56 protein-coding genes (2 of these 56 only partly in view) are annotated in these 56,995 nt (G+C 59.5%); 31 read left to right on the top strand and 25 right to left on the bottom strand.

What is annotated here, in order from left to right; translation table 11 throughout:
• Positions 1-753, top strand: the 3' portion of a protein-coding gene (locus tag B149_RS16220; protein WP_051069477.1) for a (Fe-S)-binding protein. Its footprint begins 318 nt before the window's first position; only the last 753 of its 1,071 coding nucleotides appear in the window; its start codon lies beyond the left edge, outside the window; the stop codon is at positions 751-753.
• Positions 754-818: 65 nt separating this feature from the next.
• Here B149_RS16220 and gap read toward each other — a convergent pair whose 3' ends face one another.
• Both gap and surE read right to left on the bottom strand, forming a co-directional pair.
• Positions 819-1,799: a type I glyceraldehyde-3-phosphate dehydrogenase gene (gene gap, locus B149_RS0102345; RefSeq protein ID WP_018123552.1), complete on the bottom strand. Its 981-nt coding sequence runs from the start codon at positions 1,797-1,799 to the stop codon at positions 819-821.
• A gap of 66 nt (positions 1,800-1,865) precedes the next feature.
• Positions 1,866-2,639 carry a 5'/3'-nucleotidase SurE gene (surE, locus tag B149_RS0102350; RefSeq protein ID WP_018123553.1) on the bottom strand — a complete coding sequence of 258 codons (774 nt, stop codon included), beginning with the start codon at positions 2,637-2,639 and terminating at the stop codon, positions 1,866-1,868.
• 131 nt (positions 2,640-2,770) lie between these two features.
• Between surE and B149_RS0102355 the strand changes: the two genes are divergently transcribed.
• The 7 genes from B149_RS0102355 to B149_RS0102385 all read left to right on the top strand — a co-directional run bounded on the left by B149_RS0102355 (position 2,771) and on the right by B149_RS0102385 (position 7,831).
• Positions 2,771-3,796 carry a 3'-5' exoribonuclease YhaM family protein gene (locus tag B149_RS0102355; protein ID WP_026167412.1) on the top strand — a complete coding sequence of 342 codons (1,026 nt, stop codon included), beginning with the start codon at positions 2,771-2,773 and terminating at the stop codon, positions 3,794-3,796.
• Entirely contained in the window at positions 3,772-4,410 is a 639-nt protein-coding gene (tmk, locus tag B149_RS0102360; protein ID WP_026167404.1) for a dTMP kinase, read from the top strand. The genes B149_RS0102355 and tmk overlap by 25 nt, the downstream gene beginning before the upstream one ends.
• Positions 4,411-4,556: 146 nt before the next feature.
• Complete coding sequence (locus B149_RS0102365) at positions 4,557-5,369, top strand: amino acid ABC transporter permease (protein WP_018123556.1); 813 nt, start codon at positions 4,557-4,559, stop codon at positions 5,367-5,369.
• 24 nt (positions 5,370-5,393) lie between these two features.
• Complete coding sequence (locus B149_RS0102370) at positions 5,394-6,230, top strand: transporter substrate-binding domain-containing protein (RefSeq protein ID WP_018123557.1); 837 nt, start codon at positions 5,394-5,396, stop codon at positions 6,228-6,230.
• A 9-nt stretch (positions 6,231-6,239) separates the two neighbouring features.
• Entirely contained in the window at positions 6,240-7,145 is a 906-nt protein-coding gene (locus tag B149_RS0102375; protein WP_018123558.1) for an amino acid ABC transporter permease, read from the top strand.
• Positions 7,146-7,244: 99 nt separating this feature from the next.
• The gene (locus B149_RS0102380) at positions 7,245-7,496 is read left to right on the top strand and encodes a glutaredoxin family protein (RefSeq protein ID WP_018123559.1); all 252 of its coding nucleotides are present in this window, start codon (positions 7,245-7,247) and stop codon (positions 7,494-7,496) included.
• Positions 7,497-7,498: 2 nt separating this feature from the next.
• Positions 7,499-7,831 carry a ferredoxin-thioredoxin reductase catalytic domain-containing protein gene (locus B149_RS0102385; RefSeq protein WP_018123560.1) on the top strand — a complete coding sequence of 111 codons (333 nt, stop codon included), beginning with the start codon at positions 7,499-7,501 and terminating at the stop codon, positions 7,829-7,831.
• Between the two features lie 36 nt (positions 7,832-7,867).
• Here the strand turns inward: B149_RS0102385 and B149_RS0102390 are convergent, their stop codons facing one another.
• On the bottom strand, positions 7,868-8,083 hold the full coding sequence (locus tag B149_RS0102390; protein WP_018123561.1) for a hypothetical protein: 216 nt from the start codon (positions 8,081-8,083) through the stop codon (positions 7,868-7,870).
• A 247-nt stretch (positions 8,084-8,330) separates the two neighbouring features.
• Between B149_RS0102390 and B149_RS0102395 the strand changes: the two genes are divergently transcribed.
• From B149_RS0102395 to rpsT, 9 genes are all read left to right on the top strand, one after another.
• Positions 8,331-8,816 carry a chemotaxis protein CheW gene (locus tag B149_RS0102395; RefSeq protein WP_018123562.1) on the top strand — a complete coding sequence of 162 codons (486 nt, stop codon included), beginning with the start codon at positions 8,331-8,333 and terminating at the stop codon, positions 8,814-8,816.
• Positions 8,817-8,909: 93 nt separating this feature from the next.
• Positions 8,910-12,389, top strand: coding sequence for a transcription-repair coupling factor (mfd, locus tag B149_RS0102400; protein ID WP_018123563.1), 3,480 nt, complete (start codon positions 8,910-8,912; stop codon positions 12,387-12,389).
• Positions 12,386-13,336: a peptidyl-prolyl cis-trans isomerase gene (locus tag B149_RS0102405; RefSeq protein WP_018123564.1), complete on the top strand. Its 951-nt coding sequence runs from the start codon at positions 12,386-12,388 to the stop codon at positions 13,334-13,336. The genes mfd and B149_RS0102405 overlap by 4 nt, the downstream gene beginning before the upstream one ends.
• Before the next feature lie 87 nt (positions 13,337-13,423).
• On the top strand, positions 13,424-14,374 hold the full coding sequence (locus tag B149_RS0102410) for a SurA N-terminal domain-containing protein (protein WP_018123565.1): 951 nt from the start codon (positions 13,424-13,426) through the stop codon (positions 14,372-14,374).
• 5 nt (positions 14,375-14,379) lie between these two features.
• A complete protein-coding gene (locus B149_RS0102415; RefSeq protein WP_018123566.1) occupies positions 14,380-15,411 on the top strand; it encodes a helix-turn-helix domain-containing protein in 1,032 nt (343 codons plus the stop codon).
• 12 nt (positions 15,412-15,423) lie between these two features.
• Positions 15,424-16,185: a DNA repair protein RecO gene (gene recO / locus B149_RS0102420; RefSeq protein ID WP_018123567.1), complete on the top strand. Its 762-nt coding sequence runs from the start codon at positions 15,424-15,426 to the stop codon at positions 16,183-16,185.
• Positions 16,186-16,199: 14 nt separating this feature from the next.
• Positions 16,200-17,069 (top strand): glycine--tRNA ligase subunit alpha, encoded by an 870-nt coding sequence (gene glyQ, locus B149_RS0102425; protein WP_018123568.1) that lies wholly within the window; start codon positions 16,200-16,202, stop codon positions 17,067-17,069.
• 35 nt (positions 17,070-17,104) lie between these two features.
• A complete protein-coding gene (gene glyS / locus B149_RS0102430) occupies positions 17,105-19,216 on the top strand; it encodes a glycine--tRNA ligase subunit beta (protein ID WP_018123569.1) in 2,112 nt (703 codons plus the stop codon).
• Between the two features lie 107 nt (positions 19,217-19,323).
• Complete coding sequence (rpsT, locus tag B149_RS0102435; protein ID WP_018123570.1) at positions 19,324-19,587, top strand: 30S ribosomal protein S20; 264 nt, start codon at positions 19,324-19,326, stop codon at positions 19,585-19,587.
• Positions 19,588-19,758: 171 nt separating this feature from the next.
• Here the strand turns inward: rpsT and B149_RS0102440 are convergent, their stop codons facing one another.
• Entirely contained in the window at positions 19,759-20,433 is a 675-nt protein-coding gene (locus B149_RS0102440; protein ID WP_018123571.1) for a Crp/Fnr family transcriptional regulator, read from the bottom strand.
• 98 nt (positions 20,434-20,531) lie between these two features.
• Between B149_RS0102440 and B149_RS0102445 the strand changes: the two genes are divergently transcribed.
• The 5 genes from B149_RS0102445 to B149_RS0102465 are packed head-to-tail and all read left to right on the top strand — an operon-like array spanning position 20,532 to position 24,337.
• Complete coding sequence (locus B149_RS0102445; RefSeq protein WP_018123572.1) at positions 20,532-21,845, top strand: 4Fe-4S binding protein; 1,314 nt, start codon at positions 20,532-20,534, stop codon at positions 21,843-21,845.
• Positions 21,846-21,871: 26 nt separating this feature from the next.
• Entirely contained in the window at positions 21,872-22,654 is a 783-nt protein-coding gene (locus tag B149_RS0102450) for an ATP-binding protein (RefSeq protein ID WP_018123573.1), read from the top strand.
• 12 nt (positions 22,655-22,666) lie between these two features.
• Entirely contained in the window at positions 22,667-22,984 is a 318-nt protein-coding gene (locus B149_RS0102455; protein ID WP_018123574.1) for a cupin domain-containing protein, read from the top strand.
• An 11-nt stretch (positions 22,985-22,995) separates the two neighbouring features.
• On the top strand, positions 22,996-23,661 hold the full coding sequence (locus tag B149_RS0102460) for a nitrite/sulfite reductase domain-containing protein (protein ID WP_018123575.1): 666 nt from the start codon (positions 22,996-22,998) through the stop codon (positions 23,659-23,661).
• Positions 23,662-23,677: 16 nt separating this feature from the next.
• On the top strand, positions 23,678-24,337 hold the full coding sequence (locus tag B149_RS0102465; protein WP_018123576.1) for a nitrite/sulfite reductase domain-containing protein: 660 nt from the start codon (positions 23,678-23,680) through the stop codon (positions 24,335-24,337).
• Between the two features lie 103 nt (positions 24,338-24,440).
• On the opposite strand, the gene B149_RS0102470 is transcribed toward B149_RS0102465, so the two are convergent.
• From B149_RS0102470 to B149_RS0102520, 10 genes are all read right to left on the bottom strand, one after another.
• Positions 24,441-25,982, bottom strand: a complete 1,542-nt coding sequence (locus tag B149_RS0102470) for an SLC13 family permease (protein WP_018123577.1) — start codon at positions 25,980-25,982, stop codon at positions 24,441-24,443.
• Positions 25,983-26,082: 100 nt separating this feature from the next.
• Positions 26,083-27,402 (bottom strand): malic enzyme-like NAD(P)-binding protein, encoded by a 1,320-nt coding sequence (locus B149_RS0102475; protein ID WP_018123578.1) that lies wholly within the window; start codon positions 27,400-27,402, stop codon positions 26,083-26,085.
• A 28-nt stretch (positions 27,403-27,430) separates the two neighbouring features.
• On the bottom strand, positions 27,431-27,988 hold the full coding sequence (locus B149_RS0102480; protein ID WP_018123579.1) for a Fe-S-containing hydro-lyase: 558 nt from the start codon (positions 27,986-27,988) through the stop codon (positions 27,431-27,433).
• The gene (locus tag B149_RS0102485) at positions 27,988-28,827 is read right to left on the bottom strand and encodes a fumarate hydratase (protein ID WP_018123580.1); all 840 of its coding nucleotides are present in this window, start codon (positions 28,825-28,827) and stop codon (positions 27,988-27,990) included. Before B149_RS0102485 ends, B149_RS0102480 begins: the two co-directional genes overlap by 1 nt.
• A 4-nt stretch (positions 28,828-28,831) precedes the next feature.
• Positions 28,832-29,569 carry a fumarate reductase iron-sulfur subunit gene (locus B149_RS0102490; RefSeq protein ID WP_018123581.1) on the bottom strand — a complete coding sequence of 246 codons (738 nt, stop codon included), beginning with the start codon at positions 29,567-29,569 and terminating at the stop codon, positions 28,832-28,834.
• 24 nt (positions 29,570-29,593) lie between these two features.
• On the bottom strand, positions 29,594-31,474 hold the full coding sequence (locus B149_RS0102495) for a fumarate reductase flavoprotein subunit (protein ID WP_018123582.1): 1,881 nt from the start codon (positions 31,472-31,474) through the stop codon (positions 29,594-29,596).
• Positions 31,475-31,487: 13 nt separating this feature from the next.
• Entirely contained in the window at positions 31,488-32,135 is a 648-nt protein-coding gene (locus B149_RS0102500) for a succinate dehydrogenase/fumarate reductase cytochrome b subunit (protein WP_018123583.1), read from the bottom strand.
• A 331-nt stretch (positions 32,136-32,466) separates the two neighbouring features.
• On the bottom strand, positions 32,467-33,813 hold the full coding sequence (locus tag B149_RS0102505) for a sigma-54-dependent transcriptional regulator (RefSeq protein WP_018123584.1): 1,347 nt from the start codon (positions 33,811-33,813) through the stop codon (positions 32,467-32,469).
• Complete coding sequence (locus tag B149_RS0102510) at positions 33,810-35,591, bottom strand: sensor histidine kinase (RefSeq protein ID WP_018123585.1); 1,782 nt, start codon at positions 35,589-35,591, stop codon at positions 33,810-33,812. The genes B149_RS0102505 and B149_RS0102510 overlap by 4 nt, the downstream gene beginning before the upstream one ends.
• A 307-nt stretch (positions 35,592-35,898) precedes the next feature.
• The gene (locus B149_RS0102520) at positions 35,899-37,254 is read right to left on the bottom strand and encodes a UDP-glucose dehydrogenase family protein (protein ID WP_281109890.1); all 1,356 of its coding nucleotides are present in this window, start codon (positions 37,252-37,254) and stop codon (positions 35,899-35,901) included.
• 147 nt (positions 37,255-37,401) lie between these two features.
• Between B149_RS0102520 and B149_RS0102525 the strand changes: the two genes are divergently transcribed.
• The 9 genes from B149_RS0102525 to B149_RS0102565 all read left to right on the top strand — a co-directional run bounded on the left by B149_RS0102525 (position 37,402) and on the right by B149_RS0102565 (position 46,190).
• Positions 37,402-38,127, top strand: coding sequence for a pyridoxine 5'-phosphate synthase (locus B149_RS0102525; protein ID WP_018123588.1), 726 nt, complete (start codon positions 37,402-37,404; stop codon positions 38,125-38,127).
• A gap of 3 nt (positions 38,128-38,130) precedes the next feature.
• On the top strand, positions 38,131-38,502 hold the full coding sequence (locus tag B149_RS0102530) for a holo-[acyl-carrier-protein] synthase (RefSeq protein WP_018123589.1): 372 nt from the start codon (positions 38,131-38,133) through the stop codon (positions 38,500-38,502).
• An 8-nt stretch (positions 38,503-38,510) separates the two neighbouring features.
• A complete protein-coding gene (locus tag B149_RS0102535) occupies positions 38,511-40,049 on the top strand; it encodes a bifunctional ADP-dependent NAD(P)H-hydrate dehydratase/NAD(P)H-hydrate epimerase (protein ID WP_018123590.1) in 1,539 nt (512 codons plus the stop codon).
• Complete coding sequence (locus B149_RS0102540; protein ID WP_018123591.1) at positions 40,043-40,495, top strand: CBS domain-containing protein; 453 nt, start codon at positions 40,043-40,045, stop codon at positions 40,493-40,495. Before B149_RS0102535 ends, B149_RS0102540 begins: the two co-directional genes overlap by 7 nt.
• A gap of 10 nt (positions 40,496-40,505) precedes the next feature.
• The gene (gene tsaE / locus B149_RS0102545) at positions 40,506-41,012 is read left to right on the top strand and encodes a tRNA (adenosine(37)-N6)-threonylcarbamoyltransferase complex ATPase subunit type 1 TsaE (RefSeq protein WP_018123592.1); all 507 of its coding nucleotides are present in this window, start codon (positions 40,506-40,508) and stop codon (positions 41,010-41,012) included.
• Positions 41,009-42,253 carry an aspartate kinase gene (locus B149_RS0102550; RefSeq protein WP_018123593.1) on the top strand — a complete coding sequence of 415 codons (1,245 nt, stop codon included), beginning with the start codon at positions 41,009-41,011 and terminating at the stop codon, positions 42,251-42,253. The genes tsaE and B149_RS0102550 overlap by 4 nt, the downstream gene beginning before the upstream one ends.
• A complete protein-coding gene (gene cimA / locus B149_RS0102555; RefSeq protein WP_018123594.1) occupies positions 42,241-43,842 on the top strand; it encodes a citramalate synthase in 1,602 nt (533 codons plus the stop codon). Before B149_RS0102550 ends, cimA begins: the two co-directional genes overlap by 13 nt.
• 5 nt (positions 43,843-43,847) lie before the next feature.
• Positions 43,848-44,642, top strand: coding sequence for an MBL fold metallo-hydrolase (locus B149_RS0102560; protein WP_018123595.1), 795 nt, complete (start codon positions 43,848-43,850; stop codon positions 44,640-44,642).
• Between the two features lie 111 nt (positions 44,643-44,753).
• Positions 44,754-46,190: a sensor domain-containing diguanylate cyclase gene (locus B149_RS0102565; protein WP_018123596.1), complete on the top strand. Its 1,437-nt coding sequence runs from the start codon at positions 44,754-44,756 to the stop codon at positions 46,188-46,190.
• Between the two features lie 81 nt (positions 46,191-46,271).
• On the opposite strand, the gene dapA is transcribed toward B149_RS0102565, so the two are convergent.
• From dapA to B149_RS0102625, 11 genes are all read right to left on the bottom strand, one after another.
• Complete coding sequence (dapA, locus tag B149_RS0102570) at positions 46,272-47,153, bottom strand: 4-hydroxy-tetrahydrodipicolinate synthase (RefSeq protein WP_018123597.1); 882 nt, start codon at positions 47,151-47,153, stop codon at positions 46,272-46,274.
• 16 nt (positions 47,154-47,169) lie between these two features.
• The gene (locus B149_RS0102575; RefSeq protein WP_018123598.1) at positions 47,170-47,886 is read right to left on the bottom strand and encodes a UshA-like (seleno)protein family 2; all 717 of its coding nucleotides are present in this window, start codon (positions 47,884-47,886) and stop codon (positions 47,170-47,172) included.
• 141 nt (positions 47,887-48,027) lie between these two features.
• Positions 48,028-48,303, bottom strand: coding sequence for an HU family DNA-binding protein (locus B149_RS0102585; protein ID WP_018123600.1), 276 nt, complete (start codon positions 48,301-48,303; stop codon positions 48,028-48,030).
• Positions 48,304-48,428: 125 nt separating this feature from the next.
• Positions 48,429-49,238 carry a MinD/ParA family protein gene (locus B149_RS0102590; protein ID WP_018123601.1) on the bottom strand — a complete coding sequence of 270 codons (810 nt, stop codon included), beginning with the start codon at positions 49,236-49,238 and terminating at the stop codon, positions 48,429-48,431.
• Between the two features lie 12 nt (positions 49,239-49,250).
• Positions 49,251-50,102 carry a GGDEF domain-containing protein gene (locus B149_RS0102595; protein ID WP_018123602.1) on the bottom strand — a complete coding sequence of 284 codons (852 nt, stop codon included), beginning with the start codon at positions 50,100-50,102 and terminating at the stop codon, positions 49,251-49,253.
• Positions 50,089-51,199, bottom strand: a protein-coding gene (gene prfB, locus B149_RS0102600) for a peptide chain release factor 2 (RefSeq protein ID WP_156816715.1) whose coding sequence is annotated in 2 segments (ribosomal slippage) — positions 50,089-51,123 and positions 51,125-51,199 — 1,110 coding nt in all. Because the reading frame shifts where the segments join, the coding sequence is not laid out codon by codon here. The genes B149_RS0102595 and prfB overlap by 14 nt, the downstream gene beginning before the upstream one ends.
• 15 nt (positions 51,200-51,214) lie before the next feature.
• Positions 51,215-52,744: an apolipoprotein N-acyltransferase gene (gene lnt / locus B149_RS0102605; RefSeq protein WP_018123604.1), complete on the bottom strand. Its 1,530-nt coding sequence runs from the start codon at positions 52,742-52,744 to the stop codon at positions 51,215-51,217.
• Positions 52,745-52,746: 2 nt separating this feature from the next.
• Positions 52,747-53,598 carry a hemolysin family protein gene (locus tag B149_RS0102610; protein WP_018123605.1) on the bottom strand — a complete coding sequence of 284 codons (852 nt, stop codon included), beginning with the start codon at positions 53,596-53,598 and terminating at the stop codon, positions 52,747-52,749.
• Between the two features lie 106 nt (positions 53,599-53,704).
• Positions 53,705-55,582: a tRNA uridine-5-carboxymethylaminomethyl(34) synthesis enzyme MnmG gene (gene mnmG / locus B149_RS0102615; protein WP_018123606.1), complete on the bottom strand. Its 1,878-nt coding sequence runs from the start codon at positions 55,580-55,582 to the stop codon at positions 53,705-53,707.
• A gap of 6 nt (positions 55,583-55,588) precedes the next feature.
• Positions 55,589-56,812 carry a M20 family metallo-hydrolase gene (locus B149_RS0102620; protein ID WP_018123607.1) on the bottom strand — a complete coding sequence of 408 codons (1,224 nt, stop codon included), beginning with the start codon at positions 56,810-56,812 and terminating at the stop codon, positions 55,589-55,591.
• 119 nt (positions 56,813-56,931) lie between these two features.
• Positions 56,932-56,995: the final stretch of a PxxKW family cysteine-rich protein gene (locus B149_RS0102625; protein WP_018123608.1), read on the bottom strand. Its footprint extends 224 nt past the window's final position; the window shows 64 of its 288 coding nt (coding positions 225-288); its start codon lies off the right edge, out of view; it ends in the stop codon at positions 56,932-56,934.

Consider the following 56,995-nt stretch of genomic DNA (forward strand, 5'->3'; position numbering starts at 1 on the left):
AGGCTCTTTGCAGTGCCGAATGCTGCCGAGACCGTGTTTTTTCCCGGCTGCACGCTGCCGGGGACCCGTCCCCACCAAACCTTTCAGGCGTGGAAGTATCTGAGAAAGATATATCCAGACCTCGGAGTCGTGTTGGAATGCTGTTCCAAGCCGTCACACGATCTTGGACTTCAGGAGGGATTTGAGTTCTCTTTTCATGCGTTGAGAGAGCGTCTCCATGCCGCCGGGGTGCGCCGGGTCATAGTAGCCTGTCCCAACTGCCACAAGGTTTTTCGTCAATATGCTCAGAGGCTGGAACTGCTGACGGTATACGAGGTCATGGCCGAGCACGGCGACACGCCTCCAATCCCCTTGAGCGAACGTGCCTCGGTGCTGCATGACCCCTGTCCGCTTCGGAATGAATCCGCCATTCATGATGCCGTGCGAAAGCTTGCTGACGGGCTTCCGTGCCAAGTGGATTCGCCAAAGCGTTCGCGAGATCGGACGCTCTGCTGCGGTGAAGGCGGCGCGGTGGGATTTGTCGCTCCCGGACTTGCGGGAAAGTGGACGCAACGTGTCCATCGTCAGGCCGGGAAGCGCAGGATTATTACTTATTGCGCCGGTTGCGCCGGTTTTCTGTCAAAGGGCGGGGAGGCCGTGCATCTGCTCGACCTGTTTTTCGGTGGTGATTCCGGCCGGACCGTTGGATTTCCTTTTACCTATTTCGCCCGGCTGCGGCTGAAGCGTCGGCTGCGGCGAATGATTGGGCGATAAGTGCTGTTTGAAGAAAGAAAAACCCCGCCGGAGCGGGGTTTTTTTGTTGTCTATGCCGGGCAGTGCTAAACGCTTGCTGCCTTGCGGATGACGCGCACCAACTGGTTGGTGAAGCCCGCTTCGTTGTCGTACCAGACGATGAGCTTGAGCTGGGTGCCGTTCATGACGCGGGTCAGGGGAGCGTCTACCACGCCGCCGAAGGTGGAGCCGTTGTAGTCCACGGAGACCAGCGGTTCCTCAGTGTAGCCGAGGGATTCGTTTGCCGCGCCCTTGAGTGCCGCGTTGACTTCCTCTGCGGTTGTGGACTTGTCCAGTTCCACCACGAGGTCCACCAGAGACACGTTGGGCGTGGGCACGCGAATGGCCATGCCGTCCAGCTTGCCGTTGAGTTCCGGCAGCACGAGGCCCACGGCCTTGGCTGCGCCGGTGGTGGTGGGCACCATGTTGACGGCGCAGGCGCGGGCGCGACGGATGTCCTTGTGGGAGCCGTCGAGGATGCGCTGGCTCATGGTGTAGGAGTGCACCGTGGTCATGATGCCGTGCTTGATGCCGAATTTGTCGTTGACGACCTTGGCGGCGGGAGCGAGGCAGTTGGTGGTGCAGGAGGCACTGGAAATGATCTTGTGCTCCGGGGTAACGTCGTCGTGGTTCACGTTGTACACCACGGTGATGTCGGCGTTTTTGCCCGGTGCGGAGATGATGACCTTCTTGGCACCGCATGCGAGGTGCTTTTCGCAGCTTTCGCGGTCGGTGAACTTGCCGGTGGTCTCAATGACGAAATCGCAGCCAAGCTCGCCCCAGGTCCATTCACCGGGAGCGTTGCGGGTGACCTTGATTTCCTTGCCGTTGACGCTGAAGCCGTTTTCGGTGGCCTCCACGCCGTCGAACGTGCCGTGGACGGAGTCGTATTTCAGCAGGTGCGCCAGGTCCTCGTTGGAGGCACGAGCGTTCACCGCAACGATTTCAAGATCCTTGTCGTCGGCGAGCAGGCGAGTGAGATACCTGCCGATCCTGCCGAATCCGTTAATGCCGAGCTTGGTAGCCATCTAATATCCTCCCGGAAAGGTTTAATTCCATTGTGCCTTTTGAGCGCGAATACAATACAATTGCAATTATAAACCGTCAACGGGACAGTTGAAATCGCATCCTTCAAGCCTCGTCAGGGTTTCTCTGTGCGTGAAGTCGAAGTGTAGCGGCGTCAGCGTGATGTATCCTTCGGTCAGCAGGGCACGGTCGCGGTCGGGGCTGATGGACTCGGGCGGAATCTCGCCGTCGAGCCAGTAATACGGACGACCGCGCGGGTCGGTGCGCGTGTCGTAGAAGTCGCGATAGCAGGCCCGGGTGTGGGCGCATATCCTCAGGCCGCGGCTCTCTTCCGGCGCGCACTTGGGGTAGTTCAGGTTCATGACGCATTTGTCGGGCAGCTCGCTCCACGGAATCTTCGGGATGAGGCTTACGGCGTGGCGGGCCTGCGCCGAAAGGTCACCCGGGTTGAAATCATCGAAGGAGACCGCCAGCGACGGGTGGCTCATGAGCGCCCCTTCGGTTGCGGCGGAGACCGTTCCCGAGTAAAGGATGTCCACGCCCACGTTGGCGCCGGCGTTTATTCCGGAGAGCACGAGGTCCGGCGGACCGTCGAGCAGCGTGGAGAGCGCCAGCTTGACGCAGTCCACCGGAGTGCCGTACACCCCTTGACCCTTGAACCCGTCTTCCTGAAAGTCCTTGACCTTCAGCGGCATGCTCAGGGTCACGGCGTGTCCCACAGCCGACTGTTCGGTGACCGGGGCCACCACGCGGACGTCGTGTCCCGCCTCGATGAGCGCCGCGTAAAGCGCCCGGAGGCCGACGGCCTGGATGCCGTCATCGTTTGTAAGCAGTATCTTCATGGGTGCTCCGAATTTGACAATTCGTGTGAAATCAGGTTCATAATGCGTACAGCGCGGCACGGCCGCGCACATCGCCGGGACGGGTCCCGTTTTCGGCGGGGTACCCCAACTTCCAACCAATGGCAACAGCAGTGACACAAAAGTCGCATTACATACGAGACATCACGCCCGGAGAACGGGTTCGCGACCTCTTTCTCGTGGCCCGGGCCGATCTGGCCCAGTCCCGCAATGGTCCGTACTGGAATCTTGTCCTGCAGGATTGCAGCGGACAGGTGGAGGCCAAGATCTGGAATCCGCTGAGTCAGCAGTTTCAGTCCATCGACACCGGCAGCATCGTCATGGCGGAAGGGCTGGTGGAGACCTACAGGGACAGGCCGCAGCTCAAGATTGATTTCCTTGACATGAGCCCTTCGGAAAACGGGCACGACCTCGCCATGTTCATGCCCGCCGCAGAGCGTCCGGCAGAGGAGATGATGGAAGAGCTTGAGGACATGATCCTTGAGTACATGCAGTACAAGCCGTGGAAGAAGTTCTGCCGCAAGGTGCTGCGCGATCAGGATATCCGCCGCCGTATGCTAGCTGCTCCCGGAGCCAAGACAGTGCATCACGCCTACGTCGGCGGGTTGCTTGAACACACCCTCGGAGTCGCCAAGCTGTGCATGTCCATGTGCGACGTGTACCCGGAGCTTGATCGCCAGACCCTGCTGGCCGGTGCCATCTTTCACGATCTCGGCAAGGCATGGGAGCTGACCATGGGGCCTGCGCACGAATATACGGACGAAGGCAAGCTGCTTGGCCACATTCAGATGGGACAGGAACGGCTGGAGCCGTTTCTGCGTCGCGCAAAGGACCTTGATGACGGCCTCAAGCTGCACCTGCGGCACCTGATCACCAGTCACCATGGTGAGCACGACTTCGGCTCTCCCATTCGGCCCAAGACACCTGAAGGGTTCGCGCTGCATTTCGCGGACAACATGGACGCCAAGATGAACATGATCGACAAGGCGTATGCCGACATGGATCAGACCGGCGCCGAATGGTCCCCGTATCTGCGCTTCCTTGAACGAGATATTTTCCGAGCACCCAAAACGCCCGATCCTTCGCGGGAGAAGGCCAAGAAGGTCAAGAACCAATGTTTATTACCTTTGAAGGGATAGAAGGCACCGGCAAGACCACCCAGATCGGCATGCTCAAGGAGTATCTGGAGTCCAAGGGCCGGGAAGTGCTGCTGACCCGGGAGCCGGGCGGCAGTCGTGTGGGTACCGAGCTGCGCAAGATGCTGCTGCACGTGGAAAGCAAGGACCTGACCTCGCTGGCCGAGCTCTTTCTCTACCTCGCCGACCGCGCACAGCATGTGGCACAGATTGTCCGCCCCGCACTGGAAGAGGGCAAGGTGGTCATCTGCGACCGCTTTGCTGATTCCACGGTGGTCTATCAGGGCTACGGACGCGGGTTGGACCCCAAGATGCTCCATGAACTGAACGAAATTGCCGTGGACGGTACCTGGCCGCAGCTGACCCTGCTGTTGGATCTCGACGCCGACACCGGTCTGCGTCGCGCCATGACCAGGAACATGCAGGACGGCACATCGCAGGCGGAAGGGCGTTTTGAGGCAGAGCACATATCCTTTCATAATCGAATTCGCGAGGGGTATCTCACGTGGGCCGCGCTCAAGAAGGAGCGCTTCAAGGTCGCCGATGCCTCGGGCACGCCCGAAGAAGTTTTCGAGAAAGTGCGGCATTTCGTGGATCAGCGCCTGGAAGAGGCGTAAGAGTAAATTATTTCGATTGATTGGACTCTCTGAATGGACCGGGGCGGCTGCAATGCCGTTTCGGTCCATTTTCTTCTGTTATTTCTCATGCTTTGTGCTAGGGTAATGGTTCCTGAAACGGATAAAACCGCTCGATACGGAGAGGAATGTTGCGTCAGAGTCCCCCAGCGCCGGTGAAAGCCCTTGCCGTCCGGCGAAGCATCATTTTCGATACCGCCAAGTATCTGGCCGTGATGGCCCTCATCTGCTGGGGGCTGTATTCGGCATCCGAGACCTTGGGGTATAACTGGCAGTGGTATCAGGTGCCCAAGTACCTGTACTCCATGGAGGAAGGCTTTGCGCCCGGACCGTTGCTGGAAGGACTGTTCGTGACGTTCCGGATCACGGCGGTAAGCATGGGGCTGGCGTTTCTCATAGGTCTGGGCACGGCGTTATGCCGCATGTCACCGTATGTGTCGTTTCGCCTTATCGCCCGCTGCTACATGCAGATCATCCGCAACTCGCCTCTGCTCATCCAGCTGTTTTTCATTTATTTCGTCGTGGCCCCTGTTCTGGATATGAGCGCGTTCTGGGCCGCGGTGCTCTCCCTGAGCCTGTTCGAAGGAGCCTATGCCTCGGAGATTTTCCGCGCAGGTATAACTTCCATAGACAGCGGGCAGTTCGACGCGGCCAAAGGGCAGGGGATGCCGCCGTTCGTCATGTACGTGCACATCATCCTGCCGCAGGCCATCCGGCGCATCCTGCCGCCGCTCACCGGGCAGGTGGTCTCTCTGGTCAAGGACTCCGCGCTGGTCAGCACCATCGCCATCATGGATCTGACCATGCAGGGGCAGAACATTATCGCCGAGACCTTCCTCACTTTTGAAATCTGGTTTACCGTGGCGGCCATGTATCTCATCGTCACGCTGACCCTTTCGCGACTGGCGGCCGTTATGGAAAAACGGCTGATGCTTACATAAATCAAATCAATCAAGGAGTTGACCATGACAATCTGGAGAACCATCACCACCGGTCTTGCGACCCTGATCGTGATCCTCGGCGTGTCCCACGTTTCCCTTGCCGCAGGGGATGCCAGACAGGAGCTCGCTAAAACGAGCACGTTGGAAGCGGTCATGCAGCGTCAGGCCATCAGAGTCGGTTTCGACACGTTCAAACCGTGGGCCATGAAAGACAAGAGCGGAAAATACGTCGGCTTCGAGATCGACGTTGCCAGAAAACTGGCCGAGGATATGGGCGTCAAGCTCCAGCTGGTTCCCACGCAGTGGAACGGCATCATCCCGGCGCTCCTCGGCGGCAAGTTCGACATCATCATCGGCGGCATGAGCGTTACTCCCAAGAGAAACCTCAAGGTCAACTTCTCCATCCCCTACGAATACTCCGGCATGAGCATCGTGGCCAACAAGCGCAAGGCCGGGGGGCGTGACTCCATCAAGGAGTTCAACAACCCGGAAACGGTTATTTCCGTTCGCATGGGCACTACGGCGCACGTTGCCGCCAAGAACTTCCTGCCCAAAGCCACCCTCAAGGTTTTCAGCGACGAATCCCAGACCATTCAGGAGCTGCTGAGCGGACGCGCCGACGCACTGGTCGCTTCCAGCCCGCTGCCCGAGACGCTTGCCGGTGAATACTCCGACAAGCTGGAACTGCCTCTGGACGAAGACTTCACGAGCGAGCCCATCGCCTTTGCCGTGCGCAAGAGCGACTATGACTTCACCAACTTCCTGAACAACTGGATTCGCGTGAACTTCTCCAACGGCTGGCTCCAGAACCGGTATGACTACTGGTTCAAGTCCAAGGAATGGGAATCCCAGCTACAGTAGCGATCCGTTTTGAATAAAGCAGATTCGCTTCAGGCGAAAAAACTGTTCCGGCCGCTCGACGTCTTCGTCCTGCTGGCGGTTGCCGGGGCGGGCGCATGGTTTGTCTACAAGACAACCGTGGCCCTCGACTACAACTGGAAATGGTCGATAATCCCCCAGTACCTGCTGCGCACGGACGAGGCGTCGGGCGAGCTTGTGCCCGGCCTGCTTATGCAGGGGCTCTTCACCACCCTCAGACTCAGTATCTGGGGGGGCTTGGTGGCGACCGTCCTCGGGCTGGTGTTCGGCCTTATGCGCGTGAGTCCGAAGCTGTTTTTCCGGCAGCTCTCGGTGACGTATGTTGAACTCGTGCGCAACACGCCGCCGCTGGTCATCGTCTTCGTCTTCTACTTCTTCATCGGTGACCAGATTCTGACGCTGTTGAACATGGACGCTCTGGTCGCCTGGCTTTCCAAGGAACCGCGGACGCTCATGCCGATACTTTTTGGTCCGGTGGAGCAGCTGCCGCAGTTCGTTTCCGCCACCATCACCATCGGGCTGTTCGAGGGTGCCTACATCGCTGAGATAGTCCGCGCAGGGGTGGAGTCGGTGGAAAAAGGACAGTGGGAGGCATCCGCGTCGCAGGGGCTGTCACGCTACCAACAGCTGAGGCACGTGGTTCTGCCACAGGCGCTGCGCCGCATGTTGCCCGCTCTTGCCGGACAGTTCATCTCCACCATCAAGGACTCTTCCATCGTGGCGATCATCTCCATCCAGGAGCTGACGTTTCAGGGACTGCAGATCATGGCTGCCACTTACAGAACGTTCGAGATATGGATCACCATTCTCGCCCTGTATTTCGTGCTGACGTTCATATGCTCCACCGCGGTCGATGCGCTGGAGCGCAAGCTGAACTATGGTCGTCCGCAGCTTTGACAGCGACGGCTGAAAAGAGCATAAGGTAGTTTCGCTTAAAGGAATTCGGTATGGATTCTCCGCAGCGAAACCCAAACAAAGATTATTCCGGAGGCCTTCATGAGCAAGGACGTCAAGGTTTACGCACTCAGCACCTGTATTCACTGCAAGAACGCCAAGAGATACCTGGACGAATGCGGGGTGAAATACGACTGCACTTTTGTGGACGAGCTTGAAGGCGACGAACGCCGCCAGACCATCGAGCAGATCAAGGAGCACAATCCCGCAGTGTCCTTCCCGACCATCGTCATCGGCGACAGTGTGGTGGTGGGCTTCAACAAGGACAAGATCAACAAGGCTCTGGAGGACTAGGGATGGAGGTCCGCGAGCTGTATGAGAACCTGAAGAAGATTCAGGAACCCAAGGGATATTACTTCAACGAAGATGAGGACATGACCTTTCCGTTGCTGGAAAGCCTGCTGACCAACAAGGAAAGACTGGGCTACATGGCCTGTCCTTGCCGTCTTGCCAACGGAAGCTTTGAGGCCGACAAGGATATCATATGTCCCTGTGTCTATCGCGAGGCGGATGTTGAAGAGTATGGCGCCTGCTTCTGTGCGCTCTATGTTTCCAAGGAGTGGAACGAAGGGAAGATCGAAAAAGAGGTGGTGCCGGAGCGGCGGCCGCCGGAGAAGATACTCTTCTGAAGATTGAAAAAAGCCCCGGCTAGCCGGGGCTTTCGTTTATACAGCGTATTTTCTTGAATTTCTGAACTGAAGTTCTCGGAGGATGACTCGTTCATACTCCGGATTGACCTCGGAGTCGTTCTGGCCGAAGTTTTCAACGTGTCTCGCCAGTTCCTGGGTTTCCATCCAGAAATCCAGAAGTTCCTCATCTTCTAGACATTTCACCTGCTCTTCCAGAGAGATGTTGTCGTCGGAGCTTGCGTAGTATCCCATACGGATCAGGCCCTCTTTGCTGAATTGTCAGAGAATCGGGTCGCTTAGCGAATTGCTGCCGCATACGTTAGTCTCAAAGGCGGATTGCGTCAACTCCAAAACGCGCTGATTATAACGCCTTCGCGAAAAACGATGAAACGTGCATGTGAGTTGACAAATCGGCCGCTCCTTGCCATTTTTCCTTGGTATACAAAAGCATCCCCGAACAGCGGTTTGCGCATCACAGACAGCGAGAGGATTCCGCATCATGGAAGTTGAAGAAAACGACGTTCAGCATCAGGACGCAGAGCTGATACAGCTTGTCACGTTCACCATCGGTCACGAGGAGTTTGCGGTGGACATCCTGCGGGTCCAGGAAATCATCCGGACCATGGATATCACCAACGTTCCCCGTGCCCCGGAGTTTGTGGAAGGTGTCATAAACCTGCGCGGGAAGGTCATTCCCATCGTGGATCTGCGCCGCCGCTTCGGCCTTGAGTCCCGTAAGCACGACAAGCACACGCGCATCATCGTCATCGAAATCAACATGATGATCGTCGGCTTCATCGTGGACTCGGTATCCGAGGTGTTGCGGATTCCTTCCGGCACCATCGAACCGCCGCCGCCCGTTGTTTCCGGTCTTGAATCGGAGTACATCAGCGGCGTGGGACAGCTGGAAGAGAGGCTTCTCATCCTTCTCGATCTCGACCAGCTGTTGAGCAACGAGGAAAAGGAAGCCTTGAACAAGGTTTAAATACCGAGATCACCAGAATCCGAAAGCCGCCTTTCGCCGGATGCGCAAAGGCGGTTTTTTCGCGTTTCCGCGCACTGGTGGCTGGGAGAGCAAGTGCAGCCGAAAGAATTACAGGACTTTCTGCGCGGCAAGACCGACAGCCTGCGCATTTTCAAGAGCGGCCCCGGCACCAGGGCCTTGCTTGCCCGGGAGCTCGTGGACCGTGGCGAAAACGTCGTGCTCGTGGTTCCGGGCGCGCGTGAACTCAAGGAGTCTCGTGCGCTTTTGGGGATGACCCTGCCGGGCGGCGAAGATCCCAACGCCCCGGCATGGGAGCACGGTCTTGCCGTGCTGCCGCCGTATCCCGCCGCGCGCCCCCGTCCGGAAGAATGGGCGGAACGCTGGGCCGCCATGCACAGCCTTGTCTACGGCAAGCGGCCCATGTGCCTGCTGATGACCGTGGACAACTTCATGACCCGCTGGCCTGATCCTGCAACGCTGGAAAACTGTTGGCTTCCACTTTCCAAGGGCGACGACCTTTCTCCGGAGATGATTCTGGAGCAGGCCGTGAGCTGGGGGTACACCCGGACCAAAATGGTCTCCGGCCCCGGACAGGCCGCGCTTCGTGGCGATATTCTCGACATCCACGCGCCCGGATATCCCATGCCGCTGCGGCTGGAGTTCTTCGGCGATACGCTTGAAGACATTCGCCTTTTCGACGGTCCGTCGCAGCGCTCCAAGGCTGACCTCGCTGAAGCCATGCTGCTGCCGGTTTCGCCCGGCATTGCCGCGGATCCTCATGCATCTGCCGCCCGCAAACTGTGGGAGGAGTATCGCACTCGGGGCGAAATGGGGGCCGACGACGAGAAATTTCTGCGTGAGAAACTCGACCAGTCCGACGGAAACGTCTGGCCGGGGCTGTTTTATCCGGACGCAGGAGGCATCGAAAAACTCTTCCCACCTAAGACCACATTCATCCTCGCTGAAGGCGGGGAGCTTCGCGAACGCATTGAAGACGCCGAACGCAACTGGCGAGGATTCCTGGAGTCCGAGGAGCGGGAACACGGCCGCCGCTGGCCGCTTTCCGCCCTGTGCCGGACGCCTGAGAGTGCTCGGGGGGCTTGGCGCGACGGACGTCAGTTGGTTTTCGAGGAACTGGTCATCGGCACGGAAAAGAAGGGCATTGATCTGCCGGAACGCTCCATTGGTGAATTTGCAGATATTTTCTGGCAGCCCGAGCATCAGCGCAGGCCGTGGCAGGCGCTCATGGAGGGCATCAAGGAATGGAACCGCGCTGGACAGACCACCGTCCTCGGCTTCCGTACCGACCGGTCCCGCAACCGCTTCCTGAGTCTTGCCGAGCCTGAACGTATTCCTTTCGGGCTGGGATTCGATCCTGAAAAGGAAGGCACTTCGGCCGTCATCTCCGGCTTTCGTCACGGAGTTGAGGTCGAGTGGGCCGACATCCGGCTGCTCGGCGAGGGCGTGCTTCAGCCGGAGGCGCCCAAATCCCACCGCGCCCGCGACAAGGCCTTCAAGGGCCTGACCGCTTACGAAGACCTTTCCGACGGCGACCTTCTGGTGCACCGCGACTACGGCCTCTGCCGCTACGGCGGACTGCACCACATGAAGCTCGGCGACGTGGCCAACGACTACCTGCTTCTGGATTTTGCCGGGGACGACAAGCTCTACCTTCCTGTTGACCGCCTCAAGCTCGTGCAGCGGTTCAAGGGGCCGGAGGGTGCGAGTCCTGCGCTGGACAAGCTGGGCGGCACCCGCTGGAAAGCCACCACGACTCGCGTACGCAAGGCCATCGAAAAGATCGCGCATGAGCTTGTTGAGATGTACGCCTACCGCCGCGTGACCAAGGGCTTCAGCTACGGTCCGCTGGACGAGATGTACCACGATTTCGAGGTCGGTTTCGGTTTCGAGGCCACGCCGGATCAGGAGAAGGCCATCCGTGACGTGTTCGAGGACATGGAAAAGCCCGAACCCATGGACCGCCTTGTGTGCGGCGACGTGGGCTTCGGCAAGACCGAGGTCGCTCTTCGGGCTGCGTTTCGGGCGGCCATTGAAGGCCATCAGGTGGCACTGCTGTGCCCCACGACGGTGCTGGCCGAGCAGCATTATCAGACTTTCCTGCGTCGCATGGAAGATTTCCCGCTGCGCATCGGCATGCTCAGCCGCTTCGTGGACCGCAAGCGGCAGAAGACCGTGCTCGAAGCCGCGGCAAGGGGCGAGATTGATATCCTCATAGGCACGCACCGCCTGCTCTCCAAGGATGTGGAGATGCCCAACCTCGGCCTGCTCATCCTCGACGAGGAGCAGCGGTTCGGCGTGCGTCACAAGGAACGGCTCAAGCAGTTCCGCAACACCATCGACGTACTGACGCTTACGGCCACGCCCATCCCGAGGACGCTTCAGTTGTCGCTCTCCGGCCTCCGGGGGCTGTCCGTCATCGAGACGCCGCCCGAGGACCGCAAGCCGGTGAAGACAGGCATTCTGACACGCGAAAAGGCCGAGCTGCGGGGCATTCTCCAAAGAGAGCTGGAGCGCGGCGGGCAGGTGTTCTGGGTGTACAATCGCGTGGAAGGGCTGGAACGCGCTGCTGAATACGTGCGCGAACTGGTGCCCGATGCGCGCATCGGCATGGCGCACGGCAAGATGACCGAGAAGAAGCTCGAAGAAACCATGCACGGCTTCTGGCATGGCGAGCTGGACGTGCTTGTCTGTACCGCCATCGTCGAGTCGGGACTGGATTTCCCCAACGCCAATACCCTTATTGTTGATCAGGCCCAGATGTTCGGCCTCGGCCAGCTCTACCAGCTTCGCGGCAGGGTGGGGCGCAGCGAGCGGCAGGCCTATGCCTATTTCGTGGTCCCCTCGCTTGATGATTTGCAGGAAAAAGTCCGGAAACGCTTGCGGATCATTCTTGATCTGGATTATCTCGGTGCCGGGTTCAAGGTTGCCATGGAAGACCTCAGGCTTCGCGGCGCGGGAAATATTCTGGGCGAGACCCAGTCCGGGCAGATCGCGCGCGTGGGGCTGGACCTTTTCCTCGAAATGCTGGAGGAAGAAGTTCGTCGCGTGCGCGGCGAGGTTTCGGCCAAGGCTTCCGAGCCGGAGCTGAATTTCGTGTTCGAGGCGCATATCCCGAGCGATTACGTGCCCGACTCGCGCGAAAGACTGCGATACTACAAAGCCCTTTCGGGAGCGGCAAACGATGCCGAGCTCACCGAACTGGAAGCCGAACTGAAAGACCGCTTCGGCAGCCTGCCCGAGCAGGTGGACACGTTCATCGGCGTGCTCACGCTCAAGCAGACGCTGGCGCGCCTGCAGGCCGAACGTGCTGAATTGTACCCGGGCCGCGCAGTGATCTCATGGGAAGAAGGCACCGGTCCCTTCACACCGGAAAGCCTCGTCGCGTGGGCCTCGGCGCGTGAAGACCGGGCGCGGCTCATGCCGCCGGCGCGCATCGAGCTTCGTTACGCCGAGGGAGATTCGGTGCGCGAAGCCCTTGAGGCTGCGGCTGTGGAGCTGGACGCACTGGCTGACGAGCGGCCCAACCAAACGACCGAAACGGAATCGAAATGAAACGTTTTATACTGATCTTGACCACCCTTGCCGTCCTGCTGACGGGCTGTTCCCATGATACGACCGAAGTCGGGGTCGTGGCGCGCGTCAACGGCGAGCCCATCATGTTGGATACGCTGGAGTATCTGCATGATCTCCAGTCTCTTGGACAGGAAGGGATGTCCATCCCCAGCGTGGAGATGCTGCGCGAGGAGTACAGCGACATTCTGGCGGATCTGATCGTAGCCACGCTGGTGCGTCAGGAGCTTGAAAAGCTTGATCTGGCCGTCACAGAGCAGGAAATGCAGGACGCGGAGAACGACGTCCGCTCCGACTATCCCGAAGGCGAGTTCGAAACGCTGATCCGTGAGCAGTATATCGACCTGGACCACTGGCGCGATCAGATGCTGGATCAGCTTGCCGCACGCAAATTCATGCAGCAGGTGCTTCGGCCCCGCATCAAGATCGACTACAAGGAAGCCGAGGCCTACTACAAATCGCACATCGCGGACTTCGTCATGCCCGCGTCCATGCGGCTTCTGGTGATACGGGGGCCCAACCGGCAGGTGGTCGAGAGTGCGGTGTCCAAGTTTCGCGACGAGCGGGACAGGGAGGCCCTGCGCACGGCTTTTACCGAGCTTGAAGTTCGCGAACTTGTCATGAACAAGAAGCGGCTTCCGGCCATTTGGAGCGCGGCGCTCAAGGGGCTTGACGAAGGACAGAGCAGCGGCGTCATCAAGGAAAAGTTCGGCTACGAAGCCCTTGTGGTGCTGGAAAGGACTCCTGAAAAGGTGCTCAGCCCCACGCAGGTGTACCCGCTGGTGGAAGAGGTGCTTCTCGAACGCAAGGTCGAGGCCGCTTTCAACGAATGGTTGGAAAAGGCCGTTTCCCAGGCCGAAATCAAGATCAGCAAGCACCTTCTGCGCGAGGCCGCGGATGAAGCGGCCGACAACGCCACGAACGGGTAGCTGCAGTATTGCAGAGCGGGCCCAAAGGGTCTAAAGTACCGCGAAAAAATCCCCCTCGTGAAGGGCGGGGAAACGGAGTTGAGAATAATGCGCAAAATTGCAGCATTGACCATAGGCATCCTTTTGATCTTCGCTTCCGCGGCCATGGCCGAGGAGTATGTCTTTGACCGCATCCTGGTGAAGGTCAACGATGGCATTATCACGGAATCCGACCTCCAGATGAAGCTGAAAAATGTCAAGGAGAAGGCCAAGGAGCAGGGGAAGGAAATCACCCCTGAAGCCATGGAGCAGATCCGTGCCAAGATTCTTGACAAGATGGTCGAGGATCTGTTGCTCGACATGGAAGCCCAGACTTATGGAATTACCGTGGACGATGAGGACATCGACGAAGAGATCGCTTACATCAAAAGCCAGCGGAACCTTTCCGATGAGCAGCTGTTGGAGATCCTTTCGCAAGACGGCCTCACCATCGCGGATTTCCGGGACCAGTTGCGGGACTCCATCAAGAAGAATCGCATCGTGAACCACATGGTCCACAACAAGGTGCTGGTCACCGATACCGAACTCAAACAGGAATACGAGCAAAACATCGACCAGTATTCCACGGGGGAGATGGTTGATATTTCGGTCATCGTCCTTCCCGTTGACGTTGCCAGCGAAGAGGTTCTCAAACGCATAAACGATGGCGAAATGACCTTTGCCGAGGCGGCCGACAAGTATTCCGTGGGCCCCGGGGCCGGAGACGGCGGCAAGGTCAACGACGTCATGCGACAGGCGCTCGCACAAGAGTGGCAGGACGCCCTCAAGGGGTTGGAGCCCGGGCAGATGACGGACCCCACCCTTATCGGTGGCAAGGAGACCATCATCCTGCTGCGCAAGGTCAAGCCGGGTGAAGTGACTCCTTTCAAGGAAGTTAAGGACAAACTGCTCAAGCGCATGATGGCCGAACGCCGCAAGGAAATTTTCGAGGAATACTTTGAGGAGCTGCACGAAAAGGCAGTTATTACGTACATGGACAAGAATAACGGCGGAGAATAAAAGGCATGACATTTCAGGAAATGGGCGAAGAGCTCAGAAAGGCGCGCGAAAGCCGGGGCATGTCCCTGGATGAAGTCGTCGAAATCACCAAGATAAGCCGCAGGAATATCGTGGCGCTGGAAGAGGGCAACACCGACCACTTGCCGCATCCGGTCTACGCCAAAGGGTTCGTCAGGAGCTACGCGCGCCTGCTCGGTCTCGACGGCGAGGAGCTGGCCATGGTGGTGGATCAGATCATTCCGGAAGACGAGGACAACCTTCCTTCCGGGTATGGTGACACAAGGGAGGCGGACAAGGCGCTCGCCGCGCACGAATCCTCCGGCGGCTCCGGAAAGAGTCGTCTGCCTTCAATCCTGCTGTTCATCGTCCTGCTTGCCGCACTCGTCGGGGCTGTTATCTATTTCGGCAAGCTGTACACGGTGCTGGACAAGCCTACCGCCTCGGTGGAGGAGCCTGCCGAAACCGCTACCATGGAAGACTCCTCGGCCAACAAGGCGAGCGAACCGGATCAGTCCGCTTCCAGTGAAGAGTCAGGTGCCAGCCTTGCTGATGAAACGGAACAGCCTAGCGCTGACATCGCTGAAGCCCCGGCCGCCAACGCCGCCGGGGCCAAACAGGAAGCAGTCGGGGGCGCAGACAGTGCCGCGACTCAGGTAGACGCTGCCGATGCGAGGGCTGCAACCGACGCCGCTACGGAAGCTCCCGCAAGGACGGTTGAGGCGGAAGTTCCTGAAGACGTGGAAACCGTCGGCGAGGAAACGGACGAATCGCAGGATCAGTTTCGCTACGCGCACAACATCGTCATCCGCGCAGTGACCGAGGCCGGTACATGGGTCGGGGTCTGGAAGGGTGATGAAGAAAAGCTCTACAGGGATTTCATCCTGCAAAACGGCGAACCGCTTCGCCTCAAGTTCAACAGCAAGCGCCGTATCCGCATCGGCAACGCCGGCGGCGTCGAAGTGACGCACAACGGCGAACCCATGGAACTCAACGCGGAAAAGGGCAGCGTCAAGACGCTCGTATTCGACGTTCCCTAGCCCGGCGGCTTCATGCGGTCCACCGAAAAAGCCATAGTGCTCAAGGTCGGCCGGTTCCGGGAAGCCGATGCCTGGGTCCGCATCCTGACCCCCACCCACGGAATATTCAACGCATTCGCCTTCGGAGGGCTTCGCAGCCGCAGACGCTTTACAGGTTGCCTCGATACCCTCAACCACGTCCTCTTCTCCATTGCAGCCAATAAAACCGGTACCTACTATTCCCTTGAGGAAGGGTCGTTGATTCACGGTTTTCAAGAGGTCAAGAAGAACCCTGCGGTGCAGGGACTGGCGGTCAACTGCGTACAGTTCGTGCGGATGCTCGATCCTTCGCCGGGGCAGGACTCGCGTATAGTGTATGATCTTCTGCTGGAAACGCTGGAGATGCTGGAAGAGAAGCTGCCTTCGGGCGATATGGTGCCGTTTTTGTTCCGGGCCAAGGCCGCTTTCGACCTCGGGTACCGTCCGGCCTTCGACATCTGCGCCTCCTGCGGCAGAGAGGCAGAGGGCATGCGCGCTCCGCTGGTGAGCGTGGAGTCCGGACAGGTGTTCTGCGCCGCTTGTCAATCGCGGCGGAAAGCGGTAGACGGAGTGGTTCGCCGGGTCTCGCCGGGAGTCCTCAGGTCATTGGAATGGATCCGGAACTCCCGCCCCGCCGACTGGGCGCGTCTCGGCATGACCGCTGACGTGGCCCGCCAGAGCCGCCGTCTCATCGAGGCGTTCGTTGCCTACCACCTCGGACTCCAGTGGGAGAACGGGTATTACAAAAAGGTTTGATTCGGAGTTATTGAATGAATTTTCAGGATGTTATTCTGACCCTGCAGGATTTCTGGTCCAAAAACGGCTGCGTCGTCACTCAGCCCGTTGATATCGAGGTGGGCGCGGGGACTTTCAACCCCTCCACCTTTTTCCGGGTGATCGGGCCGGAACCGTGGAATGTGGCCTATGTCGAGCCCTCCCGCCGTCCCACCGACGGACGCTACGGGGAGAACCCGAACCGTTTGCAGCATTATTTCCAGTTTCAGGTGATCCTGAAGCCCTCGCCGGACAACGTGCAGGAGCTGTATCTGGAGAGCCTTGCCGCGCTTGGCATCAAGGCCGACGAGCACGACGTCCGCTTTGTGGAGGATGACTGGGAATCCCCGACGCTCGGCGCATGGGGGCTTGGCTGGGAAGTCTGGCTCAACGGCATGGAGATCACGCAGTTCACCTACTTCCAGCAGGTGGGCGGCATCGACCTCAAGCCGGTGAGCGTGGAGCTGACCTACGGCCTTGAGCGCATCTGCATGTACCTGCAGGAGAAGGAATCCGTCTACGACCTGCAGTGGAACGACCGGGTTACCTACGGCGACGTCTACCACCAGAACGAAGTGGAGATGTCCAAGTACAACTTTGAGCTGTCCAATCAGGACATGCTCTTCGACCTGTTCGACAAGTTCGAGGCCGAGTGCCTGAACCTGTGCGAAGAAGGACTGCCGTGGCCCGCGTACGATTACTGCCTCAAGTGCTCGCACAGCTTCAACCTGCTGGACGCCCGGGGCGCCATCTCCATTACGGAGCGGGCCGCCTACATCGGTCGCGTGCGCAATCTGGCTTCGAAGATCGCCCACCTCTACGCCGCGCAGCGCGAGGAAATGGGCTATCCCATGCTGGGTAAATAACGGCGGCTCACGCCATCAAATAGACGAGACACACCATGGCCGAATTCGTTTTCGAGATCGGAACCGAGGAAATGCCCGCCCGCTTCGTGCCGAAGCTCGCGGCTGAATTGAAACAACTTTTCCGCGCCTCGCTTGAGGAAGCCATGATCGGCTTCGAAAGCGTGGACACCTACGCTACCCCGCGCCGTATCACCGCCCATGTGGTTGGAATCGCCGCGAAGCAGCGCTCCGAGGAAGAGACCGTCACCGGACCTCCGGTGCGTATCGCCTTTGACGAGGACGGCAACCTGACCAAGGCAGGGCAGGGCTTCGCCAAGACGCAGGGCGTTGCAGAGGATCAGCTCTACAAGCTGGAGACCGGCAAGGGTGAGTATCTGGCCGCCACCAAGACCGTCGGCGGTGGAGACACCTTCGACATTCTTCCCGCGCTCTGCTCCAAGGCGTTGGACGGCCTGAGCTTCCCCAAGCGTATGCGCTGGGGCGATTACGACCTGCTTTTCGGACGTCCGGTCCGCTGGCTGCTGGCCCTGCTGGACGACAAGGTGGTCGAGTTTACGCTTGAGAACCTGACTTCGGGTCGCATCACCCGCGGACACCGCGTGATGGGGCCGGGGCCGTTCGAAGTGGCATCCGCTGCCGATTATTTCCGCATCATGCAAGAAGACTGCAAGGTCGTCATCGATCCGGAGAAGCGCAAGAATCTCATCGTCGAGGAAGGCAACCGCCTCGCGTCCGAAGCGGGTGGCAGCATCGTCTGGAAGGACGGTCTGCTGGACGAAGTTGCGAACCTTGTCGAGTACCCGGTGCCCATTCTCGGCGACATCGGGGAAATGTATCTTGAACTGCCCCGCGAAGTGCTGCTCACCAGTATGCAGTCGCACCAGAAGAGCTTCGGCGTGCAGAAGGATGACGGCTCGCTGCTGCCGCATTTCCTGACGACCCTGAACATCGAGCCCCGGGATCGCGCTCTGGTCAAGAAAGGCTGGGAGCGGGTGCTCAAGGCACGTCTTGAAGATGCGCGCTTCTTCTGGGAAGCGGACATCAAGACCGACTTCGAGCACTGGCTCGCCAAGCTGGACAAGGTCGTGTTCCTCGGTCCGTTGGGCAGCATGGGCGACAAGACCCGCAGGCTGGAAAAGGTCTGCGGCTGGGTGGCGGACGAGCTGGGCGACTCCAAGGACGTCCTGCCCGGCGACATTGACCGCTTTGCCCGCGCCGGTCGTCTTTCCAAGGCTGATCTGGTTTCTGAAATGGTCAACGAGTTCGATTCCCTGCAGGGCCTGATGGGCGGCATCTACGCCCGCCGTGCCGGAAAGGGCGATATCGTGGCCGACGCCGTGGCGGAGCAGTATCTGCCCGCCGGTCCGGAAACTCCGGTCCCCTCGACGCTGCCCGGTGCCGTTCTCTCCATGGCCGATAAGGCCGACACCCTCGCGGGCTGCTTCGGCATCAAGAAGGTACCCACGGGCGCCAATGACCCGTACGCTCTTCGCCGCTGCGCGCTGGGCATCTGTCGCATCATCATGGAGCACGGTCTGGACCTCGATCTTGAGCAGCTGTTGCGTCACGCTCAGGCCGCGTACTCCGAGGATGTGAAGTGGAAGGTCACGCAGGAAGAGTCGCTCGAAATGCTGCTGGACTTCTTTGCCCAGCGGCTACGCGCCATGTTCACCGGACAAGGCTTCGCCACCCGCGTGGTGGATGCCGCCATCGGTGCCGGTTACAGCGATATTCACACCCTCAAGGCACGCCTTGAGGCCCTGTCCCGCTTCAGCGAGAGCGAAGGCTTTGAACAGGCGGTGCTGACCTTCAAGCGTGCGGCGAACATCATCCGCAAGCAGGGCGAGGAAGCCGGTCAGGAGCTTACCGGTGGCTTCGACCTCGACATGCTTGAGGACGACGCCGAAAAGGCGCTTGCAGAGCGCATGGAAGAATCCGCTCCGCGCTTTGAGCAGCTCTGGGCCGACGGCGACTTTGACGGGCTGTTCGGTCAGCTTGCGGAACTGCGGCCCAGCGTGGACGCCTTCTTTGACAATGTCATGGTCATGTGTGAAGATTCTTCACTCAGGGCCAACCGCCTGAATCTGCTGAAGGCTTTGGTCGACAGGCTGGGACGCCTTGCCGACTTCAATGCCCTTCAGGTCTAGAAAATGCTTGACAAACGGGGGCAGTGCTAGATAAGTAGCTCTGCCTTCGCTTTGAAAATACCGTTTTTTAACGCATAAGAATAAGACAAGCTTGAGGAGAAGTACCGTTGGCTAACCACAAGTCCGCCGTAAAAAGGCACCGCCAGAGCCTGGTCCGTAACCTGCGCAACCGCATGGCCAAGACCCGCATCAAGAATTCCGTCAAGGCCGTCCAGACTGCCATTGAAGAAAAGGATGCCGCCAAGGCTACCGAAGCCATGAAGGAAGTCACCTCCGTCATGGACAAGGCCGCCCGCAAGAAAGTCATCCACTGGCGTCAGGCTCAGCGCCGCGTCTCCCGTCTGCAGCAGGCCGTCAACAAGATCGGCTAACTGCTCGGACGTCTTCCGACTTTCAGAACCCGCTCTGCTTCGGCAGGGCGGGTTTTCGTGCTTGCCGTTTTCGTGTTTAGTAGAAGGCCCCGCCATGGTTTTCCATGGCGGGGCCTTCTAAGTGGGGATGCCGTCCGCGTGGACAGCTTTCAGCTTGTTTCGATCTATGCCTCAACGTCCTTCGTCTGCGATCTCGCGCAGGCCGTCGGGATGCAGAACCGTTATGTCCTTTCCGGACATCTCGATGAGTTCATCCTCGGTGAAACGCTTCAGGATGCGGGAAAGCGTTTCCTGAATGGTGCCGAGATAAAAGGCGATCTGGCCTTTGGGAAGGTCCAGCCGGAAGGTATTGGAGTCGTGCGAGGAGGCCAGCAAAAGCAGGTAAGAGGCTACCCGGGAGGGGGCTTCCTTGAGGCTCAGTTCCTCGATCTTGTTCACGAGAATCCTCAGCCGTTCGGCCAGCTGTCCCATCATCTTCATGGCCAGATCCGGGTCCTGACTGATGATGCGTTCGAATTCACGTCGCGGGATGAACATGAGTTCGGAAGGGTCCAGCGTCTGGGCATGGACCGGGAAGGTCGAGCCCTGAAAGACCGGGACCTCGGCAAAGGACTCACCGGCGCCGAAGATGTGCAGTATCTGCTCTTTTCCCGAAGGGGACATGCGGAAGATCTTCACTCTCCCTGAAAGCGTGGCGTAGAAACCGTTTGCCGGCGTGTCGGATTCGAAGATCAGTTCGTTTCGTTTGTAATGCTTGCAGACGGCGATTTGCGACAGTCGCTCCAGTTGGTTGTCCGGCAGCCCCTGAAAAAGGGAAACCGAACGCACCGCGTCAATGCTCTCCATTCTCTATCTCCAAAAAAATTGCATTCATTCTGGCTGATTTGACTTGAATCATGTCACGATGCCCTGGATTTGTCCATTGTGGGGCCGTGGAGAGACGCATGAATATCCTTATCGCCATACTGACTTCCCTGTCGCTGATTCTGCTCGGCGCGCACCACCTTCGCTTCGGCGAACCGGGGCTGACCGCCGCAATGCTGGTTCTGGCGGCACTGTTCCTCGCCCGAAGAGCGTGGGTGCGGATTCCGGTGCTGTTTACACTCTTCTGGGGCGCGTGGACTTGGGCTGACGCTACTTACGGATTTGTTCGTATGCGTATCCTCATGGGAGCAGACTGGGAACGGCTGGTGGTGATCATGGGTGCGGTGATGCTAGTAACGCTGGCCGCCGTCTTGCTCAATATCGCTCCGGCACAGGCCGGGTGGTACCGCAAGGGCACGGAGAACGCCAGAGCACGGGGAGCCGTGTTTGTGCTCACCTGCATAGGTCTCGGCATTGCGAGCGCCAAGGTGTCTTTCCCCGTGCTGCTGCTTGAACGTTTTGCGCCGGGCTGGGGCTGGCTGGAGATCATCCTTCTCGCCATCTACGCCCAGTGGGTCGTGAACATGATGCTCGATCGCACGAAGCAGCCCAAGGTCCGCAGGCGTATATGGGCCGGATTTTCGGCAGTGTTCTTTTTGCAACTGCTCATGGGGCTGCTCGGTGTGGACCGGATGCTCATGACCGGCGAGCTGCATCTGCCGGTCCCCGCCCTGATCGCGGCCGGACCGGTCTTTCGGGGAGAAGGTTTCTTCATGCCGATCCTGTTCGGCGTGACGCTCATCCTCGTCGGGCCTGCATGGTGCAGCCATCTCTGCTACATCGGCGCATGGGATGATTCGGCTTCCCGCATGGGAGCGCGCCGTCCGGCTAATCTGGGACGAAGGATTGTTCTGCTGACCCGAGTCGCATCCCTCGTGCTGGTCGTGGCAGCGGCATATGCCATGCGGCTGACCGGAGTGTCCTGGATGACGGCGGTCTGGAGCGCGGCGATTTTCGGGATGGTGGGTGTGATTATCATGGCGACGGTTTCCCGGCGTATGGGAACCATGGTACACTGTACGACATTTTGCCCCATGGGTGTGGTGGCGAACGTGTTGGGAAAGATTTCCCCGTGGCGCATCCGCATCGGCAGAGACTGCACCGGCTGCAACGTCTGCTTCAGCCGCTGCCGCTACTCTGCTCTGGATGCCCGGGCCCTGCAGGAAGGCAGACCGTCCCTGAGTTGTACGCTTTGCGGAGACTGTGTGGGAGCCTGCCGTCACGGGCAGTTGGAATATGCATTCCCCGGCCTGACCGCCGAGGCAGCGCGAGCAGCGTTTCTGGTCATGGTGGTCGGCCTGCACGCCGTATTCCTCGGCGTTGCGAGAATATAGCAATAAGCAAGAAACAGGAGGACAATATGATTACCAATAGAAAGATCATTCGCATCGACGAAGAGAAGTGCGACGGCTGCGGCCTGTGCGTCACCGGCTGTGACGAGGGTGCTCTGCAGATAATCGACGGAAAGGCCCGGCTCGTGAAGGAAAACTTCTGCGACGGTCTTGGAGCGTGCATCGGCGAATGCCCTCAGGGGGCGCTGACCATCGAGGAACGTCCGGCAGAGGACTTTGAACCGGAAGCCGTGAAGGAGCACCTCAAGAAGCAGGGACGCGACATCCCTGATCACCTGCCCACCACCGAGGAAGTGCGTGGTACCCCCGTGCGGCCCATGGGTGGCGGTTGTCCCGGTTCCCAGCTGCGCAAGATGACACCCTGTGGTCAGGCAAACAAGCCCAAGGAGCAGAAGACTGCCGAAGGCTCCAGCCTGTCCCACTGGCCCGTGCAGCTGCGCCTTGTTCCGCCGACCGCGCCGTTCCTGCAGAACGCCGATGTGCTGCTGACCGCAGACTGCGTGCCCGTGGCGCTGCCCGGCTACCATTCGGACTACGTGGCAGGCAAGGTTGTGCTCATGGGCTGCCCCAAGTTCGACAACCAGATGGAATACGCCAATAAGCTGGCGGACATGGTGAACACGGCAAACCTGAATTCCATCACCGTGATGGAAATGGAGGTTCCCTGCTGCTCCACCATGAGCGTCATTCTGGACAAGGCCTTCGAGATGGCGGGAAGGCGGGTCCCCGTGACCAAGCTGACCATCTCGCTTGACGGCCGTGTCATCAATACCGAAACCTTTGAAGCGTAAGGAGACAAAGCCATGCGCAAGATCGACCTCATCGCAGAAAACGGATTCAAGGAGAAGACCTTCAGCAACATGCTCGTGCACGACTGCGCGTTCGTGAAGGTCATCAACTTCAACTTCGAACCGGGGCAGGAACTGCCTGTGCACAGCCACGATATCGAGGGCGAGCTGACCATCACCGTCCTTGAGGGCGGCGGCCAGTTCCTCGGTGCCGACGGCGCGGAAATCCCGGCCAAGCCCGGCGACGTGCTGGTGAGCGAAATTGCGGACCCGCACGGCTTCCGTGCCGAGAGTCGTACACGCCTGCTGGTTCACATCGCGCCCCCGATCTAGGTTCAGAGGCCATGAAAACGGTTCATGACACCTTCGGAGCGGCTTCCTGCCGGGCGGACGGCCTCTGCGCCCTCCGTCCGGCAATGCCGCAAGGCTTCATGGACGCCGAGTCGCTCATGCGAGTCGCGGAGGTCGTGCGAAAGTACGACCTTCCCGGCGTCCGCGCCACCGGCGCCCAGCGGCTTGAAATCCACGGCATCCCCCCTGAACTGGTGGATACGGTGACCCAAGCCGTGGGGTCGCTCGACGGAAAATGTCCGTTCATGATGACGCTTTGCCTCGGTAAAGGGCAGTGCTCCCGCGGTTTGCAGGATACACGCTCCATGGCGGCAGCTCTTGAAAACATGCTGGAAGCAATGACGGATATTTCCGTGCGTCCCAAGTTTGGAGTATCCGGTTGCCCACGCGGCTGCGGGCAGAGCTGGGTTCGCGACATAGGGCTGATCGGTGACGCAAAAGGGTGGACGCTGCTCTTTGGCGGTGCTGCCGGGCGCAAGGCGAGACCGGGCGAAATTATTGCAAAACACCTCTGCGATGGAGATGTTTTGAAATATGTGAAGCGAACGCTTGATTTTTTTGCGGGAAACGCCAAGAAAGGGGAGCGCGCCGCAGGCTTTGCGGAAAGGATCGGCATGGAAGCCGTCCGGCAGGCGGCGCAGAACCCCGAGCCTGAGTGACCCCAAGGAGTACAGCATGTCCGCCACGCCAAAAGGCGCCATCCTTCAACGCGACAAGAAAACATACGCCATCGTCCCGCGCACGCCGGTGGGACTCGTGACCCCCGACTCCCTCGAAGCGATCGCGCGGGCAGCCAGAAAATACGACGTTCCCATCATGAAGATAACCTCGGGCCAGCGCATTGCCATGGTCGGCCTTGAGGAAGAGAACGTGGACAAGGTCTGGGAAGACCTCAAGATGGAAATCGGCCCGGCGGTCGGGCTCTGTGTCCACTATGTTCAGGCCTGTCCGGGTACCGAGGTATGCAGCCTCGGCCAGCGCGATTCCCTCGGCTTCGGCCTTGAACTCGAAGACCATTTCGTGGGCTACGAGATGCCTGCCAAACTCAAGATTGGTATCTCCGGCTGCCCCATGTGCTGCGCCGAGTCCTATGTTCGCGACGTGGGCCTTATCGGCAAGAAAAAAGGCTGGACTGTGGTTGTCGGCGGCAACGCTTCCGGCAGACCCCGCATCGGCGATGTGCTTGCAGAAGACCTGAGCCGGGGCGAAGCCCGCGAGGTCGTGACCCGTTTCATCGATTTTTACCGCGACAACTCCGGCAAGCGCCAGCGCGCAGCCCGTTTCGTGGAAAAGGTCGGCATCGACGAGGTCGTCAAGCAGGTCCTGCGCCGCTAGATGCGCCGGATGGCATCACCCGTTGCGGGATGATCTTTCGCACTGAAAAGGGCTCCTCTTGGGGAGCCCTTTTTTGTTGTTTGAGAACGGCCACAGTAGCCCTTTACGGGGTGGGTGCCCATTCAGGCAGGGTGGAAAGGTCAACACCCCATACGGCGGGCAGGATGTAGACCACGAAGGCCGTGATCAGGATCGTGCCGAGGATGTTGAGCCATATGCCTGTTTTGGCCATTTGCTTGATGGATATGCACCCACTGCCGAAGACGACCGCGTTTGGCGGCGTCGCCACCGGGAGCATGAAGGCGAAGGATGCCGCCACACATGCGCCGACGATGGTCGCGAACGGATGAATGCTCATTGCAATGGCTGCGCTACCCATGATGGGAACCAGCAAGGTGGCGGTGGCGGTGTTGGAGGTGATCTCTGTCAGGAAGATGGTGATCAGTACCACCGTGGCCACGAAGACGAGGATGCTCGCGCCTTCGAGTCCGCCGAGCTGCGCGGCAATGTAGTTAGCCAGTCCGGTCTTTGCGAAGCCGTTGGCGATGGCAAGACCGCCGCCGAAGAGCAGAATGACGTCCCAGGGAATCTTGACCGCGGTTTTCCAGTCGAGAAGGAATTCGCCCTTCTTGAAGTTGGAGGGGATGGCGAAGAGCACCAGGGCGCCGAGAATACCGATGGTCGCGTCATGGATGTAGCCAAAGTTGGGCATCATATCGAGTACGAAGGGCATCTTCTTCAGGAAGCCGCGAGAGAGCCAGAAGGCCGCCACGAAACACCCCACGATGACGATTTTCTTTTCCTCGGGAGCCATGGGGCCGAGCTTGCGCAGCTCTTCCTCAATGATCTGTTTGCCGCCGGCCAGTTCCATGTTGCCCATGGGGAAGAGCATCTTGGTAAGCAGAATCCAGGACAGGGCGACCATGATCACCGCAAGGGGGACGCCGAAGAGCATCCACTGGCCGAAGCCGATCTGTACGCCGAACATTTTTTCGACCATGCCGACCATGACAGTATTCGGCGGCGTGCCGATGATGGTGGCCACGCCGCCCATGGAGGCCGCGTAGGCGATGCCGAGCATCAGACATTTACCGAAGTTGGATTCGGGGCCTGCGTTGCTGGCGCAGGCACGGATGTCCTTGGAATCGAATCCGGTGGCCTGCTGCACCACGGCGAGGCCGATGGGGACCATCATCATGGTCGTTGCCGTGTTGGAGACCCACATGGACAGAAAGCCCGTGGCGATCATGAATCCGAGGATCATCCTGCCGGGGCTTGTCCCCACCGTGCGGATGGTGTGGATGGCCACACGCCTGTGCAGGTTCCAGCGTTCCATGGTCACGGCAAGGAAGAAGCCGCCCATGAAGAGGTAGATGAGATGGTTCGCATACGGCGCGGTGGCCGCGTTGGATTTCATTACGCCGAGAAGCGGGAAAAGGGCGATGGGCAGCAATGACGTTGCGGGAATGGGAATGGCTTCGGTGATCCACCAGATAGCCATAAGGGCGGTGACGGCTGCCACTCGCCATGCTTCGATTTTCATTCCTTCGGGGGCCGGGATGAGAAGCATCAGGATGAAAACGATGGGACCGAGGAAAAAGCCGACTTTTCGGCCGTTTCCGCTGTCTCCTGCTTGTGCGCTCATGGATTCCTCTCCTTGGGTTGCTGCGGCGGACCGCGATTGATGGAAGCATGCCCGTGCCGGTCGAAGGGGCGGAACTCCTCACATCCCGCCCCCGGGATGCTCATATGCCCAGATTGTACGACTCCACGTAACTGCTCACGCGCGCCGTGGAATCGGCGATGCGGTGGCGCAGTTCGCTGGCGTAGGCTTCCGGGTCAATGCTCCTGCGCGCCACGCCCGTTTCCATCGCGGCTTTGGCGACCGCCACGGAAACGTATTCGATCAGACGCAGATCAAGCGCTTTGGGGATGATGTAGTCGATGCCGAATTCGAGGCTGTCCACCCCGAAGGCCTTGCACACGTATTCCGGGGCGGGCTGCTTGGCGAGATCCGCCAGCGCCTTTGCCGCGGCAAGCTTCATTTCTTCGTTGATGGCCGTAGCGCCTACGTCCAGCGCGCCGCGGAAGATGAAGGGGAAGCCCAGCACGTTGTTGACCTGATTGGGGAAATCCGAGCGTCCCGTGCCCATGATGGCATCCGGGCGTGCTTCCTTGGCGTCGGTGTAGGTGATTTCCGGGTCAGGGTTGGCGCAGGCGAAGATGATCGGGTTGTCGGCCATGGATTTGACCATGTCCTTGGAAACCATGCCCGCCACCGAGAGACCGAGGAAGCAGTCCGCGCCCTGCATGGCTTCGGCCAGCGAGCCGAATTCCTTGTCGGTGGCGTAGGCCTGCTTGGTTTCGCTCAGGTCCTTGCGGCTCTTGTTGATGTGACCGCGCGAGTCGAACATGGCGATGTTCTCGGGGGGCACGCCCATGCTTTTATAAAGGTTGGTGCAGGCGATTGCGGATGCCCCGGCTCCGGAGACGACCACGCGCAGATCCTCGGGCTTCTTGCCGGATATCTCCAACGCGTTCATCATGCCCGCAGCCGTGACGATGGCGGTGCCGTGTTGATCGTCGTGGAATACCGGGATGTTCATTTCCTTCTTGAGTCTTTCCTCAATGTAGAAGCATTCCGGTGCCTTGATGTCTTCAAGGTTGATGCCGCCAAAGGTCGGCTCCATGGCCTTGACGATCTCGATGAGCTGATCCGGGTCGGTGACGGCGAGGTTGATGTCGTACACGTCCACGTCCGCGAAGACCTTGAACAGTACGCCCTTGCCTTCCATGACCGGCTTTCCGGCGGCAGCGCCGATATTGCCGAGACCGAGCACGGCCGTTCCATTCGAGACCACTGCCACGAGGTTGCCTCGCGCGGTGTACTCGAAGGATTTTTCTGGATCGGCCGCGATCTCTTTGCAGGCTTCGGCCACGCCGGGGCTGTAGGCCATGGAAAGGTGCTTCTGGGTCACGCACGGCTTGACCGGAACGACTTCGACCTTTCCTTTCCGACCCATGGAATGATAGTCGAGCGCTTCCTGTTTGGTGAACAGTGCCATTGTAAAATCTCCTCGTGATTTCGATGCGTTATTCGATGCCTGCGGCCTTTCGGTCGGGCACGGCGTACAGTTCCTGTCCATGGGAATCGTTGATGACCAGCAGAGGGAAGTCCTCCACGGTCATCTTGCGGATCGCCTCGGGTCCCAGCTCCTCGAAGGCGATGACTTCGGACGCCTTGATGGAATTGGAGAGCAGGGCGCCCGCACCGCCGGTGGCTCCGAAGTAGACGGCGGTATGGTCCTGCAGGGCTTTTTGGGTTTCGTCATTGCGCTTGCCCTTGCCGATGGTGGCTTTGAGACCGAGCCGGTGAAGGCGGGGCGCATACGAGTCCATGCGGTAACTTGTGGTGGGGCCGGCGGCGCCGATGGGGCGGCCCGGCGGGGCCGGGCTCGGGCCGACGTAATAGATCGCCGCGCCCTGAAGATCGAAGGGCAGGTCTTCGCCCTTGTCCAGCAGCTCCACGAGTTTCTTGTGGGCCGCATCGCGGGCGGAGTAGATGGTGCCGGTCAGGAAGACCACGTCCCCGGCCTTGAGCGGGGTGATGTCTGCATCGGTCAGCGGGGTGGTAAGCTTGTATTCCGCCATTACAGAACGACCTCCTCGTGCCGCTGGGAGTGGCACTGGACATTGACGGCCAGCGGCAGGCTCGCCAGATGGCAGGGCTCCACGGTCATCTTGACGCTCAGCACCGTGGTTTTTCCGCCAAGCCCCATGGGGCCGATGCCCAGCCTGTTCACGGCTTCTTCCAGTTCCTTTTCCTTGGCCGCAATCTCTGGATCGGGGTGGGTGTCGTCGAGTCGGCGCATCAGTGATTTCTTGGCGATCTTCGCCGCATGGTCGAAGGTACCGCCTATGCCGATGCCCAGTACCGTTGGCGGGCAGGGGTTCGGACCGGCCTCGGCCACGCGTTCGATCACGTATTTCTTGATACCTTCCCAGCCCTGTGCCGGAGCCAGCATGGTCACGCGGCTCATGTTTTCACTGCCGCCACCCTTGGCCATGAACACGATCCTCAGCTTGTCACCGGGAACGAAATCGAAGTGGATGATTGCCGGAGTGCCGTCCCCGGTGTTGGCGCGGGTGAAGGGATCGCATGCGGATTTGCGCAGGTAGCCTTCCTGATATCCCTTGCGTGCACCCTCGTTGATGGCGTCGCGCAGGTTGCCGCCTTCCACGCGGGCCTCGTCGCCGACTTCCACGAAGAAGACGGCGAGCCCGGTATCCTGACACAGGGGCAGCTTGGTCTCGGCGGCAAGGTCGGCGTTCTCCAGAAGCTGGCGAAGCACTTCCCTGGCCGAGGGGCTCGTTTCCTCTTCCATGGCCTGCGAGAGCTTGTTGCGGACGTCGTCCGGAAGCTCCGTATTGGCCTTGACGCACATCCTCGCGACGGCGTCCACTATGTCGTTGGTATGAATGATACGCATGGCGTCACTTCCTGAATATTTCCTTGATTGCGGTGATGCCCATCTTGCGGCGCAGGAAGCCCAGTTGGTTCTGAAGCGGCAGCCCCTTGGGGCATACGTCTTCGCAGGCCAGCAGGCCCATGCAGCCGAAAATGCCGTTGTCGTTGCCGATGATCTCGAAGTAGTCGCTGTCGGTGCGCTGGTCACGCGGGTCCACCACGAAGCGTGCGATGCGGTTCAGGGCGGCGGCGCCCATGAAATCCTCGCGCAGACGGGCGGTTCCGCAAGCGGACACGCAACAGCCGCATTCGATGCAGCGTTCCAGTTCATAAATCTGTTCCGCCACGGCATTATCCATGCGCTCTTCCTGAGCGGCGGGGTCGAAGGTTCGGCTCGTGTGAACCCACGACTCGGTCTTGTCGTACATCTCCCGGAACCATACGCCGGTGTCCACGGCCAGATCTCCCACGAGCTTGAACACCGGAAGCGGATGCAGGGTGATCTTGCCGGGCTGATCCTTGGTTTTGGTCTGGCAGGCCAGCCCGGGGCGGCCGTTGATGACCATGGCGCACGCCCCGCAGATTCCGGCGCGGCAGCAGAAGTCGAAGACGAGGCTCGGGTCCTGCTCTTCGCGCAGCCTGTTCAGGGCGATGAACAGGGTCATGTTGGTGGTCTCTTCAAGGACGTACGTCTGCATGCGCGGCACGTCGCCCTGTTTCTGCGGATTGAATCGGAATATTTCGAATTCGAGTTGTCTACCCATGATGCGTTCCTTCCTTGAACCGGGTTACTTCTTCGTGCCGAGTTCGTTCACGGGGCTTTCCACGGTGCGGTCGCGCACGTACCCTTCGTCGGCCGGAATGATGGTTCCGCCGCCGTAGCCCCGGTCTCCCGGAGGAATTTCGAATTTGGCGGTGGTGTCCTCGTAGGAAAGCTCCGGCATGTCCGCGTTTTCGGGCCAGTAGGCCAGCGTGCGGTTGAGCCAGTCCTTGTCGTTGCGCTCCGGGTAGTCCTCGCGGTTGTGTGACCCGCGCGATTCGGTACGCTGCAGGGCGGCTTGGGCGATGCACAGCGCCAGCCTGACCTGTCCCTTGATCTTGAGGGCGGCGGCGAGTTCATAGTTCGGCCCGGTGCCGTCGGAAACCAGTCCCACTCGCTTGGCCTTGTCGAGGGTGCCCTGAAGCGTTTCCACGCATTCCTCAAGCCCCTGCTGATTCCGGAAGACGAAGCAGCCTTTCATGAGCGCTTCCTGCATCTCGTTGCGCACTTCGTACACGTTGAGTCTTCCGTTCTTGCCGCGGATCAGGTTTTCGATGCGCTCGCGCTGCTTGATGACCGCCTGATTGATGGTCTGGGTATTGAAGGTGGTTTCGTAGCCTTTGAGGAATTCGACGATCTTGGCACCGATGATGCCACCCGCGACAACGGTCTCGGCCAGCGAGTTTCCGCCGAGGCGGTTGAAGCCGTGCATGTCCCAGCAGGCTGCCTCGCCTGCGGAGAACAGACCCTTGAGGCCATATGCCGAGCCGTCCTTGTCCGTGCGGATGCCGGCCATGGTGTAGTGCTGCGTGGGGCGCACCGGGATGAGCTCGTGCCTTGGGTCTACGCCGAGGAAGTGATGGCATATCTCGTCCACTTCGCGCAGCTTGGTGGAAATGTGCTCGTTGCCCAGATGCCGGATGTCGAGCCAGAGGTGTTCGCCGTAGGGGCTTTTCACGCCCTTGCCCTGCCGCATGTGATGGGTCATCCATCGCGAGACCACGTCACGGGAGGCCAGCTCGGCCTTGTCCGGCTCGTAGATGTTCATGAATCGCTCTTCGTTTACGTCGAGAAGCGTTCCGCCGTCGCCGCGACAGCCCTCGGTCACGAGGATGTCGGTGGGGACGATACCGGTGGGGTGGAACTGGATGGCCTCGGGGTTGCCAATGGGTACCACGCCGGTGTCGTGGGCGATGATGTGCCCACCGCCGTCGCAGATGACCGCGTTGGTGGTGGCCTTGTAGATACGTCCGAAACCGCCGGTGCAGATGGCGGTGGCCTTGGCAAGGAAAACTTCCAATTCGCCGGTGCGAAGACAGCGGACCACGGCACCGGTGCAGGTCTCGCCGTCATGAATCAGCGAGACGGCTTCCTTCTTGTCGAAGACGTCGATGCCCAGTTCGGCGCAGCGGTTGTCCATGGTGCACATGACCGCATGGCCGGTGCCGTCCGAGGTATAACAGGTGCGCCATTTGGCGGTACCGCCGAAGGAGCGCGCAGTGATCAATCCTTCGTTTTCATCCTTTTCGTATTTCTCGAATTTCTCGCCGCCCTTGAAGAAGGTTGATTTGCCCGGAACAACCCGGTTCCACGGCACGCCCCAGTGGGCGAGGCGGCGCATTTCGATGGGTGCGGTGTCGGCGAAGAGCCGCGCCACTTCCTGATCGCAGCCCCAGTCGGAGCCTTTGACCGTGTCGATGAAGTGAACGTCTGGGCAGTCGCCGTCGCCCTTGGCGCAGTTGCCGAGTGCGGCCTGCATGCCGCCCTGTGCCGCAGAGGAATGGGAGCGGCGGGCCGGGACGATGGAGAGGCAAGTTGCCTTGAAGCCGTTCTGTGCCGCTTCGCAGGCGACGCGTTCCCCGGCGAGTCCGGCGCCGATGACCAGCAGATCTGAGTAGTGCGTTTGCATTGAAGAAACCTCGCTAGCCTAACGTTACGAAACGGATCAGGGTGATGACGCCGATGACCATGAAGATGGTGAAAAGCGTCTTTTCGAATTTCTTGAATCCCTTGCGGTCTTCGGATTTGACGAAGCCCCACTTCACGCCGATGCGGTAGAAGCCGATGCTCACGTGCAGTTCCACGCAGGGCAGAAGGACCATGTAGAAGATGAACCACCAGAACTGCTGGATGCGCGCTGCCGACTTGGCGGCGGTGATGGGCAGGTCGGTGAGCACCACCCACATGTGGATGGCGCCGAGGATCAGGATGATCATGGCGGTTCCGGCCTGAACGACCCAGAGCCACGTGTCGCGGTGTTTGAGCATTCTGGCGTGCCTGACGATGGTTCCCTGTCCTTCGGCCCGGAACGGAATCTTTCTGGCGGCGAGGACGAAGTGGAGCAGGAAGGTCAGGAAGATCAGCGGCCCGCCCACCTGGGCCATGTAGGTGGCTTCGAAGAAATGGGCGATGGCGTTCATGATTTTGGGCGAGATGACTACCGAGGAGACCAGTATCATGTGGCACCACATGAAGAGGATCAGCCCGGCGCCGGTGAGCATCTGTAGCCAGTCGAGCCCTGCGTCCCGACGGGACATGCCTGCGGCGGATGTCGGATTGGCTTTCATCATAAGGGTTCACCTGTGGGGTTGTGGAATTGAAGATGGCTAGACCGTTTTCCGAAGCGGCGTGAAACTGGGGGTCAAGGAGATTCTCCGGCTGGCAGTCCCTTGTCCCTTCGGGAGATGGCGGCAGAGTCGCCTTCGTGCATGGAGGCATCCTCCGGTGATAAGTTGGCGAAAAACCAGGTCGCAACATCCCCGTTAGAGCAACAGCTGTGCCACGGTCGGTAACTGGATTGTTCCCGGCTGGGCTGGGTTGATTCCTTCAACGAAAAAGCGCATCGGCGAAAAATCGCCGATGCGCCCGGAAAGCGTGAGCGGAATTCCGCCGAAAATGGAATCAGGTTCTGGAAAGGCCGTATTTGGCCATCTTCTCGTTGAGGGTGCGCCGGGGGATTTGCAGCTCGTCCATGACGCACTTGATGTTGCCGTCATGGCGCGCCAGCGACTTCTGGATGAGGTGCCGCTCAAAGAGGTTGACCTGCTCCTTGAGGGATACCGAGGAATCCCCGCAGTCCACGACGGTGCCGGAAAGCAGCTTCGGGATTCGCTCCGCAGGCGGCAGACTGGAAAGCACGAAACGTTCTGCAAGGCTTTTCAGCTCGCGTACGTTGCCGGGCCATTCATGGCTCATCATGACGGCGGCGCTCTCCGACGGAAGGGATTCGGCGGGACGACCGTAGGTGTCGGCGGCGCGTTCGAGGAAAAAGGAGAAGAGCAGCGGAATGTCCTCCTTGCGCTCACGAAGTGGCGGCACGGTAATCTCCATGGTGTTCAGCCGGAAGTACAGGTCCTCGCGCAGGCGACCTTCTTCGATGGCCTTGCGTGGGTCTTCGTTCATGGCGGAGATGAGCCGGAACTCCACCGGACGAGGCGTGTTGCTGCCAAGCGGAGTTATCTCGCGGCATTCCAGAGCGCGTAGGAGTTTTCCCTGCACGTCCATGGGCATGGAACCAAGCTCGTCCAGAAAGAGGGTGCCGCCCTGTACCGCCTCCAGCTTGCCGATGCGTCTGCTCTGCGCTCCGGTGAACGCGCCGTGCTTGTGGCCGAAAAGCTCGCTCTCGGCCATGTTGACAGGGATGGTGGCGCAGTTGAGGGCCAGATACGGCAACTTGCGGCGGTCGCTGAGTTCATGGATGGAGCGGGCCACCACTTCCTTGCCCGTCCCTGTTTCGCCCAGCACGAGCACGTTGGCGATGGTCGGGGCGAGGTGGGTGATCTCCCGCTTGAGTTCACGCATGGGTTTGCAGGTGCCCACCAGCCTGGAGTCGAGACCTTCGTTTTCCTCCAGCTCCTTCTTGAGCTGCCGGTTCTCCAGTATCAGCCGCCGTTTTTCCAGCGCACGCTTGATGGTCTCGATGATGCGTTCCGGATCGAAGGGCTTCTCGACGAAGTCGTACGCGCCGCCGCGTATCGCCTCCACGGCCATGGCGATGTCGCCGTGTCCTGTAAAGAGGACGACCGGGATGTGCGGGTCGATCTTGGCTATTTCCTTCTGAAATTGCAGCCCGTCCATGCCCGGCATCTTGACGTCGGAAAGGATGATGCCCGCGTAGTCTGGATGAATGGCCCCGAGCGCTTCGGCGGCATCCTCGAAGTCCTTTACCGTGAAGTCGGAGAGCTCAAGCCACTGTCTGGCCGAGTCCCTGACGGACTTTTCGTCATCGACGAGAATGACCTGCATCATGCTTCGGCTCCGGATGTATCGTGATCGACAACGGGGAGGGTCAGCACGAACTCCGCGCCGCATTCGTCGCGGTTCCTGCCACGGATGTCTCCGCCCATGTCCTTGATGATTTTATAAGAGATGGAAAGGCCGAGGCCCATGCCCACGCCTTCCTTCTTGCTGGTGACGAACGGTTCGAAGAGGCGTTTGCCTATCTCCGTGCCGATGCCGGGGCCGTTGTCACGAACAAGGATGGTGGCGTGTCCGTTCTCGTGGGCCATCTCAACCCCGATGACGGGCGAGGCCGTATGCAGCATGGAGTCCAGCGCGTTGCGGAAAAGGTTGATGAGCACCTGCTCCAGCCGGACGTGGTCGCCCATGATGTAGATGGGGTACTGCGGCATGTCCAGCTGCAGTTCGCAGTTCTCCACCTGAAATTGGTGACGCATGAGCGTGAGGGATTCGTTGACGGCTCGCCGCAGGTCGAACTTGGTCTTCTTGTTGGATGACTTGCGCACGAAGGATTTCAGCTGGCCGGTGACTTTTGCCATGCGGTCGCACAGGTCCGAAATCTTGTTAAGCGTCGGCTCCAGCTCGTCGAGTTTGCCGCGATTGAGCATGAGGCGGCAGCTGGCGATGTAGGTCTTGGACGCCGCTATGGGCTGGTTCAGCTCGTGCGCCACGGCCGTGGCCATCTCGCCGAGGGCCGCAAGCTTTCCCGCCTGTACCAGTTCTTCCTGCGCTTCGCGCAATTCAAGCTCCGTGCGTTTGCGTTCCTCTATCTCCTGAGCGAGCTGTTTGTTCATGCTGCGGATTTTCTCCGCCTCAAGGGCCTGTTGTCGGGAAAGTTCCCGCTGGCTGCGTTCCCGCACGAACATGCGGGTGAGAATCGCCAGCCCCACGAGAATGAATGAGGTGAGGGCCATACCCAACGTGCGCTCCCAGAGCGGGTCCTCGTTCATGAGGTAGGTGATCTCCCAGTTCATGCCGGGTATGGAACGGGAGTTTTTGAGAAACCGCTCCTTGTCGATGATGGTTTCCCGAAAGCCCAGCAGTGTGGAAGACTGCGATTGCAGGCTCTTGAGCTTGGGTTGCGGGAACTGCCAGCGTTCGTGGATGCGGTTGCGTATCTCTGCGGACAGGGGGGCAAGGGTACGATATTTCCACGATGGGCGGCTGGAGAGGACTATGACGCCGTTGGAATCCGCCACGAATACGGTTTCACCGCCTTCCTGCCAGAGGGTTTCCAGCGCGGACAGCACGATCTTGGTGGCCACGACGCCAACGATGCGTCCGTTCACGCGTACCGGGTGGGAAATGTAGAATCCGGGTCGTCCCGCCATGATGCCGACGCCGAAGAATTTGCCCGCGGCGCCGTTCATGGCGTCTTTGAAATACGGGCGGAAGCTGAGGTCCAGCCCGATGAAGCTCGTCTTCTTCATCCAGTTGCTGGCGGCGATGACGATGCCGTCGGTGTCCAGAATGTAAATGGCTTCGGACTCCGCCCGCTCGTTGGCCGACTGAAGAAAGGAATTCATGCGGATCCTGTCGCCCCCTTCGGAGAGCAGATCCTTGATGATGCCGGTCTGCGCAAGCAGGTAGGGCAGATATTCGTGCTTTTGCAGTGCGGAGTTGAGCGTGCGTTCGTACAGGGCCAGCCGTTCTTCGGAGACCCGTTCAAGGTCCTGCAGATAGTCGTACTGCACCACCAGCGCCACAATCAGCGGCACAAGCAGCATGGAGAGGAATCCCATGATGCCGGGAAGCGCTTTGCGTCTGCTGTCCTTGAAGTATCTCATGCGCCTTCACTCTCTTTGCCGGCGGGCGAGTTTGGCTGGACGTATCATCAGCCCGTCGTGAACCGTCTTCGGAAGCACGTCGGCGAAAATCCGCCGATTGGTTTGTGATACCCGGCAAGCCGTCCGGGTGCAAACAGAGTTTTCATGAATGTTTTGGAACCGTTCTTCTTGTTCATGGTGTTTGTCGTCTGGTGGGAGAAAGCAAGGAGGGTGCCGAGGGCCGAAGTCAGAAACCGAAGCGGGGCCATGAAAAAACGGCCTGCTCCGTTTCGGGAGCAGGCCGTTGACTAGTGATATGAACGGACGGCTATTTGACCGGGGTGCGGCCAATGCTGAAGTATGCGAAGCCTTCGTCGCCCATGCGGCGGGGACTGTAGAGGTTGCGTCCATCGAAAAGGAGAGGGGTCTTGAGCAGCCCTTTCACCTGAGCGAAGTCCGGATCGCGGAATTGGTTCCAGTCGGTGACCACCGCGAGGCAGTCCGCGCCGTCGCAGGCTTCATACTGGTCCTGGACGATTTCGACATTGGGGTTGTCGGCGAAGTGCTCGGCGCCGCGTTCCCATGCCACGGGGTCGAAGGCGCGGACCTTCATGCCCGCGTCGGTGAGAGCCTTGACCAGATAGAGGGCCGGGGCTTCGCGGATGTCATCGGTGTTGGCCTTGAAGGCGATTCCCCAGAGAGCGAGGGTACGGCCTTCGACGCCGCCCTGCGGCTTGAAGTAGTCGAGAATCTTATCGGAGATGACGAGCTTCTGGGCGTCGTTCACCGTGTCCACGGACTGGATGAGCTTGGCGTCGTACTCCACTTCACGGGCGGTGTTGATCAGCGCCTTCACGTCCTTGGGGAAGCAGGAGCCGCCGTAACCCACGCCGGGGTAGATGAAGCTGTAGCCGATGCGCGAGTCGGAGCCGATGCCCGCGCGCACTTCGGTGACGTTGGCGCCGACGCGTTCGCAGATGTTGGCGATTTCGTTGATGAAGGAAATCTTGGTGGCCAGCATGCAGTTGGCGGCGTACTTGGTCATCTCCGCGCTGCGGGTGCCCATGACGATGAGCTTCTCGCGGCTTCTGGCAAACGGGGAATAGAGGTCGCGCAGTACCTTGGCGGATTCCTCGGACTCGGTGCCGACGATGACCCGGTCTGGCTTCATGAAGTCGTTGACTGCGTCGCCTTCCTTGAGGAATTCGGGGTTGGAGACCACGTCGAAGTCGATGGATGCGCCGCGTTTTTCGAGCTCTGCGGCGATGATGCCGCGTACGTGGTCCGCAGTGCCGACGGGGACGGTGGATTTGTCCACCACGATCTTAGGCTCTTTCATGCTGGAGCCGATGTCGCGCGCGACCGAGTCCACGAAGGAAAGGTCGCAGCGTCCGTCTTCACCGCTGGGCGTGCCGACGGTGATGAAAGCCACGCGGGCTTCTTCGAGTCCCTCGGCAATCTCCGTGGTGAACGAGAGGCGTCCTTCGGCGTAGTTGCGTTTTACCAGCTCCTCAAGGCCGGGTTCGTATATGTGGACATGGCCTTCCCTCAGTTTTTCCACCACTTTGGGGTTCACGTCCACGCAGCGGACGGTGTTGCCCATTTCTGCCAGACAGGCAGCGGAGACGAGGCCGACATAACCGGTTCCGACGATGCAAACTTTCATGTATATTACTCCATATATGATGTCTTGGTCAGTTCTGTGGGTTGGTAGCGGGTGGCTTCGTTCCTGTCAATACTGGCGAAACGGCTTCATGCGGTTGCCATCAAGCCCCGGAAGGCGTAATCAGGTGGCTTCAAAATATATTCATCCTCACAAGGAGATTCCATAATGCCCGTACTCTGCGTCAACGTCGATCACGTCGCCACTCTCCGTCAGGCTCGAATGGGGATAGAGCCCGAGCCCGTCACGGCAGCCTACATGGCCGAACTCGCCGGAGCGGCAGGAATCATCATGCATCTGCGTGAGGACCGCAGGCACGTGCAGGATCGCGACATCGAACTAGTGCGCAAAACCTGCAATACGCGGCTTCACTTCGAAATGGCCGCCACACCCGAGATGCAGTCCATTGCCATGGATACCGATCCTGAAACTGTCTGCCTCGTCCCTGAAAAGCGCGAGGAACTGACCACGGAGGGCGGCCTGAACTGCATCGACAGGGAAGAGGAGCTGGCGGAATTTCTGGCCCCGCTGCATGAAAAAGGTATTCGTTCCAGCCTGTTCATCGACGCGGACACGGCCCAGATCGACGCGGCGCACGCCAGCGGCGCGGAGTTTATCGAAATTCACACCGGCCACTACGCGGACGCCAAGGATATCCGAGAGCGTCACGTGGAACTGGAAAAGATTCTGGAAGGCATTCGCCATGCACGCGCGCTGGGGCTCAAGGTCAACCTCGGTCACGGCCTGAACTACCGCAACGTCATGGCGTTCAAGAACGTTCCCGGCATCAGCGAATATTCCATCGGTCATAGCATCATCGCGCGCAGCATCTACGTAGGCATTGATCGGGCCGTTCGCGACATGGCCGAAATCATCAGGACTTTCAAGGACTAGCGCATGATCCTCGGAATGGGCATCGATCTTGTCGAGCTTGAGCGCATTGAAAACGCCTGGGGGCGGTACGGGATGCGGTTCGCGGAAAAAGTTCTTACCGAAGCCGAGATCGCCCAGTTGCCGAAGAATCCGGTCTCGCGTCTGGCCGCGCTTTTTGCCGCCAAAGAGGCTGCGGTCAAGGCTTTGGGAACCGGCTTTGCGGAGGGAGTGACCTTTCAGTGCGTGGAAGTGCTGCACGGTTCCTCCGGCAAACCGGAAATCACCTTTTGCGACGAGGGACATGAGGTCATGCGTTCCCTTGGCGGCAGGCGGGCCCATGTTTCGATCACACACTCGCGGGATAATGCCGCGGCCGTGGTGGTCATAGAAGACTAGGAGGCGCTATGCTTCATCCGCTGCCCACACCCGGCGAAATGGCTGCCTGGGATGCCGAGGCCATCGGCGAATTCGGCATTCCCGGCATGGTCCTGATGGAAAACGCAGCCCGCGAAGCCGTGCGAACCCTCGAATCCGAGGCCGGACCGCTGGAAGGCAAGACGGTCTATCTCTTTGCGGGATCCGGCAACAACGGCGGCGACGCCTTTGCCATGGCCCGGTATCTGGTGGAGCGTGCCGGTACAGTGGCGCTGTTTCATACCCGCCCCAAAAAGCACTATCGCGGAGAAACCCGGGCCAACCTAGTGCTGGCCCAGAAGCTCGGTATTCCTCTTTTTCATCTTGCCACTGCGACCCTCGGCTCCCTGCCACAGCCCGACATCGTCGTGGACGGCCTGCTCGGAACGGGGTTCAAGGGGCGTCTTCGCGCCGACATCCTGAAGCTGGTGCGGGCGATCAACCGCATGGGCGAGCGATCCTTTGTCTTTTCGATCGACATCCCCTCGGGGCTCAACGGTCATACCGGGACGCCGGGTCCCGAAGCCGTTCGTGCCGATGCCACAGTCACGTTTCAGGCGGCCAAGACCGGGCTTGCCATGCCCGGTGCCGAGCAGTGGACCGGTCGGCTTTTCGTCACGGATATCGGGATTCCCCGCGCTGTCCGGGAGGCTCGTCAGGTGCGGCGGTTCGTGATCGGTCAGGAGGTCATGAAGACCATACCGCGACCGGTCCCGGATTCCCACAAGGGCAGGGCGGGGCATGTTCTCGTCGTGGGGGGCTCCCCCGGAATGACCGGCGCGCCGCATCTTTCCGCGTTGGGAGCGCTGCGGGCCGGAGCCGGGTTGGTCACGGTGGCCTGCCCGGAAGGCGCATGTGCCGAGGTCCGCTTTGGTCGGCCCGAGATTATGACCCTCCCGTTGCGCGATTTTGAGAAATGGGACCAGAAAAGTGCGGAAAAAGTTGTTTCACAGCTGTCTCGTTTCGATTCGGTTGTTCTTGGCCCCGGCTGGGGACAAGACGGGAAAAATGTTGATTTCCTGCGGCATTTTATTGCAAAGTGTCCGGTGCCGCTCGTGCTGGATGCCGACGGGCTGAACGCTCTGGCACAGGCCCCCGAACTTGCCGGGGAGCTCCCGCCCGGAACCGTCCTGACTCCCCACCCCGGTGAAATGGCCCGTCTGGCGGAGACCGATACGGCATCGGTCCAGCAGTCCAGACTGGAAACCGCGGAATCATACGTGGAAAAGACGCGAGCGACGCTGGTTCTCAAAGGAGCCGGAACCCTTGTGGCCGATGCGGCGCAGACGAGGCTCTGTCCCATCTCCGCCCCCTGCCTTTCGGTGGGCGGTTCCGGTGATGTACTCTCCGGTGTGATAGCGGCACTTGCCGCCACTGGAATGGACGTGATGCACGCCGCCTCGCTCGGCGTCTACTGGCACGCGGCATCCGGACGGATGCTGGAAGAGGACCACCCCCTGCGCGGCAATCTCGCAGGCGAAATAGCCGATATGCTGCCTCGTGCGGCAAAGGAGTACGGAATATGCTGAAAGCAATTGATATCATGACCAACGAGCCTATAACCCTCACCTCCGACACCGACATCAGCACTGCGGTGAAGACTCTGCTGGAAAATCGCATCAACGGCGTACCCGTGGTGGATGACGGCAAGGTAGTGGGCGTTCTGACGCAGACCGATCTTGTGGCGCAGCAGAAAAAGCTGTCCCTGCCCTCGTTCTTCACCCTGCTCGACGGCGTATTCCCGCTGGCCTCGCTGGCCGAACTGGATACCGAGATGCAGAAGATCACGGCCCTGACCGTCAATGACGCCATGACCAAGCCCGCCGTGACCGTCAGCCCCGACACCGGTCTGGATGAACTGGCGGCTGTCATGAGCGACAAGAAGCTTTACACCCTGCCTGTGGTGGACGGCGATGTGCTCGTCGGCGTCGTGGGCAAGGAAGACGTGCTCGGCACGCTCATCGCCAAGGAGTAGCGAAAGCCCGATGCATCTGGACATCAGACTGCGGGAGGAGCGCGACACCCTTGCATTGGGCCGCGCGCTTGCCAGCTTTCTTTCCAATTCTCCGGCTCCGCCGGCCGTCCTGCTTCAGGGTGGGCTCGGTTCCGGCAAGACGACCCTTGTCAGAGGGCTTGTGGAGTCACTCCCCGGCGCGGCCCAAGCCGAGGTGTCGAGCCCGAGTTTCAACATTTTCAACCTGTACCCCACCAAGCCCGCAGTGGCTCATTTCGACCTGTATCGTCTGGAGGGTATGCCTCCGGGAGATGAAGTGCTCGATCAGCTGGCCGACGAGAGCAGCGTGGCGCTGGTGGAATGGATCGAATATCTTCCCGAGGACGAATGGCCTGCCGATGCCCTGCACCTTGTGTGGGGGGAGGAAAGGACTGGACGAGTCCTCAGGTTGCATGCAATGGGAAGTCGAGCCGGGGAATATCTTGAAGCCCTCGCTCCAGCACTTGCCGAATATACAGAACACTTGGAATCGCAATGAACATCGTCGTACAGAAATTCGGCGGCACTTCCGTCGCCAGCCTGAGCACCCAGCTTGAGGTCATGAAGAAGGTCATGCGCCCTTACCGGGAGGGCAACAAGGTCGTGGTCGTCCTTTCGGCCATGGCAGGAGAAACCAACCGGCTGTTGGCGCTTGCCAACGAGTGGGTCACGACGCCCGATGCGGCGGAAATGGATTCGCTGGTCTCCACCGGAGAGCAGGTCAGCTGTGCGCTATTTTCCATGCTGCTCAAGAATCAGGGCATCCGCGCCCGTTCCGTACTGGGGTTTCAGGCGCCGATTCGCACCGATTGCAGCTTCGGGAAAGCCCGTATCGTGGACATCGACACCACCGCGCTTTTCGAAATGCTCGAAGATCACGATGTGCTTGTCGTGGCCGGGTTTCAGGGTTGCGAGGACGGCAAGCGGATCACCACCCTCGGACGCGGCGGTTCCGATACGTCCGCCGTGGCCATGGCTGCCGCCCTCAATGCTGAAGTGTGTGAAATTTATACTGATGTTCCCGGTGTTTTTACCACGGACCCCAATATCTGCTCCGATGCGACCAAGATTGACCGCATCGCATACGACGAGATGCTCGAAATGGCGAGCATGGGAGCGAAGGTGCTCCAGATCAGGTCCGTGGAATTTGCCAAGAAATACAATGTAACCGTGCATGTCCGCTCGACCTTCTCCGACGAGCAGGGCACTTTGGTCTGTCAGGAGGATGACGACATGGAAGCAGTTCTCGTTTCGGGTATCGCGTACGACAAGGATCAAGCCAGGATAACCCTCGTTCACGTGGAGGACCGTCCCGGCGTTTCCGCGGCAATTTTCAGCCCGCTGGCCGAGAGGAAGATTCTCGTGGACATGATCGTCCAGAATCCGAGCAAGGGCAGCAAGACCGACATGACCTTCACGGTTCCCAAGGCCGACATTAAACAGACCCTCAAGGTCCTCGAAGATCTCCGCTACGAGATCGGTTACGAGGATTTGCTATCATCGAGTGACGTGTCGAAAGTCTCGATTATCGGCGTCGGCATGCGCAATCATTCCGGAGTCGCCTCCCGTGCGTTCCGGGCGCTTGCCGACGAGAACATCAACATACTGATGATCAGTACCTCGGAGATCAAGGTATCGTTCCTGATCGACGAGAAATACACGGAACTCGCAGTGCGAACGCTGCACAAGGAATTTGCCCTCCACGAGGGCGGGATACAACAGGAATCATGCACAGGATAGCAATATACGATACCACACTGAGGGACGGCACCCAGGCCGAGGAACTCAATCTCACCACCAAGGACAAGGTGCGCATAGCCGCAAAGCTCGATGAGCTCGGCGTGCACTACATCGAAGGGGGCTGGCCCGGCTCCAACCCCACCGACAAGCAGTTCTTCGACGAAATCGCCGAACATACATTCAAAAACGCGTCCATCGCGGCCTTCGGGAGCACGTTCAACCCGAAGGCCGACCCGGACTCGGACCCGATATTCCAATCCCTTCTCACCTGCGGCGCCGAGGTCTTCACCATCTTCGGCAAGACCTGGGACCTGCACGCCACCCTGGCTCTCAACATCGACACCGAGCGCAACATCGAGATAATCCGTCAGTCGGTGGCTCACTTGCGGCCCCATGCCCGCGAAGTGTTTTTCGATGCCGAACATTTCTTCGACGGCTTTCGCGCCAATCCTGAGTTTGCTCTGAGCTGCCTTGAGGCGGCCCATGAGGCCGGAGCTGATGTGTTGGTGCTCTGCGACACCAACGGCGGTTCGCTGCCGTATCAGATAGCAGAAGGGGTCAACGCCGTGCGGACCCGGATACCGAACGCGGCGGTGGGCATCCACGCTCATAACGACGGCGAACTGGCTGTGGCGAACTCGCTCGAAGCCATCCGGCACGGTGCCGTGCATGTGCAGGGAACCATGAACGGCTACGGCGAACGTTGCGGCAACGCCAACCTCTGCTCCATAATCCCCAATCTGGAGCTCAAGCTCGGAATGGAGAGCATCGGCGCGGAGAATATGAGCAGGCTCACGGAAGTCTCCCATTATATCAGTGAAATTGCCAATCTGCGGCCTTTCATGCGCCAGCCCTTCGTGGGTGCGTCCGCCTTTGCCCACAAGGGCGGCGTGCACGTGAGTGCGGTTCGCAAGGACTCGCGCACGTACGAGCACATTAAACCCACGGATGTGGGCAACATGCAACGCGTGCTGCTTTCCGACCTCGCGGGCCGCAGCAACCTGCTGCACAAGGCCGAGCAGTTCGGACATCCGCTGGAAAAGGGCGATCCGAGGCTGGATCAGCTCGTCCGGGAGCTCAAGCTTCGTGAAAGCGAGGGCTTCGAATACTCGGTGGCCGAAGCTTCATTCGAACTCATGTTCCACAAGATCGTTTCGGGAAGGCATTTCAACTATTTCAAATTCCGCAACTTCTTTGTTGTGGACGCCAAACGCGAAGAGGACGCGGAACCGTTCTCTGAAGCAACCGTCATGGTGCATGTCGGGGATCAGGAAGAACACACCGCAGCCACCGGCATGGGCCCGGTCAATGCGCTCGACAGAGCGTTGCGCAAGGCTCTTGAGCGGTTCTATCCGAGTCTTGCCGATGTCCGTCTGCTGGACTTCAAGGTGAGAGTGCTTTCCGGAGCCGTTCGCGATACCGGGGGCACCGCTTCGTTCGTCAGGGTTCTCGTGGAATCCGGCGATTCCCATGAACGGTGGACCACGGTGGGTGTGTCCCACAACATCATCGAGGCCAGCTGGCAGGCCGTGGTTGACTCGTACAATTACAAGCTGTTCCGAGAGGATATGCGTAAAATCGGGAAATAGTTCCAATGTACATAAGCGTACTCATGGACAACGTTGCCGGAGACGGGCTGGCATCGGAGTGGGGGTTTTCATGTGCCGTGGAAGGCAGCGGCGGGATGCTGCTTTGGGATTGCGGCCAGACCGCAGCCTTTCTGGATAATGCGCGTGAGCTCGGCGTGAACGTTTCCGAGCTGGAGGCGCTCGCCATCTCCCACGGGCATTACGACCATGCCGGTGGACTGAAGGCGCTTTTGGATGCTGGATTCACCGGAGCCATCCACGGCCATTCGGCCATTCGCGTGGAGCGTTTCAGCGTATCGGGCGATTCCCCCGAGGCCATTGGTGTGCCGTTCAATCTCCCTGCTTATGAAACAGTGAGAGGGTCGAAGGAGCTGATTCCCGGAATAACCATGGTCACGGATATCCCAAGACTGCCGGGTAACCATGAAGCGGTGGACGGCTTTGCGCTGGATCGCGAGGGGACGCGACCGGACCCTGTTCCGGATGATGCCTTCCTTTTGCTGGAAACAGCGCCGGGGCCGGTTGTGCTGCTGGGATGCTGCCATGCCGGACTTGCCAACAGCTTGGCTGTCCTGAAAGAGCGTCATGGCTTGGATTCGATTCATGCTGTAGTGGGCGGCCTGCACCTGTACAATGCCGATGAAGACAAGCTCGATCAGGCGGTGCAGGCTTTGCGGGACTTTGGTGTGGGGCTCGTGGTTCCGGGACACTGCACGGGAGAAAAAGCCACGGCCGAACTGATGAACCGACTGGAAGCGGTGGTTCGCCCCATGCACAGCGGCATGCGTCTATGCTTTTGAGGTTCCGGCCTCGTAAATTCAATATTTGACCTTCCTCCCGAAACTGATTCGGGGTGGCCGTATTCTCTTGGCCGGTTTTGATGCCGGTGTACCTTTGCTTCGGAGTCCAGTGTGATCCGGTTCAGTCTCAAGACCAAACTTCTAGCCGCGTTGACGGCTATTCTGCTGGCTTCGTTTTTCGTGACCAGCCTGATAAACTATCAGGTGACGCGCGAGTCGGTCCGCGAAGAGCTGATGAATTCCTCGTTGCCTCTGACAGGCAAGAACATCTATTCCGAGATTCACGGCGACATGATGCGCCCCATTCTCGTGGCTTCTTCCATGGCCAGCGATACTTTTCTCTGGGATTGGGTGAAGGGCGGCGAAAAGGATGTCCGCGTCATCAAGAGGTATCTGGGTGAGCTCAAGCACAAGAACGATTTTCTGCTTTCGTTTTTCGTATCCCATGTAAGCGACACGTATTATTACAACGGTGGCGTTCTCAAGAAGGTAGCTCCCCGTGATCCGCTGGACGTCTGGTATTATGCCTTTCTGCGCACCGGGAAGGAATACATGCTCAATGTCGATCACAGTGAAGCGGAAAACGGACGGTTGAGCATCTTTGTCAACCACAGGGTCCGGGATGAGCATGGAAAACTGCTTGGCGTCACTGGAGTGGGATTGGACATGACCCGAGCCGCCGGCTTGCTTGTCAAGGCACGGGAGCAATACGGCAGGGATGTTTACCTTGTTGATCGCGACGGTCTGGTGCAGGTGCATCCGGACATGGTGAAGATCAAGAGCCATTCCATCATGAAAGAGAAGGGGCTGGGCACCATCGCCGATAAAGTGCTCAAGCCCCGGGCAAAGCCAGAGAGTTTCGAGTTTGACCGAAATGGTGAGCATATCCTGCTTTCTGCGCTCTATATCCCCGAGTTTGAATGGTATCTGCTTGTCGAGCAGAATGAAGGCGAGGCCCTGAGCGCGGCAAGGGACAACCTCTATCGCACGCTGCTGATAGGGTTCATTGCTTCGCTCTTGATTATTCTTCTATGCGTGGCTCTGGTGAATCACTACCAGGGCCGACTTGAAAACCTCATCAAGACCGACCCGCTGACCGGTGCCGTGAACCGTCGTGGGCTTGAGGAAGCTTTTGAGCGTGCCGTTCATCGCAATGAGCGCAATGGCACCGAGTATTCCATTGTTCTTATTGATCTGGATGGTTTCAAAGACATAAATGACAGGCATGGTCACCTTGAAGGCGACCGCCTGCTCCGCAAGACAGCTGAGGCCATCCGTAACGATGTGCGACCCATGGATACAGTCTCCAGATGGGGTGGCGATGAGTTTATGGTGCTGCTGGAGGGAGATGCGGATCAGGCCATGCATGCGGTCGAGCGGTTCCAGAACACTCTCGGAGCCATGGATACGGTGGAGCCGATCACGTTCAGCTGCGGCTTGTCAGAGTATCGTCCGGGTGACTCTTTGGATGCGCTTTTTCACAGGGCGGATCTGGCCATGTATAAGGCCAAGTCCGAGGGTGGCGATAACGCATGCAGGCAGGCGTGATACAGGGTATATGAATCTTCCCAATAAAGAAGCCCCGTTTCCGAGGAAACGGGGCTTCTTTTTGTCGCTTATGCCAAGAAGCTAGAGCAGACCGGCTTCTTTCAGCATGTCTTCCAGCTTGGGGTCATTCTCGGGTTCCAGCGGAACCATGGGCAGCCTGAATTCAAGATTCGGGAAAAGGCCCATCTTGTGCAGCGAGGTTTTGACCGGGATCGGGTTCGTCTCCAGGAACATGGCCCGGCAGACGGGAGCCAGCTTCAGGCTCAGGTCCAGCGCGGTTTCCATGTCGCGTTCGCGGAACGCCTTGCACATGCCTGCCATTTCAGCTGGCATGATGTTGGAGACAACTGAAATGGCTCCACAACCACCAGCTGCCAGCAGGGGCAGGGTGGTGAAATCGTCACCGGACAACATCTGGAAGTCCTTGCCGCAGTTTTCAATGACTTCGGCACATTGCTTCAGATCGGCTGAGGCTTCCTTGACGCCCACAACTTCGGGTACGGCGTCCTTGATGCGTTTGAGCGTTTCAGGCGTACAGTTCAGCCCGGTGCGGCCTGGCACGTTGTAAACAATGATGGGCATGGACGCATCTTTGGCGATGGCCCGGAAATGTTGCACCAGACCGTTGGGAGTAGGCTTGTTGTAATAGGGGGTGATCAGCAGCGCGCCGTCGGCCCCGGCGTCCTTGGCAAGCCGCGTCAGTTCCACGGCCTCCTTGGTGCTGTTGGAGCCAGCTCCGGCGATGACCGGAACGCGGCCTTTGGCCTGCTCCACGCAGATGCGAATGATGCGGCCCTGCTCCTCGTGGGTCATGGTGGCCGCTTCGCCGGTGGTTCCGCAGGGAACAAGGCCGTCAATGCCCTGTTCTATCTGCCAGTCGATGAATTTGCGGTATGCATCTTCATCAATCTCGTTGTTGACGAAAGGGGTGGATAGGGCGGTGTATGCGCCTGTAAATTGCATTAGTAACTCTCCTTCCTTACTTGGTGTCCGCTTTTTCGAATATCCCGCGGACATCGGGATGCTCGTAGATCGAGTCGTCAAGCAGGATCGAGCCTACCGAAACAGTATCGTTGCTCCATTCGAAGTCTTCTCCTTCGGGCAATTGCCCGATGGAGACGCGGGTGACCGTTTTCCCGCGAGGATAGGGTCTTGACCAGAGAACCCGATCCCCAGATGCGAAACGCTTGACGAAGCTCATGCCACGACCGCCGCCGAGAAGAATGTCGGGCACCTCATCAGGCCGTTGATCCAGGTAGGCCTTTTCTCCATAAGCTCCCCAGGAGCTCAGACCCACCAGCAGATCAACTTCGGGCCGAGTTTTGGCGACAAGCCGGGTTACCTGTTCCACCAGCATTGCATCCGGGATGTCGGTATCCTCGGGCAGAGCTGGGAAACGCAGAAAGCCGACCGTATAGCCAGAGGTGCGGATGATGCTGACGGGCTGCTCATCGGCAGTCTTCCACGGCGCCGGAGGTTCGATCCCGGCGTCATTCAGCATCTGTTGTTCCTCATCGGCAAGCAGCGAAACGTCATAATTCATGAAATCGTAAGCTTGCGCAAGTGCACCCAGAGTGGACGCACCGGGGTCGTCTCCGACCTTGTGAGTGAACTCATACGCCCCGCCCACGACAATTCGCGGTGAGTCGTTGTTCTTGTCAAGAAGATAGGCAGCCCTCCGGGCCAGCCCGCCCAACGTTTTTCCTCCTCACGTGGGGCAGGGCTCAATGGTCCCGTGGGTATTGCCTGTATAAAGAAGCGTCAGGTCGGATTCCGCATGAGCCCGAAGGGGGAATGCGAGAATCAGAAGCAGAAAAAGTGCGAGAATCCGGTACATCTAATCGTTGATATATTCCTTGAGCTCTTTGCCGGGACGGAAGAAGGGCAGCTTTTTGGGCTTGACTTCAACCACGTCACCGGTCTTTGGATTGCGGCCGGTGTAGCCGTCATATTCCTTGATCTTGAAGCTGCCGAAGCCGCGGATCTCAACGCGGTCGCCGCGTACAAGGGCTTCCTTGATGGAGTCTACGAAGGCGCTTACGATCTGTGTGGACTCGTCAACGTGGAGCTTTTTCTCCTCAGCCAGAGCCTTGATCAGTTCGCTCTTGTTCATTCCTTTCCCCCATTGGGTTGCGTTCTCCACATTCGGCGTGGAATCGGTCCGTGAACGTGTTTCGAGAGACTTAACTTTACTAACTATGCCGAAACCCGTGGCTTTTCGTCAACCCCTTTCGCAATTTAAACGGGGAATTCTTTCAGAATGTGCCTTCCCGCAATACGCTCGATGTTGTCGGAGCGGTACCGGACAAGCTTTCTGGCTATGCTGCGGATGTCCTTGGCGGCGTTACAGTCGGGGGCGAATTTCATGAAAGGCGTCTGGCGTCGGACAGACTCCAATACATTGGAATCCTGACGGATATGTCCGAGATTTCGCAGCTCCACTCCGAGAAAATTCTTGCACGCGGCGGCCAGCCGCTCGTGTGTTTGCTGGGCTTCCTTGGCGGAGCTCACCTGGTTGACCAGCAAGAGAAAGTCGTTGATTCCATGCTGGGTGTTGAGCACCTTGATGGTTGCGTAACCGTCCGTGAGCGACGTCGGTTCGGGAGTAACCACCACGAGCCTGAGCTGCGTTATGCTGGCAAAGGCCATGGCCGTATGGTTGATGCCGGCGCCGAGGTCGAGCATCAGAAAGTCATACTGTCCGGCCAGCGTGACCAGTTTCCCGAAGAGTACGTCCTGCATGTCCTCATCCATTTCGACCAGTTCGGGGACACCGCTTGTGGCGGGCAGGATGTCCAGTCCTTCCTCAATGGGAACCGCCACCTCGGAGGGTGACATGTCCGACTGGAGCAGGTCCTGAAGATTTCGTTCCGGCGACAGGCCCAGAAGGACGTCGAGGTTGGCAAGGCCGAGGTCGCAGTCCATGAGCATGGAGGAATATCCGGCCTCGATGAGCGCATAGCCGAGGTTCAGGACGATGTTGGTCTTGCCCACGCCGCCCTTACCGCTGAGAATGGAGAGGCTCAGTGTGCTGTTGTCGTTGTTCATGATCGTTATCCTCTATTTTCCGAAGAGAAATTGCTTTTCATTGGCCTGAACCAGCGACTCGCGGGGCACGCTGTCCATCTCTGGCAGCCGAACCACTTCCACACGGTCCTTGCCGGCATCCTTGGCAGCATAGAGTGCCTCGTCCGCCGTGCCGACGATCTTCTTGACCGACATGTCACGCGTGCCCTTGTAGCAGGTCAAACCGGCGGAGATGGTTACCGAGAATTCACTTCCCTCGTCGCTGGTGAAAGTGGCGGAGCGGACAGCAAGCAGAATCCTTTCCAGCACCCGTTTGGCCTTGACCAGCCCCGTCCCCGGAAGCACGAGCGCGAACTCTTCGCCGCCGAAGCGGGCAGCCAGATCGTAGCGGCGTACCGCCTTGCTGAGGATTGCGCCGATCTCGGAGAGCACACGGTCGCCCGTGGGATGGCCCATGGAGTCGTTGACCTTCTTGAAGTTGTCCAGATCGAGCAGGGCAAGGCTCAGGGGCGTGCCGTTGCGGCGGGAGCGTTCAATCTCGACGTCAAGCATCCGATCGAAGGCGCGCCTGTTGGCGAGGTTCGTGAGCGGATCATGTCTCGTCTCATAGGACAGCTTGGCCAGATTGCGCTGAACCAACCTCACGTTGGGCACGGCCGAACCGTCCAGCGGAAGCGTGAGCCATTCCTCAAGAGGATTTTTGGACGTGAGTTCTTCCCAGTCCTTGAAATCCACGCCGGGAAAGAGGCGGCAGACCCACAGGGCCGAGTCATCCTCGGTGCCCGCGCAGTGTTCGTTGGCCCGGTTGCACAGCTCCTGCTGCAACTCGTTCATCTCACGCAGCAGGGCGGACTCGTTGGGCTTGAGCGGATCATTGTTCGGCATGATTGTGGATCAGGTTGCTTCGGATGATTTCATCCAGGTTGCCGTCGAGCACGTCATCGACGTTGCTTACCTCGAAATTGGAGCGGTGATCCTTGACCAGCCTGTAGGGCTGGAGCGTGTAGGTACGAATCTGATTTCCAAAGGCGATGGCGGTCTTGTCGGCGTAGTCCGACTGTTGCTCTTCCTCGCGCTTCTTCATCTCGATTTCGTAAAGGCGGGCCTTGAGGACCTTCATGGCCGCCTGTTTATTGCGCAGCTGCGACTTTTCGTTCTGGCACTGCACCACGATGTTGGTGGGCAGGTGGGTGATGCGCACGGCGGAGTTCGTCTTGTTGACGTGCTGTCCGCCTGGGCCCGATGAACGGAAGACGTCCACGCGCAGATCTTCGTCGCGCACGTCAACCTCCACATCCTCCTCAATGTCCGGAACGACATCCACGGAGGCGAATGAGGTGTGACGCCGTCCAGAGGCGTCAAACGGAGAGATTCGAATCAGTCGGTGTACGCCGCGTTCTCCGCGCAGATGGCCAAAGGCGTAAAGTCCTTCGATGCGCAGGGTGGCGCTTTTCACGCCTGCCTCGTCGCCCGGCTGAAGGTCGAGTAGTTCAAGCGAGAAGCCTCGGCGTTCGGCCCAGCGGGTGTACATGCGCATGAGCATTTCGGCCCAGTCCTGCGATTCCACGCCGCCTGCGCCGGGGTGGATCTCAAGGATGGCCGCGTTTTTGTCATGGGGATGGGTGAACAGGGTCGCCATTTCCGTGGTGTTAAGGCTGGAGCGGAAGGTTTCCAGCGACTCGTTGAGCGCCTGTACTGTCTCCTCGTCGGTTTCCTCCTGTGCGAGCAGGAGCCATTCGTCGAGGTCTTCGCGGGCGGTTCTGAGTTCGTCATACATGGCGAGCCTGCTTTCAAGCTGGCTCTTTTCGCGCAGTACCGGGGTAAGGCTTTCGGGCTTGTCCCATGCTCCGGGGCGGGACAGTTCCGCTTCTATTTCCTTGAGTCTGTCGGAGGATTCCCGATAGTCAAAGCCGCCCCCAGAGTGTGTCGAATTTCTCGATCAGTTCTGCGGAAAGGGACTTTATTTCTGGATATTCAAGCATAATCTCGATTGGTCGTTAAATGGTTCGTTGCCGATTGTGCCGTTTTCCACGGCGCAGGGCAACCGCTATGAAAAGGATGCACCCGGCCGTGCAGGCGAGCAACACATCGCCGAGCCACGGCTGCATGTGGAAAAAGGGCGTTTTCTCGGACCGAGACATGAGCGTGTCGGTCAACTGCGCCTTTTTAAACTGCTCGGTGCGGGAGCGGATGCGGCCCAGCGGATCAATGAAGGCGGTGATACCGGTATTGGTGCCGCGTGCCAGCCAGCGACTCTGCTCCACGGCCCGCAGGGTGGTCAGGGCCAGATGCTGACGCGGTGCGGACGTTTTCCCGAACCAGGCATCATTGCTGATGTTTACGAGAAAAGAGGCGCCGAGTGCAACCTGTTTGCGCGCCAGAGCCGGAAAAATCGCTTCATAGCAGATGAGCACGCCGAACGGGTGATCGCCTCTGGTGATAAGGGAGGCGGTGTTGTCCCCTTTCTTGAATGTCCCCACTGCCTGCACGAGTTTTTCAAACGGAATCCATTCACGAAGCGGCATGTATTCGCCAAACGGCACGAGATGTTCCTTGTCGTACCATGTGGCGGCCGAGCCGTCGGGTTTGACCAGAAAGGCCCGATTGAGCAACACATAACGTCTGTTGTCCGGGTTGGTGATGCGGTAGGCAGGCGCGCCCGTCAGGATTTCGGCCTCGTTGTCCCGAGCGAACTGGCGGACCATTGCGCCGTAGGGCGTGCGGTCCTGAAGGTAGAACGGCATGGCCGTTTCGGGCCAGACCAGCAGTTCGGCCCCTTTTTTCTGTGCTTCGCGGCTCAGGTTCAGGTATTTGCCTACAGTGGTCTTCTGGTATTTCGGATCCCACTTGAAGCTCTGGTTCACGTTACCCTGAATCAGGCCGACCTTGACGGGGGCGCCGTCGTCATCGAACGTCGCCATGCGCCATCCGCCGAAGCCCGTGAGCAGCAGGATCATTATCACTGCCGCGGCCATGGCGCCGGGAACGGTGCGGTAGAGCAGAATCGATACCGCAAGGGCCGCGAGTATGCCGGAGAGGGCGAACGCACCCACGACCGAAGCGGACTGGATGACGACCGGCCATGGCGCAAAGGCCGAGGCAAGGTTGGCCCATGGGAAGCCGGTCAGGATGAAGGACATGATCGTTTCGAGCGATGCCCAGCCGAGTCCGGCAGTCAGAATGACGAAAAGCGAGATGCTGGCGCGGCCCGCATGATGCATTAGCAGGGAGAAAAGTCCATAAAGCAGGCCGAGGGCGCCGCCTGCGAGCAACGGACAGGGCAAGGCCACATACCATGGCAGGTTGCCATAGATGGCCACCGGAATGACCATCCAGTAAAGCAGGCCGGTGCAGGCGAGGGTGCCCGCGAGCCAGCCCCAGCGAAACGCCTTGCGCGAGCCTGTGGCCCTGAAACCGATCCAAGCCAGCCCGAGAGGAAAGCCAAGCGCCGCGGCCGGAAACTGAAAGACGGGGTTGGCGAACCCCAGCCACGCGCCGAATATGGCAATAAAGGCGAGGGTTGGCATGATCAGTCTTCGGCCTGCTGCGTTTCGTCTTCCTCTTCTTGTTCGAGAGTGTCGATGCGGATGAGGATGATATGTCGTTCGTCTGCCGCCATGATGGTGAAGCGGCGGTTCTGCAGGTCGAAATGTTCACCCGGGCTCGGGATGTGACCGGCCAGCGCGGCGAGGTATCCGCCGATGCTGTCCACATGTTCGGATTCGATACTGACCGCACAGAGTTCGCAGACGTCTTCAAGAGGCACTTTTCCTGCCACCAGCAGCGCGCCGTCCTCGGTGTATTCGATTTCGTCCGGGCGTTCCGCCTCGTGCTCGTCAGCCATTTCGCCCACGATTTCTTCAAGGATGTCGGCCATTGTCACGATGCCAGAAGTGCCGCCGTAGTGATCGTGGACCACGGCGATATGCACCTTCTCCTTTTTGAAAAGGCTGAGCATCTCGTCGAGCTGCGTTTCTTCCGGCACGAAGAGGGCCGGACGCATGATGTCCGAAATGGGGAAGCGGCCGTCGCCCTCCATGAGCGGAGGGAGCAGGTCCTTGGCGTGAACCACGCCCACTATATGATCCCGCGTCTCGTGATAGACCGGTATGCGGGAATGATTGCCCTGTTTAACGATCGCGGCGGCGGCTTCCGCCACGGTGCTCGCGGCCTCGACACAGGTCATGTCCATTCTCGGGACGAGAACTTCGGTGACTTTTCTGCTGTCGAGTTCGAGGATGTTGAGAAGCATGGACACTTCATCACCCTCGATTTCGCCTTCTTCTCGCGCTTCGAGTATGTGGTCTTCGAGGTCGTGGCCGTTTTTGTTGAAGATCGACTTGAAGAAGGATCGCAAAGGACTGTCAGAGCCGTCTTCCAAGGCGGGTCTCCTTTTTGCGGTTCGGAACGAGGCCCGCGTTTGTGACACGGGCGGCCAATTTTGACTTCAATATGTATTCACCGGAAAACCGTCTGTCAACGGAGACTTACAGAAGTCCTGCTTTTTTCATGTATACTTCGAGACAGGAAATGGTGGCGGGGGTGATGCCGGAAATGCGCGAAGCCTGCCCGAGGGTCATGGGACGGATGGTTCCGAGCTTCTCCACGGCTTCGCGGGTCAGCCCTGCCACCTGCGAATAATCCATGTCTTCGGGGATGGAAAGATTTTCAAGCTCCCGGAAACGTTCTACAAGCTCCTTCTGACGTTGCAGGTAGCCCTCGTAGCGAATTTCCGTGGTCACTTCATCAAGCACGGCCTCGTCGCACTGTTCCACCATGGGCAACAGCGGCGCGAGGTCTCGAACATCCACCTGAGGCTGGCGAAGAATGGAGGCCAGTTCCACCATCTTGCCGGGTACCGAGGCGCCGATGCCTTCAAGCGTCTTGCGGGTTTCCCGGTCCGGCTTGATGCCGGTTTCGTGCATGGCCTTCAGGAGCCTGTCGATCTGCTCGCGCTTCCGGCTGAAAAGGTTCCAGTGGTCATCGTCCACAAGGCCTAACCTGCGGCCAGTTTTGGTGAGTCGCTGGTCGGCGTTGCCTTCGCGCAGCAGCAGACGGTGCTCGGCCCGAGAGGTGAACATCCGGTACGGCTCTTTGGTGCCTTTGGTGACCAGATCATCCACAAGAACGGCCATGTAGGCCTGATCGCGTCCAAGGAGGAACGGTTCCATTCCTTCGGTGGCGGCCTGAATGTTCATGGCGGCCCACAGGCCCTGCGCGGCGGCTTCCTCGTATCCGGAGGTGCCGTTGATCTGCCCGGCGCACCACAGGCCCGGAAGCGGCTTGGATTCAAGGGTCGGCAACAGCTGCGTCGGGGGGATGTAATCGTATTCGATTGCATAGCCCGGACGCACGATCTGGGCATTTTCCAGGCCTACGCAGGCGTTGATCATCCGTTTCTGCACGTCCAGCGGCAGCGAGGTGGGGATGCCGTTGGGGTAAACCTCCGGATGGTTCAATCCTTCGGGCTCCACAAAAATCTGATGCCGGTCCTTGTCCGGGAACCGGGCGATCTTGTCCTCGATGGAGGGGCAGTAACGGGCGCCGGTGCCTTCGATGACGCCCGTGAACATGGGCGAGCGTTCAAAGCCGGAACGAATGGCTTCGTGTGCCTCAGCGTTGGTCCACGTCATGTGGCAGGGCAGCTGCGGCATGGGGATGTGCGTGGTGCGGAAGCTGAACGGCGGCGGCGGATCGTCGCCGGGCTGGACTTCCATCTTGTCGAAATCCACGGAATCCTTCAGCAGTCGGGGCGTTGTGCCCGTCTTGAGCCGCCCCAATTCGAAGCCGAGTTCGTTCAGGCAGCCGGACATGCCTTCGGCCGAGGGGTCGCCGAGTCTGCCGCCGGAGAAATTGCTCAGGCCCACATGCAGCAGGCCGCGCAGGAAGGTCCCGGTGGTCAGCATGACGTTGCGGGCCTTGAAGACCTCGCCCAGACGCGTGCTGACGCCTGCGCAGCGACCTTCTTCCACAAGGAGTGATTCGGCGGTGTCCTGCCAGACCCAGAGTGACTGCTGTGAGAAGATGTCCCGCTTGACCACGCGCATGTACTCGTCGCGGTCGATCTGGGCGCGGGTGGCTCGTACCGCCGGACCCTTGCGGGTGTTGAGCGTGCGGAACTGGATGCCTGCGGCGTCGGCCCACAGGCCCATCATGCCGCCGAGCGCGTCGATTTCCCGGACCATGTGTCCTTTGGCAAGCCCGCCGATGGCCGGATTGCAGGATAGCTGGCCGATGTGGTCCACGTTCATGGTCAGCAGCAGGGTGCTGCGTCCCATGCGCGCAAGCGCCATGGCGGCTTCGCATCCAGCATGGCCCGCGCCCACCACGATGGCGTCGAATATGTCCGGAAAGGCGGGTTTCATGAGTTTCTATTTCTCCAGCAGCACGTGCGCCATGACCTTGGCGTCCGAAAGAGTGTTGGCGATGGAGGCCTGTTCGTTGGGCTGGTGCGCGAAATGGTTGAGCGTGGACCAGACGAGGGCGTCAACCCCGCGATGCCTCAACTGGGCGGCCACGGTGCCGCCTCCGATGCCGGTGGGCTTGATGTCCAGTCCCGTCACCGCCTTCACGCCGCGTCCCACGCGTTGCACGATCTCAGCATCCACCGGGGTCGGGGGAGCCGCCTGTTCGCGAATGATGGTTTCCATGCTTACGGTGCAATCGTATTTCAGCTCTGTTTCACGGCCCATTTCACCAATCCTGCCGATAATCTCGTCGAGATCGTACGTCGGCAGCACGCGGGCATCCACATAAAACACGTCGCGCCCCGGGATGGTGTTGACATTTTCCACGTTGGCTTCGCGTTTGGTGGGCTCAAAGGTGGAGCGAGCAGGATCGAAGAGCTCGTCGGTTTCGTCGAATTCATCCTTGAGCGCGCTGATGCGCACCACGAGATCCGAGGCGGCGACCATGGCGTTGAGGCCGTCATCTGGAGTGGAGGCATGGCACTGCTTGCCGTCCACGGTGACCTTGAGCCAGAACATGCTCTTTTCGGCCACTTCGGCGAGGGACGAATCCGGGCTGCCGAAGTCGGGCACGAGCACCAGATCGTTTTCACCAAAGAGGTCCAGATGGTTCTCGGCGATGTTGCGCAGACCGTATTCGTTGCCGGTTTCCTCGTCGGCCACCATGAGCAGACCGAAATTCATTTCGGGTGTCGCTTTCGCATCAAGGATGGCTTTGGCCGCGAGCATTCCGGAGACCAGCCCCTGATGGTTGTCCTCGACGCCGCGCCCGATGATGGTGTCGCCGTCTCGCCTGAGCGTCCACGGGTCGGAGTCCCAGAGGCTGTCGTCGCCAGCGGGCACGACGTCCATGTGGGCAATGACCCAGAAGGTGCGAGAGGTGTCGCGGCCGGGGATGATCGCCGCCACATTGGGTCTATGGCCGCATGGCGTGCGTTCGTCGGGGGCGTTGAATTCGCGAATGTCGCTCACGCCCATTTCGCGCAGTCTGCCGATGATCCAGTCGGCCTTCTCACGCTCTCCGGTTCCGTTGTTATCGGGAGAGAGGGCGGGGCGGGAAACCAGTTCGGTCTGTATGTCCACCACGGTTTCGGTCATGCCGTCGATGGCGGCGAGGATGGTCTTCATGCGATCGGCTCTCTTATTGCTGCAAACAGAAAAACGGCGCGGCGACAAAGCACCGCGCCGATATTGGCAAAACCGGCTCGACGGGTTCGGCCCCGCCGTGCATCCGTCCGGCCTGTAGCCTAGCGGCCGCGGGCGGCGCGCTTGGAAGCCTTCAGCGGGTTGACCTTGACCTTGCCTTCCTTA

The sequence above is a fragment of the Desulfovibrio oxyclinae DSM 11498 genome (genome assembly GCF_000375485.1).
GTDB classification, from domain to species: Bacteria; Desulfobacterota; Desulfovibrionia; order Desulfovibrionales; family Desulfovibrionaceae; genus Pseudodesulfovibrio; species Pseudodesulfovibrio oxyclinae.

Coding starts and splice junctions, on each gene's coding strand:
- gap (WP_018123552.1), bottom strand. CDS start 1,799: ATGGCTACCAAGCTCGGCATTAACGGATTCGGCAGGATCGGCAGGTAT.
- surE (WP_018123553.1), bottom strand. CDS start 2,639: ATGAAGATACTGCTTACAAACGATGACGGCATCCAGGCCGTCGGCCTC.
- tmk (WP_026167404.1), top strand. CDS start 3,772: ATGTTTATTACCTTTGAAGGGATAGAAGGCACCGGCAAGACCACCCAG.
- B149_RS0102365 (WP_018123556.1), top strand. CDS start 4,557: ATGTTGCGTCAGAGTCCCCCAGCGCCGGTGAAAGCCCTTGCCGTCCGG.
- B149_RS0102370 (WP_018123557.1), top strand. CDS start 5,394: ATGACAATCTGGAGAACCATCACCACCGGTCTTGCGACCCTGATCGTG.
- B149_RS0102380 (WP_018123559.1), top strand. CDS start 7,245: ATGAGCAAGGACGTCAAGGTTTACGCACTCAGCACCTGTATTCACTGC.
- B149_RS0102385 (WP_018123560.1), top strand. CDS start 7,499: ATGGAGGTCCGCGAGCTGTATGAGAACCTGAAGAAGATTCAGGAACCC.
- B149_RS0102390 (WP_018123561.1), bottom strand. CDS start 8,083: ATGGGATACTACGCAAGCTCCGACGACAACATCTCTCTGGAAGAGCAG.
- B149_RS0102395 (WP_018123562.1), top strand. CDS start 8,331: ATGGAAGTTGAAGAAAACGACGTTCAGCATCAGGACGCAGAGCTGATA.
- B149_RS0102405 (WP_018123564.1), top strand. CDS start 12,386: ATGAAACGTTTTATACTGATCTTGACCACCCTTGCCGTCCTGCTGACG.
- B149_RS0102410 (WP_018123565.1), top strand. CDS start 13,424: ATGCGCAAAATTGCAGCATTGACCATAGGCATCCTTTTGATCTTCGCT.
- B149_RS0102415 (WP_018123566.1), top strand. CDS start 14,380: ATGACATTTCAGGAAATGGGCGAAGAGCTCAGAAAGGCGCGCGAAAGC.
- recO (WP_018123567.1), top strand. CDS start 15,424: ATGCGGTCCACCGAAAAAGCCATAGTGCTCAAGGTCGGCCGGTTCCGG.
- glyQ (WP_018123568.1), top strand. CDS start 16,200: ATGAATTTTCAGGATGTTATTCTGACCCTGCAGGATTTCTGGTCCAAA.
- glyS (WP_018123569.1), top strand. CDS start 17,105: ATGGCCGAATTCGTTTTCGAGATCGGAACCGAGGAAATGCCCGCCCGC.
- B149_RS0102440 (WP_018123571.1), bottom strand. CDS start 20,433: ATGGAGAGCATTGACGCGGTGCGTTCGGTTTCCCTTTTTCAGGGGCTG.
- B149_RS0102445 (WP_018123572.1), top strand. CDS start 20,532: ATGAATATCCTTATCGCCATACTGACTTCCCTGTCGCTGATTCTGCTC.
- B149_RS0102450 (WP_018123573.1), top strand. CDS start 21,872: ATGATTACCAATAGAAAGATCATTCGCATCGACGAAGAGAAGTGCGAC.
- B149_RS0102455 (WP_018123574.1), top strand. CDS start 22,667: ATGCGCAAGATCGACCTCATCGCAGAAAACGGATTCAAGGAGAAGACC.
- B149_RS0102460 (WP_018123575.1), top strand. CDS start 22,996: ATGAAAACGGTTCATGACACCTTCGGAGCGGCTTCCTGCCGGGCGGAC.
- B149_RS0102465 (WP_018123576.1), top strand. CDS start 23,678: ATGTCCGCCACGCCAAAAGGCGCCATCCTTCAACGCGACAAGAAAACA.
- B149_RS0102470 (WP_018123577.1), bottom strand. CDS start 25,982: ATGAGCGCACAAGCAGGAGACAGCGGAAACGGCCGAAAAGTCGGCTTT.
- B149_RS0102475 (WP_018123578.1), bottom strand. CDS start 27,402: ATGGCACTGTTCACCAAACAGGAAGCGCTCGACTATCATTCCATGGGT.
- B149_RS0102480 (WP_018123579.1), bottom strand. CDS start 27,988: ATGGCGGAATACAAGCTTACCACCCCGCTGACCGATGCAGACATCACC.
- B149_RS0102485 (WP_018123580.1), bottom strand. CDS start 28,827: ATGCGTATCATTCATACCAACGACATAGTGGACGCCGTCGCGAGGATG.
- B149_RS0102490 (WP_018123581.1), bottom strand. CDS start 29,569: ATGGGTAGACAACTCGAATTCGAAATATTCCGATTCAATCCGCAGAAA.
- B149_RS0102495 (WP_018123582.1), bottom strand. CDS start 31,474: ATGCAAACGCACTACTCAGATCTGCTGGTCATCGGCGCCGGACTCGCC.
- B149_RS0102500 (WP_018123583.1), bottom strand. CDS start 32,135: ATGATGAAAGCCAATCCGACATCCGCCGCAGGCATGTCCCGTCGGGAC.
- B149_RS0102505 (WP_018123584.1), bottom strand. CDS start 33,813: ATGATGCAGGTCATTCTCGTCGATGACGAAAAGTCCGTCAGGGACTCG.
- B149_RS0102510 (WP_018123585.1), bottom strand. CDS start 35,591: ATGAGATACTTCAAGGACAGCAGACGCAAAGCGCTTCCCGGCATCATG.
- B149_RS0102525 (WP_018123588.1), top strand. CDS start 37,402: ATGCCCGTACTCTGCGTCAACGTCGATCACGTCGCCACTCTCCGTCAG.
- B149_RS0102530 (WP_018123589.1), top strand. CDS start 38,131: ATGATCCTCGGAATGGGCATCGATCTTGTCGAGCTTGAGCGCATTGAA.
- B149_RS0102535 (WP_018123590.1), top strand. CDS start 38,511: ATGCTTCATCCGCTGCCCACACCCGGCGAAATGGCTGCCTGGGATGCC.
- B149_RS0102540 (WP_018123591.1), top strand. CDS start 40,043: ATGCTGAAAGCAATTGATATCATGACCAACGAGCCTATAACCCTCACC.
- tsaE (WP_018123592.1), top strand. CDS start 40,506: ATGCATCTGGACATCAGACTGCGGGAGGAGCGCGACACCCTTGCATTG.
- B149_RS0102550 (WP_018123593.1), top strand. CDS start 41,009: ATGAACATCGTCGTACAGAAATTCGGCGGCACTTCCGTCGCCAGCCTG.
- cimA (WP_018123594.1), top strand. CDS start 42,241: ATGCACAGGATAGCAATATACGATACCACACTGAGGGACGGCACCCAG.
- B149_RS0102560 (WP_018123595.1), top strand. CDS start 43,848: ATGTACATAAGCGTACTCATGGACAACGTTGCCGGAGACGGGCTGGCA.
- dapA (WP_018123597.1), bottom strand. CDS start 47,153: ATGCAATTTACAGGCGCATACACCGCCCTATCCACCCCTTTCGTCAAC.
- B149_RS0102585 (WP_018123600.1), bottom strand. CDS start 48,303: ATGAACAAGAGCGAACTGATCAAGGCTCTGGCTGAGGAGAAAAAGCTC.
- B149_RS0102590 (WP_018123601.1), bottom strand. CDS start 49,238: ATGAACAACGACAACAGCACACTGAGCCTCTCCATTCTCAGCGGTAAG.
- B149_RS0102595 (WP_018123602.1), bottom strand. CDS start 50,102: ATGCCGAACAATGATCCGCTCAAGCCCAACGAGTCCGCCCTGCTGCGT.
- lnt (WP_018123604.1), bottom strand. CDS start 52,744: ATGCCAACCCTCGCCTTTATTGCCATATTCGGCGCGTGGCTGGGGTTC.
- mnmG (WP_018123606.1), bottom strand. CDS start 55,582: ATGAAACCCGCCTTTCCGGACATATTCGACGCCATCGTGGTGGGCGCG.
- B149_RS0102620 (WP_018123607.1), bottom strand. CDS start 56,812: ATGAAGACCATCCTCGCCGCCATCGACGGCATGACCGAAACCGTGGTG.